This is a genomic window from Streptomyces lincolnensis, from assembly GCF_021173675.1.
Taxonomy (GTDB): domain Bacteria; phylum Actinomycetota; class Actinomycetes; order Streptomycetales; family Streptomycetaceae; genus Streptomyces; species Streptomyces lincolnensis_B.
Map to the genome: position 1 here is coordinate 400,205 of NZ_JAIHON010000009.1, position 57,671 is coordinate 457,875.

53 protein-coding genes (2 of these 53 running past the window's edge) are annotated in these 57,671 nt (G+C 70.7%); 44 read left to right on the forward strand and 9 right to left on the reverse strand.

The genetic code is table 11. The features are described 5' to 3' along the window. The 11 genes from pdxS to relA all read left to right on the forward strand — a co-directional run. On the forward strand, positions 1-703 hold the 3' portion of the coding sequence (gene pdxS, locus K4B79_RS28280) for a pyridoxal 5'-phosphate synthase lyase subunit PdxS (RefSeq protein ID WP_306502736.1). Its footprint begins 209 nt before the window's first position; 703 of the gene's 912 nt are visible here — the last part of the coding sequence; its start codon lies beyond the left edge, outside the window; it ends in the stop codon at positions 701-703. Next, positions 703-1,320, forward strand: a complete 618-nt coding sequence (gene pdxT, locus K4B79_RS28285) for a pyridoxal 5'-phosphate synthase glutaminase subunit PdxT (protein ID WP_232029751.1) — start codon at positions 703-705, stop codon at positions 1,318-1,320. Before pdxS ends, pdxT begins: the two co-directional genes overlap by 1 nt. A gap of 48 nt (positions 1,321-1,368) precedes the next feature. Further along, positions 1,369-2,121, forward strand: coding sequence for a YebC/PmpR family DNA-binding transcriptional regulator (locus K4B79_RS28290; protein ID WP_232029752.1), 753 nt, complete (start codon positions 1,369-1,371; stop codon positions 2,119-2,121). Between the two features lie 130 nt (positions 2,122-2,251). After that, positions 2,252-2,782, forward strand: a complete 531-nt coding sequence (gene ruvC, locus K4B79_RS28295; protein WP_232029753.1) for a crossover junction endodeoxyribonuclease RuvC — start codon at positions 2,252-2,254, stop codon at positions 2,780-2,782. After that, entirely contained in the window at positions 2,779-3,381 is a 603-nt protein-coding gene (gene ruvA / locus K4B79_RS28300; RefSeq protein ID WP_232029754.1) for a Holliday junction branch migration protein RuvA, read from the forward strand. Before ruvC ends, ruvA begins: the two co-directional genes overlap by 4 nt. Positions 3,382-3,406: 25 nt before the next feature. Further along, positions 3,407-4,501, forward strand: coding sequence for a Holliday junction branch migration DNA helicase RuvB (ruvB, locus tag K4B79_RS28305; protein ID WP_232029755.1), 1,095 nt, complete (start codon positions 3,407-3,409; stop codon positions 4,499-4,501). A 175-nt stretch (positions 4,502-4,676) separates the two neighbouring features. Beyond that, a complete protein-coding gene (gene yajC, locus K4B79_RS28310) occupies positions 4,677-5,210 on the forward strand; it encodes a preprotein translocase subunit YajC (RefSeq protein WP_232029756.1) in 534 nt (177 codons plus the stop codon). Positions 5,211-5,343: 133 nt separating this feature from the next. Then, positions 5,344-7,110 (forward strand): protein translocase subunit SecD, encoded by a 1,767-nt coding sequence (gene secD / locus K4B79_RS28315; protein ID WP_232029757.1) that lies wholly within the window; start codon positions 5,344-5,346, stop codon positions 7,108-7,110. A 1-nt stretch (position 7,111) separates the two neighbouring features. After that, positions 7,112-8,233 (forward strand): protein translocase subunit SecF, encoded by a 1,122-nt coding sequence (secF, locus tag K4B79_RS28320; RefSeq protein WP_232029758.1) that lies wholly within the window; start codon positions 7,112-7,114, stop codon positions 8,231-8,233. After that, complete coding sequence (locus K4B79_RS28325; protein WP_232029759.1) at positions 8,230-8,778, forward strand: adenine phosphoribosyltransferase; 549 nt, start codon at positions 8,230-8,232, stop codon at positions 8,776-8,778. The genes secF and K4B79_RS28325 overlap by 4 nt, the downstream gene beginning before the upstream one ends. 205 nt (positions 8,779-8,983) lie before the next feature. Next, complete coding sequence (relA, locus tag K4B79_RS28330) at positions 8,984-11,524, forward strand: GTP pyrophosphokinase (protein ID WP_232029760.1); 2,541 nt, start codon at positions 8,984-8,986, stop codon at positions 11,522-11,524. Between the two features lie 78 nt (positions 11,525-11,602). Here the strand turns inward: relA and K4B79_RS28335 are convergent, their stop codons facing one another. Beyond that, the gene (locus tag K4B79_RS28335) at positions 11,603-12,832 is read right to left on the reverse strand and encodes a DUF349 domain-containing protein (RefSeq protein ID WP_232029761.1); all 1,230 of its coding nucleotides are present in this window, start codon (positions 12,830-12,832) and stop codon (positions 11,603-11,605) included. A 135-nt stretch (positions 12,833-12,967) separates the two neighbouring features. Continuing rightward, positions 12,968-13,792, reverse strand: coding sequence for a peptidylprolyl isomerase (locus K4B79_RS28340; RefSeq protein ID WP_232029762.1), 825 nt, complete (start codon positions 13,790-13,792; stop codon positions 12,968-12,970). A gap of 179 nt (positions 13,793-13,971) precedes the next feature. Between K4B79_RS28340 and K4B79_RS28345 the strand changes: the two genes are divergently transcribed. Continuing rightward, a complete protein-coding gene (locus K4B79_RS28345; RefSeq protein ID WP_232029763.1) occupies positions 13,972-14,679 on the forward strand; it encodes an MBL fold metallo-hydrolase in 708 nt (235 codons plus the stop codon). 12 nt (positions 14,680-14,691) lie between these two features. Continuing rightward, positions 14,692-15,954 carry a histidine--tRNA ligase gene (gene hisS, locus K4B79_RS28350; RefSeq protein ID WP_232029764.1) on the forward strand — a complete coding sequence of 421 codons (1,263 nt, stop codon included), beginning with the start codon at positions 14,692-14,694 and terminating at the stop codon, positions 15,952-15,954. Positions 15,955-16,140: 186 nt separating this feature from the next. Here the strand turns inward: hisS and K4B79_RS28355 are convergent, their stop codons facing one another. Genes K4B79_RS28355 through K4B79_RS28370 form a run of 4 tightly spaced genes read right to left on the reverse strand, consistent with a single transcriptional unit; the run spans position 16,141 to position 19,671 of the window. Then, the gene (locus tag K4B79_RS28355; protein WP_232029765.1) at positions 16,141-16,767 is read right to left on the reverse strand and encodes a response regulator; all 627 of its coding nucleotides are present in this window, start codon (positions 16,765-16,767) and stop codon (positions 16,141-16,143) included. Then, positions 16,764-18,005, reverse strand: a complete 1,242-nt coding sequence (locus tag K4B79_RS28360) for a sensor histidine kinase (RefSeq protein WP_232029766.1) — start codon at positions 18,003-18,005, stop codon at positions 16,764-16,766. The genes K4B79_RS28355 and K4B79_RS28360 overlap by 4 nt, the downstream gene beginning before the upstream one ends. Then, complete coding sequence (locus K4B79_RS28365; protein WP_232029767.1) at positions 17,963-18,808, reverse strand: ABC transporter permease; 846 nt, start codon at positions 18,806-18,808, stop codon at positions 17,963-17,965. Before K4B79_RS28365 ends, K4B79_RS28360 begins: the two co-directional genes overlap by 43 nt. Then, positions 18,805-19,671, reverse strand: coding sequence for an ABC transporter ATP-binding protein (locus tag K4B79_RS28370; RefSeq protein ID WP_232029768.1), 867 nt, complete (start codon positions 19,669-19,671; stop codon positions 18,805-18,807). The genes K4B79_RS28365 and K4B79_RS28370 overlap by 4 nt, the downstream gene beginning before the upstream one ends. 145 nt (positions 19,672-19,816) lie before the next feature. Here K4B79_RS28370 and K4B79_RS28375 point away from each other — a divergent pair, with 145 nt between their 5' ends. From K4B79_RS28375 to rpsD, 3 genes are all read left to right on the forward strand, one after another. Then, positions 19,817-20,479 (forward strand): vitamin K epoxide reductase family protein, encoded by a 663-nt coding sequence (locus K4B79_RS28375; protein WP_232029769.1) that lies wholly within the window; start codon positions 19,817-19,819, stop codon positions 20,477-20,479. A 44-nt stretch (positions 20,480-20,523) separates the two neighbouring features. Beyond that, entirely contained in the window at positions 20,524-21,879 is a 1,356-nt protein-coding gene (locus tag K4B79_RS28380) for a replication-associated recombination protein A (RefSeq protein ID WP_232029770.1), read from the forward strand. Positions 21,880-22,173: 294 nt separating this feature from the next. Then, positions 22,174-22,788 carry a 30S ribosomal protein S4 gene (gene rpsD / locus K4B79_RS28385; protein WP_095754424.1) on the forward strand — a complete coding sequence of 205 codons (615 nt, stop codon included), beginning with the start codon at positions 22,174-22,176 and terminating at the stop codon, positions 22,786-22,788. 33 nt (positions 22,789-22,821) lie between these two features. On the opposite strand, the gene K4B79_RS28390 is transcribed toward rpsD, so the two are convergent. Beyond that, a complete protein-coding gene (locus tag K4B79_RS28390; RefSeq protein WP_232029771.1) occupies positions 22,822-24,999 on the reverse strand; it encodes an ATP-binding protein in 2,178 nt (725 codons plus the stop codon). Between the two features lie 164 nt (positions 25,000-25,163). Between K4B79_RS28390 and K4B79_RS28395 the strand changes: the two genes are divergently transcribed. From K4B79_RS28395 to nusB, 13 genes are all read left to right on the forward strand, one after another. Further along, positions 25,164-25,613, forward strand: a complete 450-nt coding sequence (locus K4B79_RS28395; RefSeq protein WP_232029772.1) for a DUF948 domain-containing protein — start codon at positions 25,164-25,166, stop codon at positions 25,611-25,613. 9 nt (positions 25,614-25,622) lie between these two features. Next, positions 25,623-25,973: a hypothetical protein gene (locus K4B79_RS28400; RefSeq protein WP_232029773.1), complete on the forward strand. Its 351-nt coding sequence runs from the start codon at positions 25,623-25,625 to the stop codon at positions 25,971-25,973. Next, on the forward strand, positions 25,973-28,645 hold the full coding sequence (alaS, locus tag K4B79_RS28405) for an alanine--tRNA ligase (RefSeq protein WP_232029774.1): 2,673 nt from the start codon (positions 25,973-25,975) through the stop codon (positions 28,643-28,645). The genes K4B79_RS28400 and alaS overlap by 1 nt, the downstream gene beginning before the upstream one ends. Continuing rightward, positions 28,645-29,109: a Holliday junction resolvase RuvX gene (ruvX, locus tag K4B79_RS28410; protein ID WP_232029775.1), complete on the forward strand. Its 465-nt coding sequence runs from the start codon at positions 28,645-28,647 to the stop codon at positions 29,107-29,109. Before alaS ends, ruvX begins: the two co-directional genes overlap by 1 nt. A 124-nt stretch (positions 29,110-29,233) precedes the next feature. Further along, complete coding sequence (gene mltG, locus K4B79_RS28415) at positions 29,234-31,012, forward strand: endolytic transglycosylase MltG (protein ID WP_232029776.1); 1,779 nt, start codon at positions 29,234-29,236, stop codon at positions 31,010-31,012. Between the two features lie 15 nt (positions 31,013-31,027). Then, a complete protein-coding gene (locus K4B79_RS28420) occupies positions 31,028-31,864 on the forward strand; it encodes a shikimate dehydrogenase (RefSeq protein WP_232029777.1) in 837 nt (278 codons plus the stop codon). 176 nt (positions 31,865-32,040) lie between these two features. Next, positions 32,041-33,225: a chorismate synthase gene (gene aroC, locus K4B79_RS28425; RefSeq protein WP_232029778.1), complete on the forward strand. Its 1,185-nt coding sequence runs from the start codon at positions 32,041-32,043 to the stop codon at positions 33,223-33,225. Further along, positions 33,222-33,740: a shikimate kinase gene (locus tag K4B79_RS28430; protein WP_232029779.1), complete on the forward strand. Its 519-nt coding sequence runs from the start codon at positions 33,222-33,224 to the stop codon at positions 33,738-33,740. Before aroC ends, K4B79_RS28430 begins: the two co-directional genes overlap by 4 nt. Beyond that, entirely contained in the window at positions 33,737-34,828 is a 1,092-nt protein-coding gene (aroB, locus tag K4B79_RS28435) for a 3-dehydroquinate synthase (protein WP_232029780.1), read from the forward strand. Before K4B79_RS28430 ends, aroB begins: the two co-directional genes overlap by 4 nt. 164 nt (positions 34,829-34,992) lie before the next feature. Further along, positions 34,993-35,859: a Pro-rich N-terminal domain-containing protein gene (locus K4B79_RS28440; protein ID WP_232029781.1), complete on the forward strand. Its 867-nt coding sequence runs from the start codon at positions 34,993-34,995 to the stop codon at positions 35,857-35,859. A 94-nt stretch (positions 35,860-35,953) separates the two neighbouring features. Next, on the forward strand, positions 35,954-37,060 hold the full coding sequence (locus K4B79_RS28445; protein WP_232029782.1) for an aminopeptidase P family protein: 1,107 nt from the start codon (positions 35,954-35,956) through the stop codon (positions 37,058-37,060). 52 nt (positions 37,061-37,112) lie between these two features. Then, positions 37,113-37,679, forward strand: coding sequence for an elongation factor P (efp, locus tag K4B79_RS28450; RefSeq protein ID WP_232029783.1), 567 nt, complete (start codon positions 37,113-37,115; stop codon positions 37,677-37,679). A 2-nt stretch (positions 37,680-37,681) separates the two neighbouring features. After that, a complete protein-coding gene (gene nusB / locus K4B79_RS28455; RefSeq protein ID WP_232029784.1) occupies positions 37,682-38,110 on the forward strand; it encodes a transcription antitermination factor NusB in 429 nt (142 codons plus the stop codon). A gap of 226 nt (positions 38,111-38,336) precedes the next feature. Here the strand turns inward: nusB and bldD are convergent, their stop codons facing one another. Continuing rightward, a complete protein-coding gene (gene bldD, locus K4B79_RS28460; protein ID WP_030038549.1) occupies positions 38,337-38,840 on the reverse strand; it encodes a transcriptional regulator BldD in 504 nt (167 codons plus the stop codon). A 273-nt stretch (positions 38,841-39,113) separates the two neighbouring features. On the opposite strand from bldD, the gene pyrR reads away from it, so the two are divergent. From pyrR to K4B79_RS28530, 14 genes are all read left to right on the forward strand, one after another. Further along, positions 39,114-39,707: a bifunctional pyr operon transcriptional regulator/uracil phosphoribosyltransferase PyrR gene (pyrR, locus tag K4B79_RS28465; protein WP_232029785.1), complete on the forward strand. Its 594-nt coding sequence runs from the start codon at positions 39,114-39,116 to the stop codon at positions 39,705-39,707. A gap of 85 nt (positions 39,708-39,792) precedes the next feature. Further along, the gene (locus K4B79_RS28470) at positions 39,793-40,770 is read left to right on the forward strand and encodes an aspartate carbamoyltransferase catalytic subunit (RefSeq protein ID WP_232029786.1); all 978 of its coding nucleotides are present in this window, start codon (positions 39,793-39,795) and stop codon (positions 40,768-40,770) included. Between the two features lie 5 nt (positions 40,771-40,775). After that, positions 40,776-42,062 carry a dihydroorotase gene (locus K4B79_RS28475; protein WP_232029787.1) on the forward strand — a complete coding sequence of 429 codons (1,287 nt, stop codon included), beginning with the start codon at positions 40,776-40,778 and terminating at the stop codon, positions 42,060-42,062. After that, a complete protein-coding gene (locus tag K4B79_RS28480) occupies positions 42,059-42,649 on the forward strand; it encodes a PH-like domain-containing protein (RefSeq protein ID WP_232029788.1) in 591 nt (196 codons plus the stop codon). The genes K4B79_RS28475 and K4B79_RS28480 overlap by 4 nt, the downstream gene beginning before the upstream one ends. After that, positions 42,646-43,803 carry a glutamine-hydrolyzing carbamoyl-phosphate synthase small subunit gene (gene carA, locus K4B79_RS28485; protein ID WP_232029789.1) on the forward strand — a complete coding sequence of 386 codons (1,158 nt, stop codon included), beginning with the start codon at positions 42,646-42,648 and terminating at the stop codon, positions 43,801-43,803. Before K4B79_RS28480 ends, carA begins: the two co-directional genes overlap by 4 nt. Next, a complete protein-coding gene (carB, locus tag K4B79_RS28490; protein WP_232029790.1) occupies positions 43,796-47,104 on the forward strand; it encodes a carbamoyl-phosphate synthase large subunit in 3,309 nt (1,102 codons plus the stop codon). The genes carA and carB overlap by 8 nt, the downstream gene beginning before the upstream one ends. A gap of 69 nt (positions 47,105-47,173) precedes the next feature. Beyond that, a complete protein-coding gene (locus K4B79_RS28495) occupies positions 47,174-48,283 on the forward strand; it encodes a quinone-dependent dihydroorotate dehydrogenase (RefSeq protein WP_232029791.1) in 1,110 nt (369 codons plus the stop codon). Continuing rightward, positions 48,280-49,122 (forward strand): orotidine-5'-phosphate decarboxylase, encoded by an 843-nt coding sequence (pyrF, locus tag K4B79_RS28500; RefSeq protein ID WP_232029792.1) that lies wholly within the window; start codon positions 48,280-48,282, stop codon positions 49,120-49,122. Before K4B79_RS28495 ends, pyrF begins: the two co-directional genes overlap by 4 nt. Positions 49,123-49,431: 309 nt before the next feature. Beyond that, entirely contained in the window at positions 49,432-49,755 is a 324-nt protein-coding gene (locus tag K4B79_RS28505) for an integration host factor (protein ID WP_003977346.1), read from the forward strand. Positions 49,756-49,814: 59 nt separating this feature from the next. Continuing rightward, positions 49,815-50,408 carry a guanylate kinase gene (gene gmk, locus K4B79_RS28510; protein WP_232029793.1) on the forward strand — a complete coding sequence of 198 codons (594 nt, stop codon included), beginning with the start codon at positions 49,815-49,817 and terminating at the stop codon, positions 50,406-50,408. An 83-nt stretch (positions 50,409-50,491) separates the two neighbouring features. Further along, entirely contained in the window at positions 50,492-50,764 is a 273-nt protein-coding gene (gene rpoZ / locus K4B79_RS28515) for a DNA-directed RNA polymerase subunit omega (RefSeq protein ID WP_003988945.1), read from the forward strand. 121 nt (positions 50,765-50,885) lie between these two features. Further along, positions 50,886-52,088, forward strand: a complete 1,203-nt coding sequence (coaBC, locus tag K4B79_RS28520) for a bifunctional phosphopantothenoylcysteine decarboxylase/phosphopantothenate--cysteine ligase CoaBC (protein ID WP_232029794.1) — start codon at positions 50,886-50,888, stop codon at positions 52,086-52,088. 240 nt (positions 52,089-52,328) lie between these two features. Beyond that, the gene (gene metK / locus K4B79_RS28525; protein WP_232029795.1) at positions 52,329-53,537 is read left to right on the forward strand and encodes a methionine adenosyltransferase; all 1,209 of its coding nucleotides are present in this window, start codon (positions 52,329-52,331) and stop codon (positions 53,535-53,537) included. Positions 53,538-53,825: 288 nt separating this feature from the next. Continuing rightward, entirely contained in the window at positions 53,826-55,979 is a 2,154-nt protein-coding gene (locus tag K4B79_RS28530) for a primosomal protein N' (RefSeq protein ID WP_232029796.1), read from the forward strand. Between the two features lie 667 nt (positions 55,980-56,646). On the opposite strand, the gene K4B79_RS28535 is transcribed toward K4B79_RS28530, so the two are convergent. Then, positions 56,647-57,189, reverse strand: a complete 543-nt coding sequence (locus tag K4B79_RS28535; protein WP_232029797.1) for a hypothetical protein — start codon at positions 57,187-57,189, stop codon at positions 56,647-56,649. 246 nt (positions 57,190-57,435) lie between these two features. On the opposite strand from K4B79_RS28535, the gene fmt reads away from it, so the two are divergent. Next, positions 57,436-57,671, forward strand: partial view of a methionyl-tRNA formyltransferase gene (fmt, locus tag K4B79_RS28540; RefSeq protein WP_232029798.1) — the 5' portion only. It continues 697 nt past the right edge of the window; the window shows 236 of its 933 coding nt (coding positions 1-236); the start codon lies at positions 57,436-57,438; its stop codon lies off the right edge, out of view.

Genomic DNA, 57,671 nt, shown 5'->3' on the forward strand with positions numbered 1-57,671 from the left:
GTCCGACCCGGACATGATCGAGGGCATCATCGAGGCCGTCTCGATCCCGGTCATGGCCAAGTCCCGCATCGGCCACTTCGTCGAGGCCCAGGTGCTGCAGTCCCTCGGCGTCGACTACATCGACGAGTCCGAGGTGCTCACCCCGGCCGACGAGGTCAACCACTCCGACAAGTGGGCCTTCACGACCCCCTTCGTCTGTGGTGCCACCAACCTGGGCGAGGCCCTGCGCCGCATCGCCGAGGGCGCGGCCATGATCCGCTCCAAGGGCGAGGCCGGCACCGGCAACGTCGTCGAGGCCGTGCGCCACCTGCGCCAGATCAAGAACGAGATCGCCCGCCTGCGCGGCTACGACAACAACGAGCTGTACGCGGCGGCCAAGGACCTGCGCGCCCCCTACGAGCTCGTCAAGGAGGTCGCCGAGCTCGGCAAGCTCCCGGTGGTCCTGTTCTCCGCCGGCGGCGTCGCCACCCCGGCCGACGCCGCCCTGATGCGCCAGCTCGGCGCCGAGGGCGTCTTCGTCGGCTCCGGCATCTTCAAGTCCGGCGACCCGGCCAAGCGCGCCGCCGCCATCGTCAAGGCCACCACCTTCTACGACGACCCCAAGATCATCGCGGACGCCTCCCGCAACCTCGGCGAGGCCATGGTCGGCATCAACTGCGACACCCTCCCCGAGGCCGAGCGCTACGCGAACCGGGGCTGGTGATGACCGCTCCCGTGGCCTCTCCCGTCGTCGGAGTGCTCGCGCTCCAGGGCGACGTGCGGGAGCACCTGATCGCCCTGGCCGCAGCCGACGCCGTGGCCAGGCCGGTGCGGCGCCCGGAGGAACTCGCCGAGGTGGACGCCCTCGTCGTCCCCGGCGGCGAGTCCACCACCATCTCCAAGCTGGCCGTCCTGTTCGGCGTGATGGAGCCCCTCCGCGCGCGCGTGCGCGACGGCATGCCCGTCTACGGCACCTGCGCGGGCCTGATCATGCTCGCCGACAAGATCCTCGACCCGCGCTCGGGCCAGGAGACCATCGGCGGCATCGACATGATCGTGCGCCGCAACGCCTTCGGACGCCAGAACGAGTCCTTCGAGGCGGCGGTCGACGTCAAGGGCGTCGAGGGCGATCCTGTGGAGGGGGTGTTCATCCGCGCCCCCTGGGTCGAGTCCGTCGGTGCCGAGGCCGAGGTGCTCGCCGAGCACGACGGCCACATCGTCGCGGTCCGTCAGGGCAACGCGCTCGCCACGTCGTTCCACCCGGAACTGACCGGCGACCACCGGGTGCACGCGCTCTTTGTCGACATGGTGCGCGCCAACCAGGTGGCCGAGTCCTTGTAGGATCGCTGGCGTTCGTATCTGGATGGGTTACGCGAAGGAGACAGGCAGATGTCCGGCCACTCTAAATGGGCCACGACGAAGCACAAGAAGGCCGTGATCGACGCCAAGCGCGGCAAGCTCTTCGCGAAGCTGATCAAGAACATCGAGGTCGCGGCGCGCATGGGCGGCGTGGACCTCGACGGCAACCCGACGCTGTACGACGCCGTCCAGAAGGCGAAGAAGAGCTCGGTCCCGAACAAGAACATCGACTCCGCGATCAAGCGCGGCGGTGGCCTTGAGGCCGGTGGCGCCGACTACGAGACGATCATGTACGAGGGCTACGGCCCGAACGGCGTCGCGGTCCTCATCGAGTGCCTCACCGACAACCGCAACCGCGCCGCCTCCGACGTCCGCGTCGCCATGACCCGCAACGGCGGCTCCATGGCCGACCCGGGCTCGGTGTCGTACCTCTTCAACCGCAAGGGCGTCGTCATCGTCCCCAAGGGCGAGCTGGCCGAGGACGACGTCCTCGGAGCGGTCCTGGACGCGGGCGCCGAAGAGGTCAACGACCTCGGCGAGTCCTTCGAGATCCTCAGCGAGGCCACCGACCTGGTCGCCGTCCGCACCGCCCTGCAGGACGCCGGGATCGACTACGACTCCGCCGACGCCAACTTCGTCCCGACCATGCAGGTCGAGCTGGACGAGGAGGGCGCCAGGAAGATCTTCAAGCTGATCGACGCGCTCGAGGACAGCGACGACGTCCAGAACGTCTTCGCCAACTTCGATGTCAGCGACGAGGTCATGGAGAAGGTCGACGCCTGAGCCGACGCTCCGGATGCGAACGGGCCGACGGGACACACCCGTCGGCCCGTCGCGTTGACCGGCGTTGTCGGTGGCACCCGATAGCCTGCACAAACAGGCGAGCGAAGAGTAAGAAGAGTAAGGGGGCGGGGTGCGCGTACTGGGGGTGGACCCGGGACTGACGCGGTGCGGTGTCGGTGTGGTCGAGGGCGTCGCGGGGCGGCCGCTCACCATGCTCGGCGTCGGCGTCGTCCGCACGCCCGCGGACGCCGAGTTGGGGCAGCGCCTCGTCGCCGTCGAGCAGGGCATCGAACAGTGGCTGGACGAGCACCGGCCCGAATTCGTCGCCGTGGAGCGGGTGTTCAGCCAGCACAACGTCCGTACGGTGATGGGCACCGCCCAGGCCAGCGCCGTCGCGATGCTCTGCGCCGCCCGCCGCGGCATCCCCGTCGCCCTGCACACCCCCAGCGAGGTCAAGGCCGCCGTCACCGGCAGCGGTCGCGCGGACAAGGCCCAGGTCGGTGCCATGGTCACCCGGCTGCTGCGGCTCGACGCGCCCCCGAAGCCCGCCGACGCGGCCGACGCCCTCGCGCTCGCCATCTGCCACATCTGGCGCGCCCCCGCCCAGAACCGACTCCAGCAGGCCGTCGCCCTGCACGCATCGAAAGGCCGTAGGGCATGATCGCCTTCGTCAGCGGCACCGTCGCCGCACTCGCCCCCGACGCCGCGGTGGTCGAGGTGGGCGGTGTCGGCATGGCCGTCCAGTGCACGCCGAACACGCTCTCCACGCTCCGGCTCGGCCAGCCGGCCAAGCTCGCGACCTCCCTCGTCGTACGCGAGGACTCACTGACCCTGTACGGCTTCGTCGACGACGACGAACGCCAGGTCTTCGAACTGCTCCAGACCGCGAGCGGAGTCGGCCCGCGGCTGGCCCAGGCGATGCTGGCCGTGCACAGCCCGGACGCACTGCGCCGGGCCGTCGCGACCGGTGACGAGAAGGCGCTCATCGCCGTCCCGGGCATCGGCAAGAAGGGCGCCCAGAAGCTGCTCCTCGAACTGAAGGACCGCCTGGGCGAGCCCATCGGCGCCCCCGCGATCGGCGCCCCGATCACCCAGGGCTGGCGCGACCAGCTGCACGCGGCCCTGATCGGTCTGGGGTACGCGACCCGCGAGGCCGACGAGGCCGTGTCCGCCGTGGCGCCGCAGGCCGAGGCCGAGGGCACCCCCCAGGTCGGCCGGCTGCTGAAGGCGGCCCTGCAGACCCTGAACCGCGCCCGCTGACCCATCGGATACCGAGGCACATCACATGAACTGGGACGACACGGCCGACGAGAGTGCCGCCGAGCGGCTCGTCGGCCCCGCCGCGGAGCGGCTGGTGGACTCCGGCGCCGACCGGGAGGACCAGGCCGTCGAGGCCGCCCTGCGGCCCAAGGACCTGCACGAGTTCATCGGGCAGGAGAAGGTCCGCGAACAGCTCGACCTGGTCCTCCGGGCGGCCCGCGCCCGCGGCGCCACCGCCGACCACGTCCTTCTCTCCGGCGCCCCCGGTCTCGGCAAGACCACCCTGTCGATGATCATCGCGGCCGAGATGAACGCCCCGATCCGCATCACCAGCGGCCCCGCGATCCAGCACGCCGGCGACCTGGCCGCGATCCTGTCCTCCCTCCAGGAGGGCGAGGTCCTCTTCCTCGACGAGATCCACCGCATGTCGCGGCCCGCCGAGGAGATGCTGTACATGGCGATGGAGGACTACCGGGTCGACGTCATCGTCGGCAAGGGCCCCGGCGCCACCGCCATCCCCCTGGAGCTGCCGCCCTTCACGCTGGTCGGCGCCACCACCCGCGCGGGCCTGCTGCCGCCCCCGCTGCGTGACCGCTTCGGCTTCACCGCGCACATGGAGTTCTACGAGCCCCCCGAGCTGGAGCGGGTCATCCACCGCTCGGCGAACCTGCTCGACGTCGAGATCGAGGCCGACGGCGCCGCCGAGATCGCCGGCCGCTCCCGCGGCACGCCCCGCATCGCCAACCGCCTGCTGCGCCGGGTGCGCGACTACGCCCAGGTCAAGGCCGACGGCCTGATCACCCGGGACATCGCCGCGGCGGCCCTCGCCGTCTACGAGGTCGACGCCCGTGGCCTCGACCGCCTGGACCGGGGCGTTCTGGAGGCCCTGCTCAAGCTGTTCGGCGGCGGCCCGGTCGGCCTGTCCACGCTCGCGGTCGCGGTGGGGGAGGAGCGGGAGACCGTGGAGGAGGTCGCCGAACCGTTCCTTGTCCGTGAGGGCCTGCTCGCCCGCACCCCGCGCGGCCGGGTCGCCACGCCCGCGGCATGGGCGCATCTCGGCCTCACCCCGCCCCGGTCGGCGTCCACAGGAAACGGACAACAGGACCTGTTCGGGACGTGACGACGCGGTGACGGCGCGCGCATTGGCCCGAGCAGGAACCCCGGTGGGATGCTGAGCGTTGTTCCATGCGCGCGGACTCGCTTAGACTCCGCCGATGCCGCCTTTGTCGGCGGCGTACATACCCCCAACCATCAGGCCGCTCACCATCGCGGTCGCGTGAAGGAAGTACCGACCCGTGAGTCTCGTGACCCTCCTCCCGTTCATCGTGCTCATCGGGGCCATGTTCCTGATGACCCGCTCCGCCAAGAAGAAGCAGCAGGCAGCGGCGCAGATGCGGAACGATATGCAGCCCGGCAGTGGCATCCGCACCATCGGGGGCATGTACGCGACGGTGAAGGAGGTCAACGAGGACACGGTCCTCGTCGACGCCGCTCCGGGCGTCGACCTCCTCTTCGCGAAGAACGCCATCGGGGCCGTCCTCTCCGACGACGAGTACAACCGCATCGTCCACGGCATCGAGCACGACCTGAAGTCCGACTCCGACGTCGTCCCCGACGACGCCTCCTCCCTCACCGAGACCGACGAGACCGAGGCCGCCGACGCGGACTCCGACTCCGACTCCGACGACAAGTCCGTCGACCTCGGCAAGAAGGACACGGTCGAGGAGACCACCGACGCCGAGCCCACCGAGGCCGCCGCCGCGAAGACGGACGACGTGAAGACGGACGAGGAGCCGAAGAAGACCGGCGGCGACTCCGAGGCCAAGTAGTCGCACGCCGGGGGCGCGCGAACCGCCGCAGCGCGCCCCGGGACGTGTGCAGCTCGCACGGGATCCCGACACATTGTCATGGCCGCCCGCCCGCCGATCCGGCGCGAGGCGGCCCGAGAGGGAGTACAAGAAGGTGGCAGCACCTAAGAGGGGCCGGAACGCGAGCGCCCAGAGCAAGCCAGGGCGCTCGCTGGCCCTCATCCTGATCGCCATGGTGGCGCTGACCGGAGGGATGTTCCTGTCCGGGCACACCACCCCGCGGCTCGGCATCGACCTCGCCGGCGGTACCAGCATCACGCTGCGGGCCGAGACGGAGCCGGGCCAGGAGTCCGCGATCAACAAGACCAACATGGACACCGCGGTCGAGATCATGAACCGCCGTGTCAATGGTCTTGGTGTCTCGGAGGCCGAGGTTCAGACCCAGGGCGACGCGAACATCATCGTCAACATCCCCAAGGGCACGAACTCCAAGGAGGCCCAGGACCAGGTAGGCACCACCGCCAAGCTCTACTTCCGCCCGGTCCTCACCACCGAGCTCTCCGGCCCCGCGTCGGCCAGCCCGTCGCCGAGCGCCTCCAGCAGCGCGAGCGACAAGGCGACCGACGGCTCCAAGGAGGAGGCGACCTCGTCGGGATCCCCCTCCGCCACGCCGTCGCCGACCTCCAGCACCCAGGGCCGCGCGGTCACCGACGCCCTGAAGGCCGACGCCACGCCGTCCACGAGCCCCTCGGGCTCCACGAGCCCCTCCGCCTCCCCGTCCGCGAGCGGCGGCGCCGACGACGCGACCAGCAAGCTCCAGGCCGAGTACGCCGCTCTGGACTGCACCAAGCCGACGGTCCGCGCCGAGGCCGGCAAGGGCGCCAAGCCCACCGACCCGACGGTGGCCTGCGGCAACTCGAGCGGCCAGTGGCAGAAGTACATCCTCGGCCCGGCCGCGGTCGACGGCACCGACGTCGACAAGGCGCAGGCCGTCTTCCAGACGACGACCGCCGCCGGCTGGACCGTCACCATGGACTTCACGGGCAAGGGCACCAAGAAGTTCGCCGACATCACCGGCCGGCTCGCCCAGAACCAGCCCCCGCAGAACCAGTTCGCGATCGTGCTCGACGGCGAGGTCGTCTCCGACCCGCGCGTCAGCCAGGCGCTGACCACCGGCAACGCGGAGATCTCCGGCAGCTTCACCCAGGAGGAGGCCCAGGGCCTCGCCAACATGCTGTCGTACGGCGCCCTGCCGCTGTCCTTCAAGGAGGACAGCGTCACCACGGTGACGGCCGCGCTCGGTGGCGAGCAGCTGCACGCCGGTCTGATCGCCGGCGCCATCGGTCTCGCCCTGGTCGTCCTCTACCTGCTGGTGTACTACCGCGGCCTGTCGTTCATCGCGGTCGCCTCGCTGCTGGTCTCCGCCGCGCTCACCTACGTGATCATGTCGCTGCTCGGCCCGGCCATCGGCTTCGCGCTCAACCTGCCGGCCGTCTGCGGTGCCATCGTCGCGATCGGCATCACGGCGGACTCGTTCATCGTCTACTTCGAACGGGTCCGTGACGAGATCCGCGAGGGCCGCACCCTGCGCCCCGCCGTCGAGCGGGCCTGGCCGCGCGCCCGGCGCACCATCCTGGTCTCCGACTTCGTGTCGTTCCTCGCCGCGGCGGTGCTGTTCATCGTCACCGTCGGCAAGGTCCAGGGCTTCGCGTTCACGCTCGGTCTGACCACCCTGCTCGACGTCGTCGTGGTGTTCCTCTTCACCAAGCCGCTGCTGACGCTCATGGCACGCCGTAAGTTCTTCGCGAGCGGCCACAAGTGGTCCGGCCTCGACCCCAAGGCCCTGGGCGCCAAGCCTCCGCTGCGCCGCACGCGCCGCACCGCTCCCACCGCCGGCCCCGTCGACCCGAAGGAGGCGTGAGATGTCGAAACTCGGCAACCTCGGCGCCCGACTGCATCGTGGCGAGATCGGCTACGACTTCGTCAAGAACCGCAAGATCTGGTACGGCATCTCGATCCTGATCACCATCACGGCCATCGTCGGCCTGGCGGTGCGCGGCCTGAACATGGGCATCGACTTCCAGGGCGGTGCGGTCTTCACCACCCCGAAGAACACCTCCGTCTCGGTCTCCCAGGCCGAGGAGTACGCGACGGAGGCATCCGGCCACGAAGCGATCGTGCAGAAGCTCGGCAACGGCAGCCTGCGCATCCAGATCGCCGGCATCGACACCGACAAGTCCAACCAGATCAAGGAAGAGCTGGCCAAGGACCTCAAGGTCGACGCCGAGCAGATCAACGCCGACCTGATCGGCCCCAGTTGGGGTGACCAGATCGCCAACAAGGCCTGGCAGGGCCTCGGGATCTTCCTGGTCCTCGTCGTGATCTATCTGGCGATCGCCTTCGAATGGCGCATGGCGGTCGCCGCGTTCGTCGCGCTGATCCACGACATCACCATCACCGTCGGCATCTACGCCCTCGTCGGCTTCGAGGTCACACCCGGCACGGTGATCGGTCTGCTGACCATCCTCGGTTACTCGCTCTACGACACGGTCGTCGTCTTCGACAGCCTCAAGGAACAGACCAAGGACATCACCAAGCAGACCCGCTGGACCTACAGCGACGTCGCCAACCGCTCGATCAACAGCACGCTGGTCCGTTCCATCAACACCACCGTGGTGGCGCTGCTGCCGGTGGCGGGCCTGCTGTTCATCGGTGGCGGTGTCCTCGGGGCCGGCATGCTGAACGACATCTCGCTGTCGCTGTTCGTCGGTCTCGCCGCCGGTGCGTACTCCTCGATCTTCATCGCCACGCCGCTCGTCGCCGACCTCAAGGAGATCGAGCCGCAGATGAAGGCGCTGAAGAAGCGCGTCCTCGCCAAGCGTGCCCAGGCGGCCACCGCGGGTGTGTCCCCGGACGCCCAGGTCACCGACGAGGAGCCGGTGGACGAGCCCGAGGACGACGAGGCCCACGCGGTCGTCGGTCCGCGCAGCCAGCCCGCGTCCCGCAACCGGGGTCGCGGCCGTCCGTCGGGGAAGCGCCGATGACCGAGCTCGCGGAGATCACGCCGCTGCTGCTCAGCCGGATCCGTGACGTGGCCGACTACCCGGAGCCGGGCGTGATGTTCAAGGACATCACCCCGCTCCTGGCGGACCCGGCGGCGTTCACCGCGCTCACCGACGCCCTCGCCCGGATCGCCACGGAGACCGGCGCCACGAAGATCGTCGGCCTGGAGGCCCGCGGCTTCATCCTCGGCGCCCCGGTCGCGGTCCGCGCGGGCCTGGGCTTCATCCCCGTGCGCAAGGCGGGCAAGCTCCCCGGAGCGACCCTCAGCCAGGCCTACGACCTGGAGTACGGCTCGGCCGAGATCGAGGTGCACGCCGAGGACCTCGCGGCCGGTGACCGGGTCCTGGTCGTGGACGACGTCCTGGCCACCGGTGGCACCGCCGAGGCGTCGATCCAGCTCATCCGCCGGGCGGGCGCCGAGGTCGCGGGCCTGGCCGTCCTGATGGAGCTGGGCTTCCTGGGCGGTCGCGCCCGCCTGGAACCGGCGCTGTCCGGAGCTCCGCTGGAGTCGCTGCTCAAGGTCTGAGACCGGCGGAGCCACCCGGGGGACACCCCGGCGACACCCGCAGAACACCGCGAGGGCGGGCCCGGAGGAATCCGGTGCCCGCCCCTCGTGTTTCACGAGTAGACGGCCCTCACATCGGCCTGAAGGCGATCCTGGGGCGCAGGATCGCTACCATGGGGTCTCCGGAGCCTGACCGGGGGACCCGGATCGCGCACGAGGAGTCCTCTTGCCAGACGAGGCCCAGCCCCTTACCGCCGCCAAGCCCGAGTCCGCCTCGGCCCCCGCGGCGAAGCCCGCGCCGAACGCGTCGCAGGCGAAGAACGACACCCGCGGGCCGGTCCAGCACGCCCAGGCCGCGCCCGTCGACAAGCCCGCCGAGCCGCCGCGCCCCAAGCCGGTCACGCCCGAGCGCCCCGTGAACACCTCCACGGTCCGTGCCCCCGCCGGCCAGCCCGCCCGTTCCGGCTCCTCCAACCGCGTCCGCGCCCGTCTCGCCCGCCTCGGCGTCCAGCGCTCCAACCCCTACAACCCGGTTCTGGAGCCGCTGCTGCGGATAGTGCGCAGCAACGACCCGAAGATCGAGACCGCGACGCTCCGCAAGATCGAGACGGCCTACCAGGTCGCCGAACGCTGGCACCGCGGCCAGAAGCGCAAGAGCGGCGACCCGTACATCACGCACCCGCTCGCGGTGACCACCATCCTCGCCGAGCTCGGCATGGACCCGGCCACCCTCATGGCCGGTCTGCTGCACGACACCGTCGAGGACACCGAGTACGGCCTGGACCAGCTGCGCCGCGACTTCGGTGACTCGGTCGCCCTCCTCGTCGACGGCGTCACCAAGCTGGACAAGGTCAAGTTCGGCGAGGCCGCACAGGCCGAGACCGTGCGCAAGATGGTCGTGGCGATGGCGAAGGACCCGCGGGTCCTGGTCATCAAGCTCGCCGACCGGCTGCACAACATGCGCACCATGCGCTACCTCAAGCGGGAGAAGCAGGAGAAGAAGGCGCGCGAGACCCTGGAGATCTACGCGCCGCTCGCCCACCGCCTGGGCATGAACACCATCAAGTGGGAGCTGGAGGACCTCGCCTTCGCGATCCTCTACCCCAAGATGTACGACGAGATCGTCCGGCTGGTGGCCGAGCGGGCACCGAAGCGTGACGAGTACCTGGCCATAGTGACCGACGAGGTCCAGGCCGACCTGCGCGCCGCCCGTATCAAGGCCACCGTCACCGGCCGCCCGAAGCACTACTACAGCGTCTACCAGAAGATGATCGTCCGCGGCCGGGACTTCGCGGAGATCTACGACCTGGTGGGCATCCGCGTCCTGGTGGACACCGTCCGCGACTGCTACGCGGCGCTGGGCACCGTCCACGCCCGCTGGAACCCGGTTCCGGGGCGGTTCAAGGACTACATCGCGATGCCCAAGTTCAACATGTACCAGTCACTGCACACGACGGTCATCGGACCCAACGGCAAGCCGGTCGAACTCCAGATCCGCACCTTCGACATGCACCGCCGCGCCGAGTACGGCATCGCCGCGCACTGGAAGTACAAGCAGGAGGCCGTCGCCGGCGCCTCCAAGGTCCGCAACGACGCGCCCAAGTCGACCGGCAAGGGCAAGGACGACCACCTCAACGACATGGCGTGGCTGCGCCAGCTCCTCGACTGGCAGAAGGAGACCGAGGACCCGGGCGAGTTCCTGGAGTCCCTGCGCTTCGACCTGTCCCGCAACGAGGTCTTCGTCTTCACCCCCAAGGGCGACGTCATAGCGCTGCCGGCCGGTGCCACTCCCGTGGACTTCGCCTACGCCGTGCACACGGAGGTCGGCCACCGGACCATAGGCGCCCGGGTCAACGGCAGGCTCGTCCCCCTCGAATCCACGCTGGACAACGGCGACCTGGTCGAGGTCTTCACCTCCAAGGCGGCCGGCGCGGGCCCCTCCCGCGACTGGCTCGGCTTCGTGAAGTCGCCGCGTGCCCGCAACAAGATCCGCGCCTGGTTCTCCAAGGAGCGGCGCGACGAGGCGATCGAGCAGGGCAAGGACGCCATCGCACGGGCGATGCGCAAACAGAACCTGCCGATCCAGCGCATCCTCACCGGCGACTCGCTGGTCACGCTCGCGCACGAGATGCGCTACCCGGACATCTCCTCGCTCTACGCGGCGATCGGCGAGGGCCATGTGGCCGCGCAGAACGTCGTGCAGAAGCTGGTGCAGGCCCTCGGCGGCGAGGAGGCCGCCACCGAGGAGATGGACGAGTCGGTCCCCTCCACGCGCGGCCGCGGCCGCAAGCGGCGCAGCAGCAACGACCCGGGTGTCGTGGTCAAGGGCGTCGACGACGTGTGGGTCAAGCTCGCCCGCTGCTGCACGCCCGTGCCCGGTGATCCGATCATGGGCTTCGTCACCCGCGGCAGTGGAGTATCGGTTCACCGCAACGACTGCGTGAACGTGGACTCCCTGTCCCGTGAGCCCGAGCGCATCCTGGAAGTCGAGTGGGCGCCCACCCAGTCCTCGGTCTTCCTGGTCGCCATCCAGGTCGAGGCCCTGGACCGCTCCCGGCTCCTGTCGGACGTCACCCGCGTCCTGTCCGACCAGCACGTCAACATCCTCTCCGCGGCCGTCCAGACCTCCCGCGACCGCGTCGCCACCTCCCGCTTCACCTTCGAGATGGGCGACCCGAAGCACCTCGGGCACGTCCTGAAGGCGGTCCGGGGCGTCGAGGGCGTGTACGACGTGTACCGCGTGACGTCGGCGCGCAGCCGGTCGTAGCGGACATCGCGCAGCCGTCGTAGCGGACATACCGAAGGGCCCCGCACCCGAGGGTGCGGGGCCCTTCGCCGTACGGTCTCAGCCGCCGAACTCCTGGAGGCCCTTCAGGGCCTGGTCCAGAAGCGCCTGGCGGCCCTCCAGCTCACGCTCGAGCTTGTCGGCCCTGGCGTTGTTGCCCTGGGCGCGGGCCTGCTCGATCTGGCCCTTGAGCTTGTCGACGGCGGCCTGGAGCTGGCCGGTCAGACCCTCGGCACGCGCGCGTGCCTCCGGGTTGGTCCGGCGCCACTCGGTCTCCTCGGCCTCCTGGATGGCCCGCTCCACGGCGTGCATCCGGCCCTCGACCTTCGGGCGGGCGTCGCGCGGGACGTGGCCGATGGCCTCCCAGCGCTCGTTGATCGAGCGGAACGCGGCCCGCGTGCCCTTCAGGTCGCCGATCGGCAGGAGCTTCTCGGCCTCCTCGGCCAGCTCCTCCTTCAGCTTGAGGTTCTCCGTCTGCTCGGCGTCCCGCTCGGCGAAGACCGAGCTGCGGGCGGCGAAGAACACGTCCTGGGCACCGCGGAAGCGGTTCCACAGGTCGTCCTCGTGCTCGCGCTGGGCACGCCCCGCGGCCTTCCACTCCGCCATCAGCTCGCGGTAGCGCGCGGCCGTCGGGCCCCAGTCCGTCGACCCCGACAGCGCCTCGGCCTCGCCGACCAGGCGCTCCTTGGTGCGGCGGGCCTCCTCGCGCTGCGCGTCCAGCTGCGCGAAGTGCGCCTTGCGGCGCTTGGAGAACGCCGAGCGGGCGTGCGAGAAGCGGTGCCACAGCTCGTCGTCGGACTTGCGGTCCAGGCGGGGCAGGCCCTTCCAGGTGTCCACCAGGGCACGCAGCCGCTCACCCGCCGCCCGCCACTGGTCGGACTGGGCGAGCTCCTCCGCCTCGGTGACCAGGGCCTCCTTGGCGTGCCGGGCCTCGTCGGACTGCTTGGCGCGCTGCTGCTTGCGCTCCTCGCGGCGCTTCTCGACGGTCTCCACGAGCTTGTCCAGCCGGACCTTGAGCGCGTCCAGGTCACCGACCGCGTGGTGGGCGTCGACCTGCTCCCGGATGTGGTCGATCGCGACCTGTGCGTCCTTCGCCGACAGGTCGGTGGTCTTCACTCGCTTCTCGAGGAGGCCGATCTCGACAACCAGGCCCTCGTACTTGCGCTCGAAATAGGCCAGCGCCTCTTCGGGAGAGCCCGCCTGCCAGGAACCGACGACCTGCTCGCCGTCGGCCGTACGCACGTACACGGTCCCCGTCTCGTCGACGCGGCCCCACGGGTCGCTGCTCACAGCGCCTCCTCCACATGATGCCTGCGAGGGGCCTCAGCACCCCCGGGCATCGTCCACAGTTTCGTCACGGCCAACATAGGCGACCGGCGGGCGGCCTGTCCGCATCCCGCGCGACCGAAATTTCGCAGCTGGCGGTCAGGATTTGGTGACAGTTGCCTTGTTGATGACAACGGTCGCGTTGGGTGCCGTGTTGCCCGTCGTGGGGTCCGCGGCCTGCGCTCCGGCGGCGGCGATCTTCTTCAGGACCTTCATGCCGGATTCGGACACGGTGCCGAACGGTGTGTAGCTGGGCGGCAGCTGACTGTCCTGGTAGACGAGGAAGAACTGACTGCCGCCGGAGTTCGGCTGGCCGGTGTTCGCCATCGCCACGGTGCCCGCCGGATAGATGTTGCTCTTGAGGCTTTTGTCCTTCAGATTCTCGTCCGGGATCGTGTAGCCCGGACCGCCGCTGCCACTGCCCGTCGGGTCGCCGCACTGGAGGACGTAGATGCCCTCGGTGGTGAGCCGGTGGCACTTGGTGTGGTCGAAGTAGCCCTTGCCCGCGAGGAAGTCGAACGAGTTCACCGTGCGCGGCGCCGCCGACGTCTTCAGCGCGATGTCTATGTCGCCGCAGGTCGTCGCCAGCTCCATCGTGTACGTCGCCGACTTGTCGATGGTCAGCGGCGGCTCCTTCTTCCAGGTCGCCGTCTTGGCCTTGCCCGCCGCCGGCTTCTCGCACGGGTCCGGCGCCTTGCTGGGCTCCGCGCTCGGCGTCGATTCGGAGCTCGCGTTGGTCTTGTCGTCGTCCTTCAGCACACCGCTCGTGTACAGGGCGAGACTGCCGACCAGGACCACGCCGAGTACCGACGCGATCACCGAGTTGCGCATGCGGGCCTTGCGCCGCGCGGCTGTGCGCCGCTGCTGTTGCCGCAAGAACTTCTCCCGGGCGAGCTGACGCTTCCGCTGTTCCTGGGTGACCACCGGATTCTCTCCTCGTGCGTCTCGTACGTCGACTGGGACGCGTGCGTCTTGTGAGCCGACCGCCTGCGTGTGCCCCGTACCGTATATGGGTTCGCTGAGGAATCGGCAGCGCCGGTAGGCTCTGACCACAGGCTTAGCCGCCCCGAAGCCCGCCCGTATCGACACAACGAGGGACGATCGTGCTCATTGCCGGGTTCCCCGCCGGAGCCTGGGGGACGAACTGTTATCTCGTCGCCCCCGCTGCCGGTGCGGAGTGCGTGATCATCGACCCCGGCCACCAGGCCGCCGAGGGAGTCGCGGAGACGCTGAAGAAGCATCGGCTCAAGCCCGTCGCCGTCGTCCTCACGCACGGCCACCTCGACCACGTGGCCTCGGTCGTCCCGGTGTGCGGCGCGCACGACGTGCCGGCCTGGATCCACCCCGAGGACCGCTACATGATGAGCGACCCGGAGAAGGCGCTGGGCCGCTCCATCGGGATGCCGCTGATGGGCGAGCTGACCGTGGGGGAGCCGGACGACGTCCGTGAACTGGCCGACGGCTCGAAGCTGGAGCTCGCGGGTCTGGAGCTGACCGTCGCGCACGCGCCGGGCCATACCAAGGGGTCGGTGACCTTCGGCCTGCCCGAGGCGGCGGACATCCCGCCGGTCTTCTTCTCGGGCGACCTGCTCTTCGCCGGCTCCATCGGACGCACCGACCTGCCCGGCGGTGACATGGCCGAGATGCTCGACTCGCTGGCCCGCGTGTGCCTGCCGCTCGACGACTCGACCGTGGTGCTGTCCGGCCACGGCCCCCAGACGACCATCGGCCAGGAGCGCGCCACCAACCCGTATCTGCGGCAGGTGGCCGCCGGCCAGGGAGCCTCCGAGGCTCCCCGACGAGGAATGTGACGAGAGACTTCCGTGAGCACCTTTCAGGCCCCCAAGGGCACGTACGACCTGATCCCCCCGGACAGCGCCACCTACCTGGCCGTCCGTGAGGCGATCGCCGCGCCCCTGCGCAACTCCGGCTACGGCTACGTCGAGACGCCCGGCTTCGAGAACGTCGAACTGTTCGCGCGCGGTGTCGGTGAGTCCACCGACATCGTGACCAAGGAGATGTACGCCTTCGAGACCAAGGGCGGCGACAAGCTGGCTTTGCGCCCCGAGGGCACGGCCTCCGTGCTGCGCGCCGCCCTGGAGGCCAACCTGCACAAGACGGGCAACCTCCCGGTCAAGCTCTGGTACTCCGGCTCGTACTACCGCTACGAGCGCCCCCAGAAGGGCCGCTACCGGCACTTCTCCCAGGTCGGCGCCGAGGCCATCGGTGCGGAGGACCCGGCGCTGGACGCCGAGCTGATCATCCTGGCCGACCAGGCGTACCGCTCGCTGGGCCTGCGGAACTTCCGCATCCTGCTCAACAGCCTCGGCGACAAGGAGTGCCGTCCGGTGTACCGGGCCGCGCTGCAGGACTTCCTGCGCGGCCTGGACCTCGACGAGGACACCCTGCGCCGGGCGGAGATCAACCCGCTGCGGGTCCTGGACGACAAGCGCGAGTCGGTCCAGAAGCAGCTCGGAGACGCCCCGCTGCTGCGGGACTACCTCTGCGACGCCTGCAAGGCGTACCACGAAGAGGTCCGCGAGCTGATCACGGCCGCGGGCGTCGTCTTCGAGGACGACCCGAAGCTGGTCCGCGGCCTGGACTACTACACCCGCACCACCTTCGAGTTCGTCCACGACGGTCTGGGCTCCCAGTCCGCGGTGGGCGGCGGCGGCCGCTACGACGGCCTCTCCGAGATGATCGGCGGCCCCGCGCTGCCGTCGGTGGGCTGGGCGCTCGGCGTCGACCGCACGGTCCTCGCCCTGGAGGCGGAGGGCGTCGAGCTCGAACTCCCCGCCGCCACCAGCGTGTTCGCGGTACCGCTGGGCGAGGAGGCCCGCCGGATCCTGTTCACCAAGGTCACCGAGCTGCGCAAGGTGGGCATCGCCGCCGACTTCTCCTACGGCGGCAAGGGCCTCAAGGGCGCCATGAAGAACGCCAACCGCAGCGGGGCCCGCTACACCATCGTCGCCGGCGAGCGCGACCTCGCCGAGGGCGTCGTCCAGCTCAAGGACATGGAGTCCGGCGAGCAGACGGCGGTCGGGATCAACGAGATCGTGGCGGAGCTGGAAGCACGGCTCGGCTAGGGCTTTCCTCGCCCCCGGACCCCCGCTGAAATCAGCCCCTCCGGCGTTTGAGGAGCGGGGTCTGGGGCGGAGCCCCAGAAGGATGGGACGGGTAGGGGCGACGGGGGCGAGATTCTCAGTCCAGCAACCCGTACCGCATCGCGCCCGTCACCTCGGCCGTCCGGTCGTCGACCCCGGGGGGCCGGGCTATGGGTCGAGCAGTCCGTGGCGCATGGCCTTGGTCACGGCGGCCGTTCGGTCGTCGACGTCGAGTTTCCCGAAGACGCGCAGCAAGTGGGTCTTGACCGTCGACTCCCCGATGAACAGCCGCCTGCCGATCTCCGCGTTCGTGCAGCCCTCGGCGACCAGCCTGAGGACCGCCGTCTCGCGTGAGGACAGGTGGGGGCGCTCCGGCTTGGTCCGCAGCTGGTCGACAAGCCGTGCGGCGACCGACGGGGCGAGCACCGTCTCGCCGCGCGCCGCCCGCCGTACCGCCTCCGCGAGTTGACCCCGGGGCAGGTCCTTGAGGAGATAGCCCGCGGCTCCCGCCTCCACGGCCCGCAGGATGTCCCGGTCCGTCTCGTAGGTCGTCAGGACGACGACCCGGCAGGGCAGACCTGCCCCCGACATCCGCACGATGGAGTCGACGCCCCCGCCGCCCGGCATCCGCAGGTCCATCAGCACGATGTCGGGCCGCAGCTCGGCCGCCAGGGCCTCCGCCTGGGGCCCGCTGGAGGCGTCGGCGACCACCTCCAGATCCGGCTCGGCGCTCAGCATCGCCCTGAGGCCCTCCCGTACGACGGGATGGTCGTCGGCCAGGATGATCCGGATCACGTTGAGCAGCTCCTCACAGGGGGGACGGGCAGCCGGACGGTCACGGTCGTCCCGTCGCCCGGCGCACTCAGGATCCGTGCCGTGCCGCCCACCTCGGTGGCCCGGGCGCGCAACCCCGCCAGACCGTAGCCGCCGCGCACGGCCGCCGGATCGAAACCGCACCCGGTGTCCCGTACGCACACGGTGAGCGCCTCGTCGGCGTAGGTCAGCGCGATCCCCACGGACGCCGAACTCCCGGCGTGCCTGCGGGCGTTGGCCAGCGCCTCCTGGCAGGCGCGCAGCGCCACCACCTCGGGCCCCGCGGGCAGCGGACGCACCGGACCGGACACTTCCAGGGCCGCCTCGTGGCGCGCGGCCAGCCGGCGCAGGGCGTCCGGGAGCGAGGCACCGTCCAGGTCGGCCGGTGCACCCCCGGCGACCAGGGCACGCGCCTCGGCCAGGTTCTGCCGGGCGGTATCGTCCATCAACGCCAGATGACGGCGGGCCTGCGGGAGGTCGTGGTCGAGTTCCGCCTCGACGGCCTGGATCAGCATCAGCAGGCTGGTGAAGCCCTGCGCGAGGGTGTCGTGGATCTCCCGGGCCATCCGTTCCCGCTCGGTCAGGGCCCCGTGCGCCGCCGAGAGGCGGGAGATCTCGTGGCGGCTGGAGTCCAGCTCCGCGATCAGCGCGGCCCGGTCCTGGCTCTGCTCGATGATCCGGATGACCCAGCTGCCGACGGCGATCGAGAAGACGAGGGAGACCACGGCGAACAGCGCGTTGGCGAAGACGTCCTCGTCGCTCGGCCGCCAGAGCAGGACCCAGCCCACCACCGGCACGATGTTGATCACGGCCACCACGACCAGCGCGCGCCGCATCCGCAGGGTCATGAAGCACTGGGGGACCAGCGCGAAGGTCATCAGCCGGGTCTCGCCCACCAGGATCGCCGACGGCAGGAACAGCGCCATGGCCGCCCCGAGATAGCCGAGGGCCTGCCGCTCCTCGGGCGGATCACCCCGGAGGATGGGCCGCCCCACCCACACGAACAGGGGGACGAGCGCGACGAGGAGTCCCGCCGCGACGACGCGGACCGACCGCCCCGGCCGGTCCGCGCCGAGCACGGTCACCAGGGTGGCCAGCCAGATGAGCGCGAAGTACGCGTCCCAGATCCGGAACGACCGGTCCCAGGTGTACGCGCCGACGGCCCCGTCCGGGTCCGTCACCCGTCGCGCCGGTTCTTCCACCGGAAGGTCAGCAGGCACAGCAGCAATCCTCCGACGCACCACGCCGCCAGCACCAGAGCGACCCGCCCGAACTCCCAGCCTCCGGCCTGCTCCAGGACCTGGGCCGACTCCGGCAGGAACACCCCGCGCAACCCCTGGCACATCCACTTCAGCGGGAACAGGGCCCCGATGTTCAGCATCCAGTCCGGGATGGTGTCGATCGCGATGTACACGCCGGAGATGAACTGCAGGACCAGGAAGGGCAGCACGACCACGGAACTCGCGCTCTTGCTCGTCTTCGGCAGCGAGCTGATCGCGATGCCCAGCAGCGCGCACGCCGTCAGGCCCAGCACGAAGATCCAGGCGAAGTCGAACCAGCGGGCCGCGTCCGAGGGCAGCTCCACGTCGTACAACGTCGTGCCGACGGCCAGCAGGATCACCGTCTCCAGCAGACCCGTGACGAGAACCAGCCAGATCTTGCCGAGGAAGTACGCCGCCGGCGGCATCGGCGTGCCGCGCAGCCGGCGCAGCACCTTCTCGTCCCGTTCGATCGCGATCGAGATGCCGAGCGACTGGAAGCTGGTCGACATGATGCCGGCGGCCATCATCGCCGGGACGTACAGCTGCGAGGCGGTGATGCCGGCGCCCTCCACGTCGTCGCTGAAGATCGAGGCGAACAGGAACAGGAACACCACCGGGAAGGCGAAGGTGAACACCACCTGGTCGCGCTGCCGGAAGAACTGCTTGAGCTCCAGGGCGCCCTGGCGCAGCCCCAGCCCCCACGCCCCGGGCAGCCGCGCGGCGGGCGCCTCGGTGCGGGACCGTACGGCGGTCGTGGTCATCGCGCGTCCTCCTGTCCGGTGAGCCGGAGGTAGACGTCCTCCAGCGTGGGGCGGCCGACCCGGAGCCCCGGGATCTCGCCGTCGAAGCGGCGCATCAGCTCGGCGACCGTCCGGGTGGGGGTGTCCGTGTGCTCGGTGCGCGGGACGCCGTCCGGCTCGATCCACTCGACGGTCGCCCCGGTGCCGTGGCGCTGCCGCAGGGCGGTGGGCTCGCCCTCGGCGACCACCTGCCCCCGGCTGATGATCGCGAGGCGGTGGGCGAGGGCCTCCGCCTCCTCCAGATAGTGCGTGGTGAGCAGGATGGTCGTGCCCTCGTCGGCCAGTTTGCGGATCAGGTCCCAGAACTGGCGCCGGGCCGCGGGGTCGAAACCGGTGGTCGGCTCGTCCAGGAGCAGCAGCTCGGGATCGCCGATCACCCCGAGGGCCACGTCGAGGCGGCGGCGCTGCCCGCCCGAGAGCGCCTTGATCCGGCTGTTCTCCTTGGCCTCGAGACCGACCAGCCCGATGACCTCCCCGGGGTCCCGCGGCCTCGGGTAGTAGCGGGCGAAGTGCCGCACGGTCTCGCCGACCGTCAACTCGGCGGGCGCGGATTCGTCCTGCCAGACGATTCCGACACGTGAGCGCCACGCGCGCGTGCCGTGCGCCGGGTCCGAACCGAGGACGGACACCTCGCCCGCGTCCCGGTCGCGGTTGCCCTGGAGGATCTCCACCGTCGTGCTCTTGCCCGCCCCGTTGGGCCCCAGCAGGCCGAAGACCTCCCCTTTGCGGATGCCGAGATCGATACCGTCGACCGCGGTCACGTCGCCGTACTGCTTGCGCAGCCCCCGTACGTCCACCGCGAGTTCTTTCGCGTGTGCTGTCATGTGTTCGAGCCTCGGCCGGAACCGAACGCTCAGGGACGACCGGGTGTCCCTCCTTATGTCCACCGAACGGTGGACAGACGCCTGTGTGCGGCACAATGGCCGATGCCCGAAGAAGGTCAACTCTCCAGCAGACGGAATCGGCGTGATGAGTAGGACCACAGTGAAAGACGTCTCCACCGAGCCCGAGCCGTCGTCGGCGGGCGCCGGCTCCGCGCCGCGCACGGTGGGCGGCAGCAAGGCCTTCGCCCTGCTGCTGGTGATCACCGGTGCGGCGGGTCTGCTCGCCGCGTGGGTCATCACGATCGACAAGTTCAAGCTCCTCGAGGCCAAGGTCGCGGGCACGACCTTCGTCCCCGGCTGCAGCCTGAACCCGGTCGTCTCCTGCGGCAGCGTCATGGAGAGCAAGCAGGCCGAGGCCTTCGGCTTCCCCAACCCGATGCTCGGCCTCGTCTGCTACGGCATCGTCATCGGCGTCGGCATGAGCCTGCTGGCCCGGGCCCGCTTCCCGCGCTGGTACTGGCTCACCTTCAACTTCGGCACGCTCTTCGGTGTCGGCTTCTGCACTTGGCTCCAGTACCAGTCGCTGTACCGCATCGGCGCCCTGTGCCTGTGGTGCTCCCTGGCCTGGGTCGCCACGATCTTCATGTTCTGGTACGTCACGTCGTTCAACGTGCGCAACGACTTCCTGCCCGCGCCCCGCTGGCTCAAGGGCTTCTTCAGCGAGTTCACCTGGGTGCTCCCGGTGCTGCACATCGGCGTCATCGGCATCCTGATCATGACCCGCTGGTGGGACTTCTGGACCAGCTGACCGTCCGGAACGGATTGTCAGTACCGTGAATTAGGGTTTCGGATGTGGAGCCCGACCTGTTCACCGCCGCCGCGGAAGACCGCCAGGAGAAGGACCCGACCGCCAGCCCCCTGGCGGTCCGGATGCGTCCGCGCACCCTCGACGAGGTGGTCGGCCAGCAGCACCTGCTCAAGCCGGGCTCACCCCTGCGCCGCCTGGTCGGCGAGAGCGCGGGCGGCCCGGCCGGACCCTCCTCGGTGATCCTCTGGGGCCCGCCCGGCACCGGGAAGACCACCCTGGCGTACGTCGTCTCCAAGGCCACCAACAAGCGGTTCGTGGAGCTGTCGGCGATCACCGCCGGCGTCAAGGAGGTCCGCGCCGTCATCGACGGGGCCCGCCGCGCCACCGGCGGCTTCGGCAAGGAGACCGTCCTCTTCCTCGACGAGATCCACCGCTTCAGCAAGGCCCAGCAGGACTCCCTGCTCCCGGCCGTCGAGAACCGCTGGGTCACCCTGATCGCGGCGACCACCGAGAACCCGTACTTCTCGGTGATCTCGCCCCTGCTCTCCCGCTCGCTGCTGCTGACCCTCGAACCCCTCACGGACGACGACCTCAGAGGGCTCCTGAGGCGGGCCCTGAGCGATGAGCGGGGCCTGAAGGAAGCCGTCGCCCTCCCCGAGGACACCGAGGACCACCTGCTGCGGATCGCCGGCGGCGACGCCCGCCGCGCCCTGACCGCCCTGGAAGCGGCCGCCGGGGCCGCGCTCGACAAGGGCGAGGCGGAGATCTCCCTCACCACGCTGGAGGAGACCGTCGACCGCGCGGCCGTGAAGTACGACCGCGACGGCGACCAGCACTACGACGTCGCCAGCGCCCTCATCAAGTCCATCCGGGGTTCGGACGTCGACGCGGCCCTGCACTACCTGGCCCGCATGATCGAGGCCGGCGAGGACCCCCGCTTCATCGCCCGCCGCCTGATGATCTCCGCGAGCGAGGACATCGGCCTGGCCGACCCCAACGCGCTGTCCATAGCGGTCGCCGCCGCCCAGGCCGTCGCCATGATCGGCTTCCCCGAGGCCGCGCTGACGCTGAGCCACGCCACCATCGCCCTCGCGCTGGCCCCCAAGTCCAACGCCGCGACCATGGCGATCGGCGCCGCCATGGAGGACGTACGCAAGGGACACGCGGGACCCGTGCCGACGCACCTGAGGGACGGGCACTACAAGGGCGCGGCCAAGCTCGGGCACGCCCAGGGGTACGTCTACCCGCACGACCTGCCCGAAGGCATCGCCGCCCAGCAGTACGCCCCGGAGGAGCTGAAGGACCGGGAGTACTACACACCCACCCGGCACGGCGCCGAGGCCCGGTACGCCGACGCGGTGGAGTGGACCCGCAAGCACCTCGGTCGTAGGCGGTCCTGAGCACCCTGTAGAATCCCTCGAAGCGCTGTGTCCCGTGCAGTCAGAACGGGACGGTCAGCCGGAACCCCTTGTGGGTTCCAGGAGCGTCGCGCACCGTTCGAATGGTGTCGCGGGCAGCCCACCACCCCTCACCACACGGTGAGACCGGTCGGTGGGCCACTCGCGTGCTGCACGTATGTGCCCAGACCAGGGGAGCGGCTACTCGCCCCGTCCGCGAGGACGGGGAGGGTTTCCCCGGCTGCGGATGCGACCTCCCATAACTCTGACAAGCCGAACACCGAGAAATGAGAGATCGTGGCGAACCAGTCCCGCCCCAAGGTCAAGAAGTCGCGTGCCCTCGGCATCGCGCTGACCCCGAAGGCCGTCAAGTACTTCGAGGCCCGTCCCTACCCGCCGGGTGAGCACGGCCGTGGCCGCAAGCAGAACTCGGACTACAAGGTCCGTCTGCTCGAGAAGCAGCGTCTGCGCGCGCAGTACGACGTGTCCGAGCGCCAGCTCGTCCGCGCCTACGAGCGTGCCTCCAAGGTCCAGGGCAAGACCGGTGAGGCCCTGATCATCGAGCTCGAGCGCCGTCTCGACGCGCTGGTCCTGCGTTCGGGCATCGCCCGCACGATCTACCAGGCCCGCCAGATGGTCGTCCACGGCCACATCGAGGTCAACGGCCAGAAGGTCGACAAGCCGTCCTTCCGCGTCAAGCCCGACGACGTCGTGATGGTCCGCGAGCGCAGCCGTGAGAAGACCCTCTTCTCCATCGCCCGTGAGGGCGGCTTCGCCCCCGACGGCGAGACCCCGCGCTACCTCCAGGTGAACCTCCGTGCCCTGGCCTTCCGCCTGGACCGCGAGCCGAACCGCAAGGAGATCCCGGTGATCTGCGACGAGCAGCTCGTCGTCGAGTACTACGCCCGCTGATCATCCGGCAGCGGACGTAGCACCACCTGCGCGTCAGCCCGTCGTCTCCCCACCGTTCCGGGTGGGCGAGGCGGCGGGCTCGCGCATGTCCGGGGGCAGCGGCACCGTCGTGTGCCGCACCGGCCCGCGCGGTGCCGGCAGCGCGTCCGCCGTCCCCGCACTCGGCGCCGACCAGCCCAGCGCCCGGGACACCGCGGCCTCCCGGCCCAGCCGCGTCCCCTGCCGTACGCACTCCTCGTACCGCTCGTCCCCCAGCTGCTCGCGGGCTCTCGCCTCGCACAGCTCGTGCGGGGCGTTGAAGTACGCCGAGCCGAACAGCGGCAGGCCCACCGACGGCCACAGCGCGGCCGCCGCGCCCTGCAGCACCGCGGCCTCCGCCGGGTCGCCCTCGGTGGCCGTGACCAGGGCCAGCAGCTCGATCGACAGCACCGAGCCGAGCAGGTCGCGGAAGGAGTGGGCACTGCTCAGGCAGTCCGTCAGCAGCTCCCGCGCCCGGGCGGACTCGCCCCCGCTCCAGGCGGCGTACGCCAGGACGAACAGCGCGTAGGCGCGCGCCCAGCGCTCGCCGTGGTCGTCGCACACCACCCGGACGTCCTCGCACAGCCGCACCGCGTCCGGCAGATCGCCCAGGAACGCCCGCGCCATCGCCAGCTCCACCTGGCCCATCAGCACATTGCTGTTGAGCTCGCCGATCTCGCGGTAGCGCTCCAGCGCCGAGCGCAGCAGCCTCTCCGCGCGCGCCATGTCGTCGGTCACCAGGGCCAGACAGCCGGTGCGGTGCTCCGCGTAGGCCACCCCCGTCGCGCTCGCGGCCCGCTCCGCCTCCTCTCGGCACTCCTGGAGCGCCGCCAGCGCGGGCACCCTGTCGCCCTGGAGGACCGCCACATAGCCGAGCACCCACAAAGCCTTGAGCCGCGGCCGCGTGTGGTCCGACTCCAGCCGGACGGCCTGCTCCAGCCAGTGCCGGCCCTCCGCCAGCCGGCCGCAGCCGACCCAGCAGAACCACAGCGCGCCCGCGAGGAACTGGCCCAGATGGGCCTCCTCCGGGTCCGCCAGGCTGTACTCCAGGGCGCAGCGCAGGTTCGGCAGATCGGCGTCGACACGCGCGGCCACCTCCCGCTGACGCGGGGAGAACCAGTCCAGCTCGCACCACGTCGCCAGCCCCACGTACCAGTCGCGGTGCCGGCGGCGCAGCCGGTCCGCGTCGCCCGTCGCCTCCAGCCAGTCGGCGCCGTAGGCCCGGACCGTGTCCAGCATCCGGTAACGCACGCCCGCCGGGGTCTCCTCGCGGGTGATCACGGACTGGGCGAGCAGCTCGGTCAGGACGTCGAGGACGTCGTCGGAGGGCAGGCCGTCGCCGCAGCACACGTACTCGGCGGCCTCCAGGTCGAACCGCCCGGCGAACACCGACAGCCGCGACCACAGCAACCGCTCCTCGGGGCTGCACAGTTCGTGGCTCCTGCCGATCGCCGTACGCAGGGTGCGGTGCCGGGGGAGCGCGTCCCGTGAGCCGCCGGTCAGCAGCTGGAAGCGGTCGTCGAGGCGTTCCAGCAGCTGCCCGGGGGACAGCGCCCGCAGCCGGCCCGCGGCCAGCTCGATCGCCAGCGGGATGCCGTCCAGCCGCCGGCACAGTCGCCGTACCTCCGGATCGTCCCGCAGCGCGATCCCGTGCAGTGCCGCACGGTCCACGAGCAGCTCGACCGCCTCGTCCTCGGCCAGCGGCTCCAGCGGGAACACGCGCTCACCCGCCACGCCCAGCGGCCGGCGCCCCACCGCGAGCACCCGCAGTCCGGGAGCGCGGCCCAGCAGCTCGCCCACCAGGTCGGCACACGCGGCCGTCAGGTGCTCGAACCCGTCGAGGACCAGCAGGAGCCGGCACCCGGCCAGATGCGCGAGCAGCGTCTCGCGCGGCGCACGCGTGGTGTGGTCCGTCAGGCCCAGGGCGTCCACCACCGCGTGGTCCACGAACTCCGGGTCGCGCACCGGCGCCAGCTCCACCCGCGCGATCCCGTCCGGGGGAGCGGATCGAGCCGCCGCCCGCGCCGCGAGCCGGGACTTGCCGACCCCGCCGGGCCCGGTCACAGTCACCAGCCGGCCCGCGTCGAGCGTCCGCGCCAGCCCCGCGAGTTCGGCCGAGCGGCCCACGAACGCGGTGAGTTCCAAGGGGAGATCGCCGTTCAGAGGCGTACCGCCGGACTGATCTTCGCACATGGAACACGGAGCGTACTGAGACGTGTTCGGTCCGTACAGTCGGTGCGCGCGACTCGGGCGGCCACGGGCGGCAATCCGGTGCGGAGCGCCGTCGCGGGCGCGATAGGCTCGGCGTACGACTTTTCGTTACGCATTTTCGTTACGCAGCACGTTTCAGGGAGCGGGTGCACACAGTGTCCGGTGGAGAGGTTGCCGGGATCCTGGTGGCCGTCTTCTGGGCGATCCTGGTGTCCTTCCTCGCCGTCGCGCTGGCGAGGCTGGCCCAGACGCTCAGGGCGACCACCAAGCTGGTCGCGGACGTGACGGATCAGGCCGTCCCGCTGCTGGCCGACGCCTCCGCGGCGGTGCGCTCCGCGCAGACCCAGATCGACCGGGTGGACGCCATCGCCTCGGACGTCCAGGAGGTCACGTCGAACGCGTCGGCGCTGTCCACCACCGTGGCCTCCACCTTCGGCGGCCCCCTGGTCAAGGTCGCGGCCTTCGGCTACGGCGTGCGCCGGGCGATCACCGGCCGCAAGGACGACGTGCCCGCCAAGGAGCCCCGGCGTACCGTGATCGTGGGCCGCACGGTCTCCCGACGGGACAAGCGGAACACCCGAGGGAAGAGGGACTGAGAGCCAGCGATGTTCCGCCGTACCTTCTGGTTCACCACGGGCGTCGCCGCCGGTGTGTGGGCCACCACCAAGGTCAACCGCAAGCTGAAGCAGCTGACGCCGGAGAGCCTCGCCAAGACCGCGGGGAACAAGGCGATCGAGGCAGGCCACCGCATCAAGGACCGTGCCGTCGGCTTCGCGCTCGACGTGCGGGACAACATGGCCGTGCGGGAGGCCGAGCTGGGCGACGCCCTCGGGATCAACGAGAATCCCGAACTCCCCGCCCCCCGGCGTCACGCCATCGAGAACCGCAACAACCCGAAGTACGTCGAGGGCTCGACGTACCCGACGTACTCGTACAACCGGAATGAGGACCACTGATGGAGTCGGCTGAAATCCGCCGCCGCTGGTTGAGCTTCTTCGAGGAGCGCGGTCACACCGTCGTCCCTTCGGCGTCGCTCATCGCGGACGACCCGACTCTGCTGCTCGTCCCCGCCGGCATGGTGCCCTTCAAGCCCTACTTCCTGGGTGAGGTCAAGCCGCCCTTCGCGCGCGCCACCAGCGTGCAGAAGTGCGTGCGCACGCCCGACATCGAAGAGGTCGGCAAGACCACCCGCCACGGCACCTTCTTCCAGATGTGCGGCAACTTCTCCTTCGGCGACTACTTCAAGGAAGGCGCCATCCAGTACGCCTGGGAGCTGCTCACCAGCCCCCAGGACAAGGGTGGTTACGGCCTGGAGCCGGAGAAGCTCTGGATCACCGTCTACAAGGACGACGACGAGGCCGAGCGCATCTGGCACGAGGTCGTCGGTGTGCCGAAGGAGCGCATCCAGCGCCTGGGCATGAAGGACAACTACTGGTCCATGGGCGTCCCCGGACCCTGTGGCCCCTGTTCCGAGATCAACTACGACCGCGGCCCCGAGTTCGGCGTCGAGGGTGGCCCCGCCGTCAACGACGAGCGGTACGTGGAGATCTGGAACCTCGTCTTCATGCAGTACGAGCGCGGCGAGGGCATCGGCAAGGACAACTTCGAGATCCTCGGCGAGCTGCCGAGCAAGAACATCGACACGGGCCTCGGCCTGGAGCGCCTCGCCATGATTCTGCAGGGCGTGCAGAACATGTACGAGATCGACACCTCCATGGCCGTCATCAAGAAGGCCACCGAACTGACGGGTGTGGCCTACGGCGACGCCCACGCCTCGGACGTCTCCCTGCGCGTGGTCACCGACCACATGCGCACCTCGGTGATGCTCATCGGCGACGGCGTGACCCCCGGCAACGAGGGCCGGGGCTACGTGCTGCGCCGCATCATGCGCCGCGCCATCCGCAACATGCGCCTGCTGGGCGCCACCGGACCCGTCGTGCTCGATCTGATCGACACCGTCATCCGGATGATGGGCCAGCAGTACCCGGAGCTGGTCACCGACCGCGAGCGCATCGAGAAGGTCGCCGTCGCCGAGGAGAACGCCTTCCTCAAGGCCCTCAAGGGCGGCACGAACATCCTCGACACCGCCGTCACCGAGACCAAGCAGGCCGGCGGCACGGTCCTCTCCGGCGACAAGGCGTTCCTGCTCCACGACACCTGGGGCTTCCCGATCGACCTCACCCTGGAGATGGCCGCCGAGCAGGGCCTCTCCGTGGACGAGGACGGCTTCCGCCGCCTGATGAAGGAGCAGCGGGAGCGCGCCAAGGCCGACGCCCAGGCGAAGAAGACCGGTCACGCCGGCGCCGGTGCCTACCGTGAGATCGCCGACCAGGCGGGTGCCACCGACTTCGTCGGTTACACGGACACCGAGAGTGAGTCCACGATCGTCGGCATCCTCGTCGACGGCGCCTCCTCGCCGGCCGCCACCGAGGGCGACGAGGTCGAGATCGTCCTCGACCGCACCCCCTTCTACGCCGAGGGCGGCGGCCAGATCGGCGACACCGGGAAGATCAAGGTCGACTCCGGTGCCGTCATCGAGATCCGCGACTGCCAGAAGCCGGTCCCGGGCGTCTACGTCCACAAGGGCGTCGTGCAGTTCGGCGAGGTCACCGTCGGTGCCAAGGCCCACGCCTCGATCGACGCCCGCCGTCGCACGGCCATCGCCCGCGCCCACTCGGCCACCCACCTCACCCACCAGGCCCTGCGTGACGCGCTCGGCCCGACGGCCGCCCAGGCCGGTTCCGAGAACCAGCCCGGCCGCTTCCGCTTCGACTTCGGCTCCCCGTCCGCCGTTCCCACGACGGTGATGACCGACGTCGAGCAGCGGATCAACGAGGTGCTCGCCCGCGACCTCGACGTCCGCGCCGACGTCATGGGCATCGACGAGGCCAAGAAGCAGGGCGCCATCGCCGAGTTCGGCGAGAAGTACGGCGACCGCGTGCGCGTGGTCACCATCGGCGACTTCTCCAAGGAGCTGTGCGGCGGCACCCATGTGCACAACACCTCGCAGCTCGGCCTGGTCAAGCTGCTCGGCGAGTCGTCCATCGGTTCCGGGGTCCGCCGTATCGAGGCGCTCGTCGGTGTCGACGCCTACAACTTCCTCGCCCGGGAGCACACGGTCGTCGCCCAGCTCCAGGAGCTGATCAAGGGCCGTCCGGAGGAGCTTCCGGAGAAGGTCTCCGCCATGCTCGGCAAGCTCAAGGACGCCGAGAAGGAGATCGAGAAGTTCCGCGCGGAGAAGGTCCTCCAGGCCGCGGCCGGTCTCGCCGAGTCCGCCAAGGACGTCCGCGGCGTCGCCGTGGTGACCGGTCAGGTCCCCGACGGCACGAGCGCCGACGACCTGCGCAAGCTGGTCCTCGACGTGCGGGGCCGCATCCAGGGCGGACGGGCCGCGGTCGTGGCCCTGTTCGCGGTCAGCAACGGCAAGCCGCTGACGGTCATCGCCACCAATGAGGCCGCCCGCGAGCGCGGTCTGAAGGCCGGTGACCTGGTGCGTACGGCCGCCAAGACCCTCGGTGGCGGCGGTGGCGGCAAGCCGGACGTCGCCCAGGGCGGCGGCCAGAACCCGGCCGCGGTCGGCGAGGCCGTCGAAGCGGTGGAGCGTCTGGTCGGGGAGACGGCCAAGTAATGCGCAGAGGCCGGCGTCTGGCGATCGACGTCGGGGACGCCCGGATCGGGGTCGCTTCGTGCGACCCCGACGGGATCCTCGCCACCCCGGTGGAAACCGTCCCGGGCCGGGACCTCCCGGCAGCTCACCGCCGACTGAAGCAGCTGGTCGAGGAGTACGAGCCGATCGAGGTCGTCGTCGGGCTCCCGCGCTCCCTCAAGGGGGGCGAGGGCCCGGCCGCGGTCAAGGTCCGCGGCTTCGCCCAGGAGCTCGCTCGCATGATCGCGCCGGTTCCGGTGAGACTCGTGGACGAGCGCATGACCACGGTGACGGCCAGTCAGGGACTGCGCGCCTCGGGTGTGAAGTCCAAAAAGGGCAGAGCGGTCATCGACCAGGCAGCCGCCGTGATCATCCTGCAACAGGCGCTGGAATCCGAACGGGTGTCAGGTAAAGCACTCGGCGAACGCGTCGAAGTGGTCATCTGATCGCGATACGGTAACGTTCCGCGCGCGATGTGGCGGCATTCGAACAGCTGCTGCACAAAGAGAGGCGGGACGGTGGCCAAGCCGTGAAACGGGCAACCGCCCCCCTCGCGGCTCTAGGGGTTTGATGACTGAGTATGGCCGGGGCCAGGGCTCCGAACCGTGGCATCCGGAGGACCCGTTGTACGGGGACGGCGGATGGGGCGGACAGCAGGCCCAGGAGGGTCGGCAGTCCCCCTACGGCGGCCAGCCGCAGCACTATCCGGAGCAGCCGCAGCAGCCGCAGTACGACAACGGTGGCTGGGGCGACGGCCAGCAGGCCGCATACGGTCAGGCGCAGCAGCACGACCCGCACCAGCAGTACCAGCAGCAGTACGGCGAGCAGCAGTACGACCAGCAGTACAACGGTCAGCAGTACAACGGCCCGCAGCACAACGGTCAGCAGTACGACGGCTCGCAGCACAATGGTCAGCAGTACGAGCAGCAGCAGTACGCCGCCCAGACCCAGCAGCAGTACGACAACGGCAGCTGGGGCACGGGCACGCACACGCATGTCCAGTACACCGACCCCTCGGACCCGTACGGCCAGCAGAACGCGTCCTACGGCGGCGACCAGCGGGACTACTACGGCACCCCCGACGCGTATCCGCCCCCGGAGCCGCCCAGCCGTCGCCAGGCCGAGCCGGAACCACCGCGGACCGACTGGGATCCCGGCCCCGACCAGGGCGAACACGCCTTCTTCTCGGGCGCCGACGACGATGACGACTCCGACGACCCGCGGGACGACCGCGACGAGCGCCGGGGCCGCGGCGGCAAGAAACCCAAGAAGCGGCGCAGCGGCTGTGCCTGTCTGGTGCTGACGTTGATCTTCGTCGGAGGTGTCGGCGGGGTCGGCTACTTCGGCTACCAGTTCTACCAGGATCGTTTCGGCTCGGCGCCGGACTTCGCGGGCGACGGGACCGGCGAGACGGTGCCCGTCTCGGTGCCGACGGGCGCGGGCGGCGCCGAGATCGGGCGGCTGCTCAAGGCGGCGGGGGTCGTCAAGAGCGTCGACGCCTTCGTGTCGGCGTTCGCGCAGAACAAGGACTCGGCCAAGATCCAGGCCGGCTCGTATCTGCTGAACAAGGAGATGTCCGCCGAGAGCGCCGTGGCGCTGATGCTCGACCCGAAGAGCCAGAACAACCTGCTCATCCCCGAGGGCACGCGCAACGCGAAGGTCTATGAGCTGATCGACACACGCCTCGGTGTTTCCAAGGGCACGACGGCGAAGGTCGCGAAAGAGGACTACAAGAAGCTCGGCCTTCCCGACTGGGCCCTGGACCAGCCCAACCTCAAGGACCCGCTGGAAGGGTTCCTCTACCCCTCCGCCTACGCGGCCAGCAAGGGGGAGAAGCCGGAAAGCGTCCTGAAGGACATGGTCGCCCGGGCCACCGAGAAGTACGAGGAACTCGGCCTGGAGAAGAAGGCCGAGAGCCTGGGCCTCGACGGGCCTTGGCAACTGCTCACCGTCGCGAGTCTGGTGCAGGCCGAAGGCACGAGCCACGACGACTTCCGCAAGATGGCCGAGGTCGTCTACAACCGGCTCAAGCCCGGAAACCCGCAGACCAACGGCATGCTGGAGTTCGACTCCACGTACAACTACGTGAAGAACCAGAGCAAGATCGACCTGACCATCGCCGAGCTGCGCCAGTACGACAACCGCTACAACACGTACTTCTACAAGGGCCTGCCGCCCGGCCCGATCGACAACCCCGGCGAGGACGCGCTCAAGGGCGCGCTCAACCCGACGAGTGAGGGCTGGTACTACTTCATCTCCCTGGACGGCAAGACCAGCAAGTTCACCAAGACCCTCGCGGAGCACGACAAGCTCGTCCAGGAGTTCAACGCGTCGAGGAACAACGGCTGAGTGAATGGTGTGATGATGTCCGAGAATGTCCGTAGAACTCGGGCAGCGGTGCTGGGCAAGCCCATTTCCCACTCCCTCTCGCCGGTGCTGCACTGTGCCGCCTACGAGGAACTGCGCCTCACGGACTGGTCGTACGAACGCTTCGAACTCGACGAGGCGGCCCTGCCGGGATTCTTCGCGGACCTCGGACCTGAGTGGGCCGGGCTGTCGGTCACCATGCCGCTGAAACGTGCCGTCATCCCGCTGCTCGACGAGATCACCGAGACGGCGGCCTCGGTCGAGGCGGTCAACACCGTGGTGTTCACGGAGGACGGCCGCCGGGTCGGCGACAACACCGACATCCCCGGCATGGTCGCCGCCCTGCGCGAGCACGGCATCGAGCAGGTCGACTCCGCGGCGATCCTCGGCGCCGGCGCCACCGCCTCCTCCGCCCTGGCCGCGCTGGCCCGGATCTGCACCGGCGAGGTCGTCGTGTACGTCCGCAGCGAGGCCCGTGCCGCCGAGATGCGGCAGTGGGGCGAGCGGCTCGACGTCGAGGTGCGCACCGCCGACTGGGCCGGCGCCGCCGAGGCCCTGCGTGCCCCGCTCGTCATCGCCACCACCCCGGCCGGCGCCACCGACGAGCTGTCGGCGCTGCTCCCGGAACGGCCCGCCACCCTGTTCGACGTGCTCTACGACCCGTGGCCGACCGCGCTGGCGGCCCGCTGGTCGGCGTACGGCGGTGCCGTGGTCAGCGGCCTCGACCTGCTCGTCCACCAGGCGGTGCTCCAGGTCGAGCAGATGACCGGGCGGACCCCGGCGCCCCTCGGCGCCATGCGGAAGGCCGGAGAGCACGCGCTCGCCGCACGCTGAGTTCCCCTGCGGCCCGGCCCCCGCGTCCGTCTGATGGACCGGCGGCCTGCCCCGCCCGCCGGACGTGGGAGGATCGGAGGTGGCGGGCCGGGGCCGCGCACCTGGTCGCGCCGTTGCCGTACACGAGGACGCGCGTACGCAGGGCAGTACCAGGGCGCGAGCATGGAGGAGCACCGTTGAGCAGGTTGCGCTGGCTGACCGCGGGGGAGTCCCACGGTCCCGCACTCGTGGCGACGCTGGAGGGACTTCCCGCCGGCGTGCCGATCACCACGGAGATGGTGGCGGACCACCTGGCCCGGCGCCGGCTCGGCTATGGACGCGGTGCGCGCATGAAGTTCGAGCGCGACGAGGTCACCTTCATCGGCGGCGTACGGCACGGCCTGACCATGGGCTCGCCGGTCGCGATCATGGTGGGCAACACCGAGTGGCCCAAGTGGGAGCAGGTGATGGCGGCCGACCCGGTCGACCCCGAGATCCTCGCGGGCCTGGCCCGCAACGCCCCGCTGACCCGCCCCCGTCCCGGCCACGCCGACCTCGCCGGTATGCAGAAGTACGGCTTCGACGAGGCCCGGCCGATCCTGGAGCGGGCCTCCGCGCGGGAGACGGCGGCCCGGGTGGCGCTGGGCGCGGTGGCCCGGTCGTACCTGAAGGAGACGGCCGGCGTCGAGATCGTCAGCCATGTCGTGGAGCTGGCCTCGGTGAAGGCGCCGCAGGGCGTGTACCCTACCCCGGCCGACGTGGAGAAGCTGGACGCCGACCCGGTGCGCTGCCTGGACGCCGACGCCTCGAAGGCGATGGTCGCGGAGATCGACCAGGCCCACAAGGACGGCGACACCCTCGGTGGCGTGGTCGAGATCCTGGCCTACGGCGTCCCCGTGGGCCTGGGCTCGCACGTGCACTGGGACCGCAAGCTGGACGCCCGGCTCGCCGGTGCCCTGATGGGCATCCAGGCGATCAAGGGTGTGGAGATCGGCGACGGCTTCGAGCTGGCACGGGTGCCGGGCTCCAAGGCGCACGACGAGATCGTGAAGACGGACGAGGGCATCCGCCGCGTGTCGGGCCGTTCCGGCGGCACCGAGGGCGGGCTCACCACCGGTGAGCTGCTGCGGGTCCGCGCGGCGATGAAGCCGATCGCGACCGTGCCGCGCGCGTTGCAGACGGTGGACGTCACCACCGGCGAGGCCACCCGGGCCCACCACCAGCGCTCCGACGTGTCGGCGGTACCGGCGGCCGGGATCGTCGCCGAGGCGATGGTCGCCCTGGTCCTCGCGGACGCGGTGGCGGAGAAGTTCGGCGGCGACTCGGTGCCCGAGACCCGCCGCAACGTGCGCTCCTACCTCGACAACCTGGCCATCCGATGAGCGCAGCACCTCTGGTCGTGCTGGTCGGCCCGATGGGCGTGGGCAAGTCCACCGTCGGGCAACTGCTCGCCGAGCGGCTCGGGGTCTCCTACCGCGACACCGACGACGACATCGTGGCCGAGCAGGGCCGGTCGATCGCGGAGATCTTCGTCGAGGAGGGCGAGTCGGCCTTCCGGGCGATCGAGAAGCAGGCGGTGCACCGGGCGCTGGCCGAGCACACCGGGATCCTGGCCCTGGGCGGCGGCGCGATCCTGGACGCGGACACCCGCGCGGCACTGGCCGGCCTGCGGGTGGTCTACCTCTCGATGGACGTCGAGGAGGCGGTCAAGCGCACCGGACTGAACGCGGCCCGCCCGCTGCTCGCGGTCAACCCGCGCAAGCAGTGGCGCGAGCTGATGGAAGCCCGTCGGCACCTGTACGAGGAGATCGCCACGGCGGTCGTGGCCACGGACGGCCGCACGCCCGAAGAGGTCACCCAAGTGGCCTTGGACGCACTGGAGTTGAAGGAAGCATGAGCGAGGCAGTCACCCGGATCCAGGTCGGCGGCAGCGCGGGCAGCGACCCCTACGAGGTCCTGGTGGGCCGTCAGCTCCTGGGCGAACTCGGCGCTCTGATCGGCGAGAAGGCGCAGCGGGTCGCGGTCGTCCACCCGGAGGCGCTGGCCGACACCGGCGAGGCGCTCCGCGCCGACCTGGCCGATCAGGGCTACGAGGCCGTCGCCATCCAGGTGCCCAACGCCGAGGAGGCCAAGACCGCCGAGGTCGCCGCCTACTGCTGGAAGGCGCTCGGCCAGTCCGGCTTCACCCGCACCGACGTCATCGTCGGCGTCGGCGGCGGCTCCACCACCGACCTGGCCGGGTTCGTGGCCGCGACCTGGCTGCGCGGGGTGCGCTGGATCGCGGTGCCGACCACGGTGCTGGCCATGGTGGACGCGGCGGTCGGCGGCAAGACCGGCATCAACACCGCCGAGGGCAAGAACCTGGTGGGGGCCTTCCACCCGCCGGCCGGCGTGCTCTGCGACCTCGCCGCGCTGGACTCCCTGCCGGTCCACGACTACGTCTCCGGCCTGGCCGAGATCATCAAGGCCGGCTTCATCGCCGACCCGCAGATCCTCCAGCTCATCGAGGCCGACCCGCATGCCGCCCGCACCCCGGCCGGTCCGCACACCGCCGAGCTGATCGAGCGGTCCATCCGGGTCAAGGCCGAGGTGGTCTCCTCCGACCTGAAGGAAGCGGGCCTCAGGGAGATTCTCAACTACGGCCACACGCTCGGCCACGCCATCGAGAAGAACGAGCGCTACCAGTGGCGCCACGGCGCCGCCGTCGCCGTGGGCATGCACTTCGCCGCCGAACTCGGCCGTCTGGCCGGGCGGTTGGACGACGCCACCGCCGACCGGCACCGCACCGTCCTGGAATCCGTCGGGCTGCCGCTGCACTACCGCTACGACCAGTGGCCCAAGCTGCTGCAGAACATGAAGGTCGACAAGAAGTCCCGCGGCGACCTGCTGCGGTTCATCGTGCTGGACGGGCTGGCCAAGCCGACCGTGCTCGAAGGCCCCGACCCGGCCGTCCTGCTCGCCGCCTACGGCGAGGTCGGCGAGTAGCTCCCGGAGTACGGCTTGCGCCCGATTCGCGGTGCGGGCCGGGCACTTCGGACCGCCCTCGGCCGTTTCACCAAATGACGGCCGGGGGCGGTACCGTTCGGTAACGAGCGGGTACGTTTCCCGTTGTCAGCGCCCATCGCCTGTACGAGACGGAGTGGCACCGGATGCAGCACGCAGTGGGTTCTCCGCTGCCGCCGCCCCATCAGCCGGGGCACGGACCGGCCACCGGCTGGTCGCCGGCCGCACACCACCCGGGACCGCATCACCCGGGCACACATCAGGGGTCGGCCCCCGTGCCCCCGCCGCCTCCCGCCCCGGGCTTCACCGGAGTGCCGCCGGCCCCCATGCCGCCCGCGCCGCCGCCGGCTCCAGCGCCCGCGGCTCCGGACACCACGGGCCACGTCCCGCTGCCGCCCGGCGGTCCGGTCGGTGTGCCCAGCGCACCGCCCGCGACGGCGGCGCCCGATCCGGCCGCCGCCACCCTCGCGGTCCTGCTCATCGGTCCCGCGGGGGCCGGGAAGACCAGCGTCGCCAAGTACTGGGCGGACCACCGCCGGGTGCCCACCGCCCACATCAGCCTCGACGACGTCCGCGAATGGGTCCGCTCCGGCTTCGCCGATCCCCAGTCCGGGTGGAACGACCACTCCGAGGCCCAGTACCGCCTGGCCCGCCGCACCTGCGGCTTCGCCGCGCGCAACTTCCTGGCCAACGGCATCTCCTGCATCCTCGACGACGCCGTCTTCCCCGACCGCCCGGTCGTCGGCCTCGGCGGCTGGAAGCGCCATGTCGGCCCCGGCCTCCTCCCGGTCGTCCTCCTCCCCGGCCTGGAGATCGTCCTGGAACGCAACGCCGAGCGCTCCGGCAACCGCCGCCTCACCGACGAAGAGGTCGCCCGCATCCACGGCCGCATGGCCGGCTGGTACGGCTCCGGGCTCCCCATCATCGACAACTCCCAGATGGACGTCCCCCGGACCGCCCAGGTCCTGGACGACGTACTGGCACGATCGATAGCCAGTCCGCCCAGCTGGTAGCCGAGGCGGGAGGAGCCCGGCTCCCCGACCGGTGACGCCCCCACTCGGCCTCTCCCAACACGCGCCCCACCTGCGGAGCTCCTACGCTCATCTCATGTCAGAGGTGTACGCAGCCCGCCGAACCCGTCTCCGGGAGCGCTGTCACGCGCTCGGCGGCGCGGCAGCGGTCGTGACCCGTCCCGCCAACGTCCGCTACCTCGCGGGCGCGGCCCCGCAGGGCGCGGTACTCCTGCTCGGCCGACGCCAGGACCTGCTGGTCTGCAGCGGCCCCCCGGACGACCGGGCCTCCCCGTGGCGCCCCGACGACGCACTGGCGCTGCACGTCCTGGCCGAGCCCGAGGGCGATCCGGCCGTCGCCGCGGCCGGCCTGGCCGCCGCGCAGGGCATCGACGCGCTGGCCGTCGAGGAACACCACCTCACCGTGACCCGGCACCGCGCGCTCGCCTCCGTCGCTCCCCGGCTGCGTCTCGCGGACCTGGGCGGCGCCGTCGAACAGCTCAGGGTGATCAAGGACGAGGAGGAGATCTCCTGCCTCCGCATCGGCGCCGAGATCGCCGACCAGGCACTGGGCGAGCTGCTCGAATCCATCCTCGTCGGCCGCACGGAACGCCACCTCGCCCTGGAACTGGAACGCCGCCTCGTCGACCACGGCGCCGACGGCCCCGCCTTCGCCACCTCCGTCGCCACCGGCCCGAACTCCGGTAAGCGGGCCCACCGGCCCACCGACCGCAGGGTCGAGGAGGGCGACTTCCTCTCCGTCTGCCTCGGTGCCACCTACCGCGGCTACCGCTGCGAGATCGGCCGCACCTTCGTCATCGGTACGTCCCCGGCGGACTGGCAGATCGAGCTGTACGACCTCGTCTTCGCTGCCCAGCGGGCCGGCCGGGAGGCACTGGCACCCGGCGTCGCCTACCGCGACGTGGACCGCGCGGCACGTCAGGTACTGGACTCCGCGGGGTACGGTGAGAGCCTTTCGGCACTGACGGGGCACGGTGTCGGGCTCGAAAACGACGAGGACCCGCAGTTGGCCCCCGCGGCCATGGGTAAACTGGACGCTTGCGTGCCGGTCACCGTCGAACCGGGGGTCCACCTCCCGGGCCGGGGCGGTGTCCGGATCGATGACACGCTCGTCGTCCGCCCCGAGGCGGACGGCGGACCCGAGCTACTCACCATCACGACCAAGGAGCTGCTCGCCCTTTAGACAGGCGCGTGCCCCCGGGGTCGTCCACGTCAGTCCAGGAGATTCCGCAACCGTGGCTTCCACGAACGACCTCAAGAACGGCATGGTGCTCAAGCTCGATGGCGGCCAGCTGTGGTCCGTCGTCGAGTTCCAGCACGTCAAGCCCGGCAAGGGCCCGGCCTTCGTGCGCACCAAGCTCAAGAACGTGCTCTCCGGCAAGGTGGTCGACAAGACCTTCAACGCCGGCGTCAAGGTCGAAACGGCCACCGTCGACAAGCGCGACATGCAGTTCTCCTACATGGACGGCGAGTACTTCGTCTTCATGGACATGGAGACCTACGACCAGCTCATGGTCGACCGCAAGGCCGTCGGCGACGCCGCCAACTTCCTGATCGAGGGCTTCACCGCCACCGTGGCGCAGCACGAGGGCGAGGTGCTCTTCGTCGAGCTGCCGGCCGCCGTCGAGCTCGTCGTGCAGGAGACCGAGCCGGGCGTCCAGGGCGACCGCTCCACCGGCGGCACCAAGCCCGCCATCCTGGAGACCGGTCACCAGATCCAGGTCCCGCTCTTCATCACCACCGGTGAGAAGATCAAGGTCGACACCCGCACGAGCGACTACCTCGGCCGGGTGAACAGCTAACCGTGGCTGCTCGCAACACGGCCCGCAAGCGTGCCTTCCAGATCCTCTTCGAGGGCGACCAGCGCGACGCCGACGTGCTGACGGTCCTCGCGGACTGGGTCCGGCTCTCCCGGGAGGACACCCGGCAGCCGCCGGTCAGCGAGTACACGATGCAACTGGTCGAGGGCTACGCGGGACACGCGAAGCGCATCGACGAGCTGATCGCGCAGTACTCGGTCGGCTGGACGCTGGACCGGATGCCGGTCGTCGACCGCAACATCCTGCGCCTGGGCGCCTACGAGCTGATCTGGGTGGACGAGACGCCCGACGCCGTCGTGCTGGACGAGATGGTCCAGCTGGCGAAGGAGTTCTCCACCGACGAGTCGCCCTCGTTCGTCAACGGTCTGCTCGGCCGCCTCAAGGACCTCAAGGGCTCGCTGCGTCGCGACTAGCTCTGCCGGGTGCCGCCCGGGGCGCGGCGCCGTGGTGGGTGTCGCAGACGGACGCCAGGGGGCCTTGTGCGGCCGCTGACGCCGCTATGGCGGGGTCGGTCCGGCGACGCCGTCGCACGTCCCTCACGGGGCGATCCGCACGACGTACCAAAAACCGCCGGGGTGGCCGGAACCCAATGGGTTCCGGCCACCCCGGCGGTACGTTTCTGCTGAGGTGGGGAGCGGGTCAGCTCTCCTCGTGGGACGCCACCGCACGGCGGGCGTCCGCGTCCAGCACGCCCCAGCTGATCAGCTGCTCGGTGAGGACCGAGGGCGACTGGTCGTAGATGACGGCGAGTGTGCGCAGGTCGTCCTGGCGGATCGAGAGCACCTTGCCGTTGTAGTCACCGCGCTGCGACTGGATCGTGGCCGCGTACCGCTGGAGCGGGCCCGCCTTCTCGGCCGGCACATGGGCCAGGCGCTCCAGGTCCAGGACCAGCTTCGGCGGCGGCTCGGCGGCGCCGCCCGGCGTGGTGCCCGGCAGCAGCTCCTGCACGGGGACCCCGTAGAAATCCGCCAGCTCGGCAAGGCGCTGCACGGTCACGGCGCGGTCACCGCGCTCGTACGACCCGACCACAACCGCCTTCCAGCGTCCTTGGGACTTCTCCTCGACACCGTGGAGGGAAAGGCCCTGCTGGGTGCGGATGGCCCGGAGCTTGGCCCCGAGCTGTTTGGCGTATTCGCTGGACATATAGCTCCCCGGCACTGTGTCGACGCGGCCGGCTGTGTGCATGCCGCGCGGCTGGTAACTCACTGTGAGGTTACGCAGCGTTACTCTTCCGCGTCAAGCCGAATGGTCCGCACCGGCTCTTCCGTGGTATCGGTGGCGGGTTGGGCCGAAGGGGTGATCGGGGGCCACCGAGGGGGTGATCTGCGGTGTCGTGCGGGCCTGCTACCGTGGATGGCGCAAATCCGACGTCCTTTAAGGTCCGTCCCGTGAGGCGGAGAAGGAGGTCCGTTTCATATGGACACGCAGCAGAACAATCCGCAGGACAACCAGCGGGAAGCGGAACCGTCCGATGCCCGGCCCGTTCTCGAGGGCCCCGACATCGCGCGCGTACTGACCCGTATCGCCCACGAGATCGTCGAACGCGCCAAGGGCGCCGACGACGTCGTGCTCCTCGGCATTCCGACCCGGGGCGTCTTCCTCGCCCAGCGGCTCGCCGCCAAGCTGGAGCAGATCACCGAACGCACGATCCCGGTCGGCTCGCTCGACATCACCATGTACCGCGACGACCTGCGCATGCACCCGCCACGCGCACTGGCCCGTACGGACATCCCCGGTGACGGCATCGACGGCCGCCTGGTCGTCCTCGTCGACGACGTGCTCTTCTCCGGCCGCACGATCCGCGCCGCCCTCGACGCCCTGAACGACATCGGGCGCCCGCGCGCGGTCCAGCTGGCGGTCCTCGTCGACAGAGGCCACCGCGAACTGCCCATCCGCGCCGACTACGTCGGCAAGAACCTCCCCACGTCGTTGCGGGAGACGGTCAAGGTCCAGCTCGCCGAGGAGGACGGTCGCGACACCGTGCTGCTCGGCGCGAAGCGGGACCGGTAGCAGGCAGACGGCGTACGCCGGTCCTCGGCGTGCCCTGGCCTGCCCTGAATCTCTCCCATATGAACTGCCTTACGGAGCCTGAAAGATGCAGCGTCATCTCATCTCGGCCGCCGACCTCACCCGTGACGACGCCGTCCTGATCCTCGACACCGCCGAGGAGATGGCCCGGGTCGCCGACCGGCCGATCAAGAAACTGCCGACCCTGCGCGGCCGTACCGTCGTCAATCTCTTCTTCGAGGACTCCACCCGCACCCGGATCTCCTTCGAGGCCGCCGAGAAGCGGTTGTCGGCGGACGTCATCAACTTCTCCGCCAAGGGCTCCAGCGTCTCCAAGGGCGAGTCCCTGAAGGACACCGCCCAGACTCTGGAGGCGATGGGCGTCGACGCCGTCGTGATCCGGCACGGTGCCTCCGGGGCGCCGTACCGGCTGGCCAACTCCGGCTGGATCGACGCGGCCGTCATCAACGCCGGTGACGGCACCCACCAGCACCCCACCCAGGCCCTGCTGGACGCCTTCACCATGCGCCGCCGGCTCGTCGGGCGCGACGCCGGGATCGGCCAGGACCTGTCCGGGCGGCGCATCACGATCGTCGGCGACATCCTGCACAGCCGGGTCGCCCGTTCCAACGTCGACCTGCTGCACACCCTCGGCGCCCAGGTCACCCTGGTCGCTCCGCCCACCCTGGTCCCGGTCGGCGTCGAGACCTGGCCGTGCGAGGTGTCGTACGACCTGGACAGCACGCTCGCCAAGTCCGACGCGGTGATGATGCTGCGGGTCCAGCGCGAGCGCATGAACGCGGCGTTCTTCCCGACCGAGCGGGAGTACTCGCGGCGCTACGGCCTCGACGGCGACCGCATGGCGCGGATGCCCGAGCACGCCATCGTGATGCACCCCGGTCCGATGGTCCGCGGCATGGAGATCACGGCCGAGGTGGCCGACTCCGAGCGCTGCACCGTCGTCGAGCAGGTCGCAAACGGAGTCTCCATCCGGATGGCGGTCCTGTACCTGCTTCTGGGCGGCAACGAACCCGCCGTCAGCCACACCCGTATCGAGGAGAAGTAAGACACATGAGCAAGATCCTGATCCGTGGTGCGAAGGTCCTCGGCGGCGAGCCGCAGGACGTGCTGATCGACGGTCCGGTCATCGAGGCCGTCGGTAGCGGGCTCCCGGCCGAGGGCGCAGAGGTCGTCGAGGCCGACGGCAAGGTGCTGCTGCCGGGTCTCGTGGACCTGCACACGCATCTGCGCGAGCCCGGCCGCGAGGACTCCGAGACGGTCCTGACCGGTACCCGCGCGGCCGCCTCCGGCGGCTACACCGCCGTGTTCGCCATGGCCAACACCTTCCCGGTGGCCGACACCGCCGGAGTGGTCGAGCAGGTCTGGCGACTGGGCCGGGAGCACGGCTACTGCGACGTGCAGCCCATCGGCGCGGTCACCGTCGGCCTGGAGGGCCGCAAGCTCGCCGAGCTGGGTGCCATGCACGAGTCGGCGGCCGGCGTGACCGTTTTCTCCGACGACGGCAAGTGCGTCGACGACGCCGTGATCATGCGGCGGGCACTGGAGTACGTGAAGGCCTTCGGCGGGGTCGTCGCCCAGCACGCGCAGGAGCCGCGGCTGACCGAGGGCGCCGAGATGAACGAGGGCGTCGTCTCCGCCGAGCTCGGCCTCGGGGGCTGGCCCGCGGTGGCCGAGGAATCGATCATCGCCCGGGACGTCCTGCTCGCCGAGCACGTCGGCTCCCGCGTCCACATCTGCCACCTGTCGACCGCCGGCTCGGTGGAGATCGTGCGCTGGGCGAAGTCCCGCGGCATCGACGTCACCGCCGAGGTCACCCCGCACCACCTCCTGCTCACCGACGAGCTGGTGCGCACCTACAACCCGGTCTACAAGGTCAATCCGCCGCTACGCACCGAGCGCGACGTGCACGCCCTGCGCGAGGCGCTCGCCGACGGCACGATCGACATCGTCGCCACCGACCACGCCCCGCACCCGCACGAGGACAAGGACTGCGAGTGGGCCGCGGCCGCCATGGGCATGGTCGGCCTGGAGACCGCGTTGTCAGTGGTCCAGGAGACGATGGTGGACACCGGGCTGATCGACTGGGCCGGGGTCGCCGACCGCATGTCCTTCAAGCCCGCCGCGATCGGGCAGGCGCAGGGCCACGGCCGCCCCGTCTCGGCAGGTGAGCCCGCCAACCTCACGCTCGTCGACACGGCTTACCGTGGGTCCGTGGACCCCGCGGGCTTCGCCTCGCGCAGCCGCAACACCCCGTACGAGGGGCGTGAGCTGCCGGGCCGTGTCACGCACACGTGGCTCCGGGGCAAGGCCACGCTCGTCGACGGGAAGCTCACGTGACACCTGCAACTCTGCTCGCGACCGGATTCGGCGCCGACCTCGCGGCCGAACAGAAGTCGGCCGAGGTGACCGACTGGGCCGCCCGCGTGGGCTGGCTCGTCGGACTCGCCCTCTTCGTCGCGCTCGTCTACTGGCTGATGCGCGAGGGCTGGAAGTGGCGCGGCACGCTCCAGGGCGACCTGCCCGAGCTGCCCACCGCGCCCGATGACCCCGGCCCGGCGAAACTGAGCATGAGCGGCCGCTACCACGGCTCCACCACCGCCGGACAGTGGCTCGACCGCATCGTGGCGCACGGCCTCGGTACCCGCAGCCGGGTCGAGCTCACCCTGACGGACGCGGGACTGGACGTCGTACGCCCGGGAGCGAGGGACTTCTTCATCCCGGCCGACGCCCTGCGCGAGGCGGTGCTCGGCAAGGGCATCGCCGGCAAGGTCCTGACCGAGGGCGGACTGCTCGTGGTGACCTGGGCGCACGGCGAGCGACTGATCGACTCCGGGTTCCGCTCCGACCACGCGGCCGAGCACAACGAATGGGTCGACGTCATTAACTCCATGATCAACAAGACGGAAACGGAAGGCGCACGATGACGACCTCCACGAAGGGGACCGCCTCGCAGCGGAAAGAGGTGTCTCCCGCGGTACTCGTCCTGGAGGACGGCCGGATCTTCCGCGGCCGTGCCTACGGGGCCGTGGGGGTGACCTTCGGTGAGGCGGTGTTCTCCACCGGCATGACCGGCTACCAGGAGACCCTGACCGACCCGTCGTACCACCGCCAGGTCGTCGTGATGACCGCCCCGCACGTCGGCAACACCGGCGTCAACGACGAGGACCCCGAGTCCCAGCGGATCTGGGTCGCCGGATACGTCGTGCGCGACCCCGCGCGCGTGCCGTCCAACTGGCGTTCCCGCCGCTCCCTGGACGACGAACTGCGCAGCCAGGGCGTCGTCGGCATCTCCGGCATCGACACGCGCGCGCTGACCCGCCACCTGCGCGAGCGCGGCGCCATGCGCGTCGGCATCTTCTCCGGCAACGCGCTGCCCGACGACGGCACCATGCTCACCGAGGTCCGCCAGGCCCCCGAGATGAAGGGCGCCGACCTCTCCGCGGAGGTCGCCACCAAGGAGCCGTACGTCGTCCCGGCGATCGGTGAGAAGAAGTTCACCGTCGCCGCCGTCGACCTCGGCATCAAGGGCATGACCCCGCACCGGATGGCCGAGCGCGGCATCGAGGTGCACGTGCTGCCCGCCACGGCGACCGCCGAGGACGTCTACGCCGTCAACCCGGACGGTGTCTTCTTCTCCAACGGCCCCGGCGACCCGGCCACCGCCGACCACCCGGTCTCCGTCATGCGGGCCGTCCTGGAGCGCGGCACCCCGCTGTTCGGCATCTGCTTCGGCAACCAGATCCTGGGCCGCGCCCTCGGCTTCGGCACCTACAAGCTGAAGTACGGCCACCGCGGCATCAACCAGCCGGTGCAGGACCGTACGACCGGCAAGGTCGAGGTCACCGCGCACAACCACGGCTTCGCCGTCGACGCCCCGCTCGACCAGGTCTCCGAGACCCCGTTCGGCCGCGCCGAGGTGTCCCACGTCTGCCTGAACGACAACGTGGTGGAGGGCCTCCAGCTCCTCGACCGCCCCGCCTTCAGCGTCCAGTACCACCCCGAAGCGGCCGCCGGCCCGCACGACGCCGCCTACCTGTTCGACCGCTTCGTGAAGCTCATGGAGGGCCAGCGTGCCTAAGCGCACCGATATCCAGTCCGTCCTGGTCATCGGCTCCGGCCCGATCGTCATCGGCCAGGCCGCCGAGTTCGACTACTCCGGCACCCAGGCGTGCCGCATCCTGCGCGCCGAGGGCCTGAGGGTCATCCTGGTCAACTCCAACCCGGCGACGATCATGACCGACCCGGAGATCGCCGACGCCACCTACGTCGAGCCGATCACCCCGGAGTTCGTCGAGAAGATCATCGCCAAGGAGCGCCCGGACGCCCTGCTGCCCACCCTGGGTGGCCAGACGGCCCTCAACACCGCGATCTCGCTGCACGAGGCCGGCACGCTCGACAAGTACGGTGTCGAGCTCATCGGCGCCAACGTCGAGGCCATCAACAAGGGCGAGGACCGCGACCTCTTCAAGGACGTCGTCGAGGAGGTCCGCAAGAAGATCGGCCACGGCGAGTCCGCCCGCTCGGTCATCTGCCACTCCATGGACGACGTCCTCGCGGGCGTCGAGACGCTCGGCGGCTACCCCGTCGTCGTCCGCCCCTCCTTCACCATGGGCGGCGCCGGTTCCGGCTTCGCGCACGACGAGGAGGAGCTGCGCCGCATCGCCGGACAGGGCCTCACGCTCTCCCCGACCACCGAGGTGCTCCTGGAGGAGTCCATCCTCGGCTGGAAGGAGTACGAGCTGGAGCTGATGCGAGACAAGAACGACAACGTCGTGGTCGTCTGCTCCATCGAGAACTTCGACCCCATGGGCGTGCACACCGGCGACTCGATCACCGTCGCCCCCGCGATGACGCTGACCGACCGCGAGTACCAGGTGCTGCGCGACGTCGGCATCGCCATCATCCGCGAGGTCGGTGTCGACACCGGCGGCTGCAACATCCAGTTCGCGGTGAATCCCGAGGACGGTCGTGTGATCGTCATCGAGATGAACCCGCGCGTGTCGCGCTCCTCGGCCCTGGCCTCCAAGGCCACCGGCTTCCCGATCGCCAAGATCGCGGCCAAGCTCGCCGTCGGCTACACCCTCGACGAGATCCCGAACGACATCACGCAGGAGACCCCGGCCTCCTTCGAGCCCACGCTCGACTACGTGGTCGTCAAGGCCCCGCGGTTCGCCTTCGAGAAGTTCCCGAGCGCGGACTCCACCCTCACCACCACCATGAAGTCGGTCGGCGAGGCCATGGCCATCGGCCGCAACTTCACCGAGGCCTTCCAGAAGGCGCTGCGCTCGCTGGAGAAGAAGGGCAGCCAGTTCACCTTCGTCGGCGAGCCCGGCGACAAGGAAGCGCTGCTGACGGAGGCCGTCCGTCCCACCGACGGCCGGATCAACACCGTCATGCAGGCCATCCGCGCGGGCGCCACCCAGGAGGAGGTCTTCGCGTACACGAAGATCGACCCCTGGTTCGTCGACCAGCTCTTCCTCATCAAGGAGATCGCCGACGAGCTCGCCGAGGCCCCGGAGCTCACCCCCGAGCTGCTGGCCGAGGCCAAGCGGCACGGCTTCTCCGACCAGCAGATCGGCGAGATCCGCGGGCTGCGCGAGGACGTCGTACGCGAGGTGCGGCACGCGCTGGGCGTGCGGCCGGTCTACAAGACGGTCGACACCTGCGCCGCCGAGTTCGCCGCGAAGACGCCGTACTTCTACTCCTCCTACGACGAGGAGACGGAGGTCGCCGCGCGCGAGAAGCCGGCCGTCATCATCCTGGGCTCCGGTCCCAACCGCATCGGCCAGGGCATCGAGTTCGACTACTCCTGCGTGCACGCCTCCTTCGCGCTGAGCGAGGCCGGGTACGAGACCGTGATGGTCAACTGCAACCCGGAGACCGTCTCCACCGACTACGACACCTCCGACCGGCTGTACTTCGAGCCGCTGACGCTGGAGGACGTGCTGGAGATCGTCCACGCGGAGCAGCAGGCGGGCCCCGTGGCGGGCGTCGTGGTCCAGCTGGGCGGCCAGACCCCGCTGGGCCTGTCGCAGGCGCTGAAGGACAACGGCGTGCCGATCGTGGGCACCCCGCCCGAGGCCATCCACGCCGCCGAGGACCGCGGCGCCTTCGGCCGCGTCCTGGCCGAGGCGGGCCTGCCCGCCCCCAAGCACGGCACCGCCACCACCTTCGCCGAGGCCAAGACCATCGCCGACGAGATCGGCTACCCGGTGCTGGTGCGGCCGTCGTACGTCCTCGGCGGACGCGGCATGGAGATCGTCTACGACGAGACCCGGCTGTCGACCTACATCGCCGAGTCGACCGAGATCAGCCCCTCCCGGCCGGTCCTGGTCGACCGCTTCCTCGACGACGCGATCGAGATCGACGTCGACGCCCTCTACGACGGCACCGAGCTCTACCTCGGCGGCGTCATGGAGCACATCGAGGAGGCCGGCATCCACTCCGGCGACTCCGCCTGCGCGCTGCCCCCGATCACCCTCGGCGGCTTCGACATCAAGCGTCTGCGGGCCTCGACGGAGGCCATCGCCAAGGGCGTCGGCGTACGCGGCCTGATCAACATCCAGTTCGCGATGGCCGGGGACATCCTCTACGTCCTGGAGGCCAACCCGCGCGCGTCCCGCACGGTCCCCTTCACCTCGAAGGCGACCGCGGTGCCGCTGGCGAAGGCCGCCGCCCGGATCTCGCTCGGCGCGACCGTCGCCGAACTCCGCGCGGAGGGTCTGCTCCCGGCGCACGGCGACGGCGGCGAACTCCCGCTCGACGCGCCGATCTCCGTCAAGGAGGCCGTCATGCCCTGGTCGCGCTTCCGCGACGTGCACGGCCGCGGCGTCGACACGGTCCTCGGCCCGGAGATGCGCTCCACCGGCGAGGTCATGGGCATCGACGCCGTCTTCGGCACGGCCTACGCCAAGTCGCAGGCCGGCGCCTACGGTCCGCTGCCCACCAAGGGCCGCGCGTTCATCTCGGTCGCCAACCGCGACAAGCGCTCGATGATTTTCCCGGCCCGCGAACTGGTCGCCCACGGCTTCGAGCTGCTCGCCACCTCCGGTACCGCCGAGGTCCTCAAGCGCAACGGCATCAACGCGACTGTGGTGCGCAAGCAGTCCGAGGGCACCGGCCCGAACGGCGAGAAGACCATCGTCCAGTACATCCACGACGGCGAGGTCGACCTCATCGTCAACACGCCCTACGGCACCGGCGGCCGCCTCGACGGCTACGAGATCCGTACGGCGGCCGTGGCGCGGTCGGTGCCGTGCCTGACGACGGTCCAGGCGCTCGCCGCCGCCGTCCAGGGCATCGACGCGCTCAACCACGGTGACGTGGGCGTCCGCTCGCTCCAGGAACACGCGGAACACCTGACCGCGGCCCGCGACTAGCAGCCCTGAGGGGGACACCGGAAACGGTGTCCCCCTCTTGGTGAGAACACCATTCTTGGTGAGGACCCCATGTACAAGATCTTCTTCAGGCTCGTCTTCCGGCACATGGACCCCGAGCAGGCCCATCACCTGGCCTTCGGCTGGATCCGGCTCGCCGCCCGCGTCCCCGTGCTGCGCACCTTCCTCGCCGCCGTGCTCGCGCCCCGGTACAAGGAACTGCGCACCGAGGCCTTCGGGCTGCGCATGCACGGCCCCTTCGGGCTCGCCGCCGGCTTCGACAAGAACGCCGTCGCCATCGACGGCATGTCGATGCTCGGCTTCGACCACGTCGAGATCGGCACGGTGACGGGGGAGGCCCAGCCGGGCAACCCCAGGAAGCGGCTCTTCCGCCTCGTGAAGGACCGCGCGCTGATCAACCGCATGGGCTTCAACAACGACGGCTCGCTGGCCGTCGCGGCCCGTCTGGCGGCCCGTGAGCCCGTCTTCAGGACGGTCGTCGGGGTGAACATCGGCAAGACCAAGGCCGTCCCCGAGGAGGAGGCCGTCGGCGACTACGTGAAGTCGGCCGAGCGGCTGGCGCCGTACGCCGACTACCTGGTCGTGAACGTGTCGTCGCCCAACACGCCCGGCCTGCGCAACCTCCAGGCCACCGAGGCGCTGCGCCCCCTGCTGGGCGCCGTCCGCGAGGCCGCCGACCGCAGGGTCGCCTCGCGCCGCGTCCCGCTCCTGGTGAAGATCGCGCCCGACCTCGCCGACGAGGACGTGGACGCGGTCGCCGACCTGGCCGTCGAACTCGGCCTGGACGGCATCATCGCCACCAACACCACCATCGCGCGCGAGGGCCTCGGCCTGGCCTCCGCGCCCGACCTGGTGAAGGAGACCGGCGGTCTGTCCGGCGCGCCCCTGAAGGACCGCTCCCTGGAGGTCCTCAGGCGCCTGTACGCGCGCGTGGGCGACCGGATCACCCTGGTGGGCGTCGGGGGCGTGGAGAACGCCGAGGACGCCTGGCAGCGCATCCTGGCGGGCGCCACGCTGGTCCAGGGCTACAGCGCCTTCGTCTACGAGGGCCCCTTCTGGGGCCGCGCCATCCACAAGGGCCTGGTGGCACGCCTGCGCCAGAGCCCGTACGCCACCCTCGCCGACGCGGTCGGCGCCGACGTGAGGAAGAAGACGGCATGACCCTGGAGTCCTTCGGCACACGCCTGCGCCGGGCGATGGACGAGCGCGGCCCGCTCTGCGTGGGCATCGACCCGCACGCGTCCCTGCTGGCCGAGTGGGGCCTGGACGACGACGTGGCGGGCCTGGAGCGCTTCAGCCGTACCGTCGTCGAGGCGATGGCCGACCGGGTTGCCGTCCTGAAGCCGCAGAGCGCCTTCTTCGAGCGCTTCGGATCCCGCGGCGTCGCCGTCCTGGAGAAGTCGGTCGAGGAGGCGCGGGCGGCCGGCGCCCTGGTCGTGATGGACGCCAAGCGCGGCGACATCGGCTCCACCATGGCCGCCTACGCCGAATCCTTCCTCCGCGCGGACGCGCCGCTCTTCTCGGACGCGCTGACCGTCTCCCCGTACCTCGGCTACGGCTCGCTCTCCCCGGCGATCGCCCTGGCGCGCGAGAGCGGCGCGGGACTGTTCGTGCTGGCCCTGACCTCCAACCCGGAGGGCGGCGAGGTCCAGCACGCCGTCCGCGCGGACGGCCGGAGCGTCGGAGCGACGATGCTGGCGCACCTGGCGGCCGAGAACACGGGGGAGGAGCCCCTCGGCTCCTTCGGCGCCGTCGTGGGCGCCACGCTCGGCGACCTGTCGTCCTACGACCTGGACATCAACGGTCCGCTCCTGGCGCCCGGCATCGGCGCCCAGGGGGCCACCCCGGCCGATCTTCCCGCGGTCTTCGGGGCGGCGGTGCGCAACGTCGTCCCGAACGTCAGCCGGGGGGTGCTGCGGCACGGTCCCGACACCGGCGCGCTGCGCGCGGCCGCGGACCGGTTCGCGGAGGAGATCAGGGCCGCGGTGGCCTCCGTATGAGTGTTCCCGGCGCTTCGGTCAAGTCCTCCGATGAGTGCTTCGAGACCGACTTGAGTCTGAATACATTCTCAAATCCGGGGCAGTATGTCTGAAATGTCCGACCTGACAAAGGCTGACCAGGACTTTTCCGCTGTTCTCGCTGACTCTGGCGCCCTTGGCCGCTAGTCTCCGACGGGTGGGGACACCCCCACACCCTTCAGGTAGTGGGGGAGAACGGGCGAGCGTGTTGCTCGTGGCTCCCCAGGTGTGGGGCGACTAGGTTCCTCACCGGTCCGTATCCGACAGTTCGACATCCGAGGTGACGTAGGCGTGGCTCTTCCGCCCCTTACCCCTGAACAGCGCGCAGCCGCGCTCGAAAAGGCCGCCGCGGCTCGCCGGGAGCGGGCCGAGGTCAAGAATCGACTCAAGCACTCCGGCGCCTCCCTGCACGAGGTCATCAAGCAGGGCCAGGAGAACGACGTCATCGGCAAGATGAAGGTCTCCGCGCTGCTTGAGTCCCTGCCGGGCGTGGGCAAGGTCCGCGCCAAGCAGATCATGGAGCGACTCGGCATCTCCGAGAGCCGCCGTGTGCGCGGCCTCGGTTCCAACCAGATCGCCTCCCTGGAGCGTGAGTTCGGCAGCACTGGTTCCTGAACCGGGTCACTCCGGGCAGGGAGTCCCGGGCACTCCGGGATTGCTGGAATAATCGCTGCATGGCTGCAACATTCCGGGGGACGACCCCCGAGCCCCCGGACGTACGTCCGCGGCTGACCGTGCTCTCCGGCCCCTCCGGGGTCGGCAAGAGCACGGTCGTCGCCCATATGCGCAAGGAACACCCCGAGGTCTGGCTCTCGGTGTCGGCGACGACCCGCAAGCCCCGACCTGGTGAGAAGCACGGTGTCCAGTACTTCTTCGTCACCGACGAGGAGATGGACAAGCTGATCGCCAACGGGGAACTGCTGGAGTGGGCCGAGTTCGCCGGCAACCGCTACGGCACGCCGCGTGCGGCCGTGCTGGAGCGGCTGGAGGCGGGCGAGCCCGTCCTCCTGGAGATCGATCTCCAGGGGGCCCGGCAGGTCCGCGAGTCCATGGCGGACTCCCAGTTGGTGTTCCTGGCTCCTCCCTCCTGGGAGGAGCTCGTGCGCAGACTGACCGGACGGGGCACCGAGCCGCCCGAGGTGATCGAGCGCCGCCTGGACGCGGCCAAGATCGAACTGGCGGCCGAACCCGAGTTCGACGTGACCTTGGTCAACACCTCCGTCGAGGACGTGGCTCGCGAGCTGCTAGCCTTGATGGATGTTGTGTGATCACTAGTGCTGTGCCCATGAGTACCCGGGCCGCCGGTGCCGTGATCACGACCGGTCTTTTCCCATCCATCGGAAGGTAGAGCGTGTCCTCTTCCATCTCCGCGCCCGAGGGCATCATCAACCCGCCGATCGACGAGCTCCTCGAGGCCACCGACTCGAAGTACAGCCTCGTGATCTACGCGGCCAAGCGGGCCCGCCAGATCAACGCGTACTACTCGCAGCTCGGCGAGGGCCTCCTCGAGTACGTCGGTCCGCTGGTGGACACCCACGTCCACGAGAAGCCGCTCTCGATCGCCCTCCGCGAGATCAACGCGGGTCTGCTGACGTCCGAGGCCGTAGAGGGCCCGGCGCAGTAAGTAGCATTTTCAGCTTTGAGCTGGCTTTTCCACAGGCCCGGCAGCGCGACTGCCGGGCCTGTGGTGTGTGATGGACGTGATGGACGTGATGGGCCGTACGTTGCCGAACCGGGGAGAAACGGTGGACAAGCCGAAGGTCGTGCTGGGGGTCAGCGGTGGCATCGCCGCCTACAAGGCCTGTGAGCTGCTGCGCAGACTGACCGAGACGGGTCACGACGTGCGCGTCGTCCCCACCGACTCCGCGCTGCATTTCGTCGGCTCCGCCACCTGGTCCGCGCTGTCCGGCAACCCGGTCTCGACCGAGGTGTGGGACGACGTCCACGAGGTCCCGCACGTCCGCATCGGACAACACGCCGACCTGGTGGTCGTCGCCCCGGCGACCGCGGACATGCTCGCCAAGGCGGCCCACGGCCTCGCCGACGACCTGCTCACGAACACCCTCCTCACCGCCCGCTGCCCGGTCGTCTTCGCACCCGCCATGCACACGGAGATGTGGGAGCACCCGGCCACCCAGGAGAACGTGGCCACGCTGCGCCGCCGCGGCGCCGTCGTCATCGAGCCGGCCGTCGGACGCCTCACGGGCGTCGACACCGGCAAGGGCCGGCTGCCCGACCCGACGGAGATCTACGCCGTCTGCCGGCGCGTGCTCGCCCGGGGCGTCACCGAGCCGGACCTCACGGGCCGGCACGTCGTCGTCAGCGCCGGCGGCACCCGCGAGCCCCTCGACCCCGTCCGCTTCCTGGGCAACCGCTCCTCCGGCAAGCAGGGCTACGCCCTCGCCCGCACCGCCGCCGCGCGGGGCGCCCGGGTGACCCTCGTCGCGGCCAACACCGGCCTGCCGGACCCGGCGGGCGTGGACGTCGTCCCGGTCGGCACGGCCGTACAGCTGCGCGAGGCGGTCCTGAAGGCCGCCGCGGACGCCGACGCGGTCGTGATGGCCGCCGCGGTCGCCGACTTCCGCCCGGCGGCGTACGCGGAAGGAAAGATCAAGAAGAAGGACGGCAAGGACCCGGACCCCATCGTGCTGGTACGGAATCCGGACATCCTCGCGGAGATCTCGGCCGACCGCGCCCGCCCCGCCCAGGTCGTCGTCGGCTTCGCCGCCGAGACCGACGACGTGCTGGCCAACGGCCGCGAGAAACTGCGACGCAAGGGCTGTGACCTCCTCGTGGTCAACGAGGTGGGGGAGCGCAGGACTTTCGGTTCCGAGGAGAACGAGGCCGTGGTGCTGGGCGCCGACGGCAGTGAGACGCCGGTCCCGCACGGGCCGAAGGAGGCGTTGGCCGAAATCGTGTGGGATCTGGTGGTGGAGCGGTTGAAGTGAATGTCTTCCGCCCTTCAAGGATCGCTGGGGTCGGGCATATTGAGGCGTGGCGCCCCTGGCCAACCCCGCTCGGGATTGGGCAGAATGCCCGTGCCGCAGGTCACAGCACTCCCGAGTGTCGAGACAGGGAGGCCGATGGCCGAGCGCGACCGATAAACTGTTCTCGGACGGTGCCGGGCGCAGCCCCCGAGCCCGTCCGCCCATGATCAGCCAGCAGCCGCTGCAACCCCAGGGAGCGTTGTGTCCCGTCGCTTGTTCACCTCGGAGTCCGTGACCGAGGGTCACCCCGACAAGATCGCTGACCAGATCAGCGACACCATCCTCGACGCGCTGCTCAAGGAGGACCCGTCGTCCCGGGTCGCCGTCGAGACGCTGATCACCACCGGCCTGGTCCACGTGGCCGGAGAGGTCACCACCAAGACCTACGCGCCCATCGCGCAGCTCGTGCGCGACAAGATCCTGGAGATCGGCTACGACTCCTCCAAGAAGGGCTTCGACGGCGCCTCCTGCGGTGTCTCGGTGTCCATCGGCGCGCAGTCCCCCGACATCGCGCAGGGTGTCGACACGGCCTACGAGTCCCGGGTCGAGGGTGACGAGGACGAGCTCGACAAGCAGGGCGCCGGCGACCAGGGCCTGATGTTCGGCTACGCCTGCGACGAGACGCCCACGCTGATGCCGCTGCCGATCTTCCTGGCGCACCGCCTGTCCAAGCGCCTGTCCGAGGTCCGCAAGAACGGCACCATCCCCTACCTGCGCCCCGACGGCAAGACGCAGGTCACCATCGAGTACGACGGTGACAAGGCGGTCCGCCTGGACACGGTCGTGGTCTCCTCGCAGCACGCGTCGGACATCGACCTGGAGTCGCTGCTCGCCCCCGACATCCGCGAGTTCGTCGTCGAGGCGGAGCTGAAGGCGCTCCTCGACGAGGGCATCAAGCTGGACACCGACGGCTACCGCCTCCTGGTCAACCCGACCGGCCGCTTCGAGATCGGCGGCCCGATGGGCGACGCCGGCCTCACCGGCCGCAAGATCATCATCGACACCTACGGCGGCATGTCCCGCCACGGCGGCGGCGCCTTCTCCGGCAAGGACCCGTCCAAGGTGGACCGCTCGGCGGCGTACGCGATGCGCTGGGTCGCCAAGAACGTCGTCGCCGCGGGCCTCGCCACCCGCTGCGAGGTCCAGGTCGCCTACGCCATCGGCAAGGCCGAGCCGGTCGGCCTCTTCGTCGAGACCTTCGGCACCGCCAAGGTCGACACCGACCGGATCGAGAAGGCGATCGACGAGGTCTTCGACCTCCGCCCGGCCGCCATCATCCGCGACCTCGACCTCCTTCGCCCGATCTACGCCCAGACCGCGGCCTACGGCCACTTCGGCCGCGAGCTTCCGGAGTTCACCTGGGAGAAGACGGACCGCGTGGACGCGCTGCGGAAGGCGGCGGGGCTGTAAGGCCCCACGGTCAGCCACGAGGCCCGGTGTCCCCTTGGGGGCGCCGGGCCTCGGCGTTTCACCGGCGTGCTGGGCATGTTCAGACGCCGCACCGTCGGTACGGGCGGCGCTCGGTCTGCTCAAGGTCGTGGGGCTGGGTGAGGGAGCGGGGGCAACCTGAGGTCGGACCCGGGGGCCCGGCCGAGGTGCGGGGCATGTCGAGAAAGCGATTCCGGCCAAGGGACAAGGGCGGGGGCTTCGGGTGCTCGGGCGGGGGCGTTGTCAGTCGGGTTTGGTAAGAATGCAAAGGTGAGCAGCGAGAATGAGGGTGCGGAGGGCTCGGGGGAGGCCGGGGCGCCGGAGCAGCTTGCCCTTATTCGGGAGAGCGTGCGCAAGGCTCAGGTGCCGCGGGCCAAGCCGCGGACCTGGCGGGGGGCCGCGCTGGCCAAGGAGTTGCCCGTTGCCCGGGTGTTGGTCGACAAGGGGGTGCTGCATCTTGACCGGTACTTCGACTACGCGGTGCCGGAGGAGCTGGATGCGCAGGCGCAGCCCGGGGTGCGGGTCCGGGTGCGGTTCGGGGCCGGGCGGCATCGGGTGCGGGACGGGCGGCGTGAGGGCGGGGGGCTGATCGACGGGTTTCTCGTCGAGCGGCTGGCCGAGTCGGACTACTCCGGACCGTTGGCGGCGCTGGCCCAGGTCGTCTCGCCCGAGCCAGTGCTCGGGGCGGAGCTGTTGGGGCTGGCCCGTGCGGTGGCGGACCGGTACGCGGGGAGTCTGGCCGATGTGTTGCAACTTGCGGTTCCGCCGCGCAGCGCGCGGGCCGAGCAGCGGCCCTCACCCGCCCCGCTGCCCCCTCCCGGGGCGCCGGACGCAGGGTCCTGGGGGCGCTACGAGCGCGGGGACGCGTTCGTCGAGTCCCTGGCCTCGGGGGGTGCGCCGCGAGCCGTGTGGAACGCCCTGCCGGGCCCCGAGTGGAGCGAGGAGCTGGCGCGGGCCGTCGTGGCGACCCTGGCCTCCGGGCGGGGGGCGCTCGTCGTCCTGCCGGACGGGCGGGCGGTCGCGCGGCTCGACGCCGCGCTGACGGCACTGCTGGGGGAGGGGCGTCACGCGGTGCTCACCGCCGACGCCGGACCCGAGAAGCGGTACCGGGAGTGGCTCGCCGTGCGCCGGGGAGCCGTCCGGGCCGTCATCGGGACCCGGGCCGCCATGTTCGCGCCCGTTCAGGACCTCGGGCTGGTCGCGATCTGGGACGACGGCGACGACAGCCACAGCGAGCTGCACGCACCCCAGCCCCATGCCCGCGAAGTGCTCCTGCTGCGGGCCGCGCTGGACAAGTGCGGCTTTCTGCTGGGCAGTTGGAGCTGCACCGTGGAGGCCGCGCAGCTCGTGGAGAGCGGCTGGGCCCGGCCGCTGGTCGCCACCCGGGACCAGGTGCGGTCCGCCGCGCCCCTGGTCAGGACGGTGGGGGACGGGGACCTCGCGCGCGACGAGGCGGCGCGAGCCGCCCGCCTGCCGACGCTTGCCTGGCAGGCCGTCAGGGAGGGGCTGCGGCACGGGCCCGTGCTCGTGCAGGTGCCCCGGCGGGGCTACGTGCCGAGGATGGCGTGCGCCAACTGCCGTGCCCCGGCGCGGTGCCGGCACTGTGCCGGGCCTCTGGAGGGCCAGGATTCCGGGGCCCCGTTGCGGTGCGGGTGGTGCGGACAGGAGGAGAGCGCCTGGCACTGCCCGGAGTGCGGGGGCTTCCGGCTGCGGGCGCAGGTGGTGGGCGCGCGGCGGACCGCCGAGGAGCTGGGAAGGGCGTTCCCGGCGGTCGCGGTGCGGACGTCGGGGCGCGAGCACGTGCTGGACACCGTGCCGTCGGCGCCCGCGCTGGTGGTGAGCACACCGGGGGCCGAACCCGTCGCCGAGGGTGGGTACGCGGCCGCCCTGCTGCTCGACGGCTGGGCCATGCTCGGGCGGCCCGACCTGCGCGCCGGCGAGGACGCGCTGCGGCGGTGGATCGCGGCCGCCTCTCTCGTACGGCCGCAGGGTGCGGGTGGCACGGTCGTGGTCGTCGCCGAGCCCACGCTGCGGCCCGTGCAGGCGCTGGTGCGCTGGGATCCGGTGGGTCACGCCGTACGGGAACTCGCCGAGCGGGGAGAGCTGGGGTTCCCGCCGGTGTCGAGAATGGCCGCCGTGTCGGGGACCTCGGAGGCCGTCGCGGAGTTCCTGGGCGCGGTGGAACTGCCCCCGGACGCCCAGGTGTTGGGGCCGGTGCCCCTGCCCGTCACGGGCGCGGGCCGTCCGAAGCGGGTGGGCGGCCCGCCCCCGGGAGAGCACTGGGAGCGGGCATTGGTCCGGGTACCGCCGGGCAGCGGGGCGGCGCTCGCCTCCGCGCTGAAGGCCGCACAGGCGGCTCGGATGGCGCGCGGGGGTGGCGAGACCGTGGTGCGGGTGCGGATCGATCCGCCCGACATCGGGTGAGCGGGGGGCGGGACGTATCGGCCTCGGGGGAGCGGGGAGGGGGAGCGGGCGTCCGCCCTGGATGGGCGGGGTGCCGTGCCGTGCGTGTTCGGCTTCGGGTCAGCTGGGGTGGCCTGTAGTGGCCGTGGACGCGTGGGGGGGGGCGGTAGGCGTATGCCCGGACGAGCGGGAGAGGGGAGCAGTAGGCGTCCGTCCCGGATGGGTGGGGTGCCGTGTGTGTTCGGCTTCGGGCCAGGTGGGGTGGCCTGTAGCGGTCCCGGACGCGTGGGGGACGGCAGGCGTACGCCCGGACGGGCGGGATGCCGTGCGTGTTCGGCTTCGGGTCAGCTGGGGTGGCCCGTAGTGGCCGAAGACGCGTGGAGGACGGTAGGCGTACGCCCGGACGAGGGAGCAATAGGCGTCCGCCCTGGATGAGCAGGGTGCCGCGCGCTCGCCGCCGGATCCGCTGGGGACGGACGGCACGCGTCGGCCTCGGCCGGCAGGGGGCGACACGGGTCCGTTCCGGGCTAGTACGGGGAGGCAGGGGCCGGTCTTCGTCGGGTGGGGCATCGTCGTGGGGCAGGCCCTCGCGCGCGGCGCTGCCGTGCGTCCAACCGCCGTGGCCGGTGTGTGGCATGCGTCTGCCCTCCCGGGCGTGGCCGGGAGGGCAGGGAAGCAGGGGGGTGGGTCAGCCGTTGCGGGGGGCGGGGAAGGCGGTGGGCCTGGCCTCGTCGCGGAGGGTCGGGCTGCCGGCGGTCGGCTGGGTCGGCATGGAGCGGGCGGCGGGGACCGTCGGCACCGTGGAGATGCCGGTGCCGACGTTGACGGCGCGGGAGCTCGAGCTCTCCGTGGCTCGCTCGGTCTCGGCGGCCGCCTGGGCGGTGGCGCGACGGGCGCCGTAACGGCGGTGCACCGCCTGCTTGGTGACCCCGAGGGCGGAACCCACCGCGTCCCACGAGAAGCCGAGTGAGCGGTCGAAATCCACGGCGGCCGTGACCAGGGTCTCGACACTGTCCCGCAGTTCCTGGGCCAGACGGACCGTCGGGGCGGGGGCGCGTCCGTAGACGACGAAGCCCGTGGAGGGACCGGAGCGGCGCGGGCGGTAGACGTTGCCCAGCTGGGCGGTGAGCGTGCGCAGTGCGTCCACCTGCCGGCGGACCCGCTCGATGTCCCGCACCAGCAAGTGCAGGCTGGCCCGAGCCTGGGCGTCGTGGGTTGCGTGGTCGGCCATGAACAAGCCTCTCGAACCGGCGATGAAAGGGGTCGGGTCGCGCGATGTGCGGCCCGCGTTGGTCAACTCTTTCTTGACCAACGCGTGGGCGCTCCGCTGGTCACGCACCGGGGGCGTAGGGGCATATGCGTGCGCCCCGGGAGGAGGGTGCGCGCCGCGATCACCGCAGGCGGCGCCGCGTCGTACCCGGGCGCCATACACTTGTGCGTTGCCCGCAGTCGCCGCCCGAGAGGCCCGAACCCACCCATGAAGCTGGTCTTCGCCGGTACCCCCGAGGTCGCCGTTCCCGCCCTGGACGCTCTCATCGCCTCCGGGCGGCACGAGGTGGCCGCCGTCGTCACGCGGCCCGACGCGCCGGCCGGGCGCGGGCGCAGGCTGGTCGCGAGCCCCGTCGCCGAGCGGGCCGAGGAGGCCGGGATCGAGGTGCTGAAGCCGGTGAAGCCGCGGGACCCCGAGTTCCTGGAGCGGCTGCGCGCCATCGC

Bases quoted from the DNA above. Each gene is read 5' to 3' on its own strand.
- K4B79_RS28325 (WP_232029759.1), top strand. From the start codon at position 8,230: ATGACCGAGCTCGCGGAGATCACGCCGCTGCTGCTCAGCCGGATCCGT.
- K4B79_RS28400 (WP_232029773.1), top strand. From the start codon at position 25,623: ATGTTCCGCCGTACCTTCTGGTTCACCACGGGCGTCGCCGCCGGTGTG.
- K4B79_RS28495 (WP_232029791.1), top strand. From the start codon at position 47,174: ATGTACAAGATCTTCTTCAGGCTCGTCTTCCGGCACATGGACCCCGAG.
- aroB (WP_232029780.1), top strand. From the start codon at position 33,737: ATGAGCGAGGCAGTCACCCGGATCCAGGTCGGCGGCAGCGCGGGCAGC.
- pdxT (WP_232029751.1), top strand. From the start codon at position 703: ATGACCGCTCCCGTGGCCTCTCCCGTCGTCGGAGTGCTCGCGCTCCAG.
- pyrF (WP_232029792.1), top strand. From the start codon at position 48,280: ATGACCCTGGAGTCCTTCGGCACACGCCTGCGCCGGGCGATGGACGAG.
- gmk (WP_232029793.1), top strand. From the start codon at position 49,815: ATGGCTGCAACATTCCGGGGGACGACCCCCGAGCCCCCGGACGTACGT.
- carA (WP_232029789.1), top strand. From the start codon at position 42,646: ATGACGACCTCCACGAAGGGGACCGCCTCGCAGCGGAAAGAGGTGTCT.
- K4B79_RS28365 (WP_232029767.1), bottom strand. From the start codon at position 18,808: ATGACCACGACCGCCGTACGGTCCCGCACCGAGGCGCCCGCCGCGCGG.
- K4B79_RS28475 (WP_232029787.1), top strand. From the start codon at position 40,776: ATGAGCAAGATCCTGATCCGTGGTGCGAAGGTCCTCGGCGGCGAGCCG.
- pyrR (WP_232029785.1), top strand. From the start codon at position 39,114: ATGGACACGCAGCAGAACAATCCGCAGGACAACCAGCGGGAAGCGGAA.
- alaS (WP_232029774.1), top strand. From the start codon at position 25,973: ATGGAGTCGGCTGAAATCCGCCGCCGCTGGTTGAGCTTCTTCGAGGAG.
- K4B79_RS28390 (WP_232029771.1), bottom strand. From the start codon at position 24,999: ATGTGCGAAGATCAGTCCGGCGGTACGCCTCTGAACGGCGATCTCCCC.
- secF (WP_232029758.1), top strand. From the start codon at position 7,112: ATGTCGAAACTCGGCAACCTCGGCGCCCGACTGCATCGTGGCGAGATC.
- K4B79_RS28430 (WP_232029779.1), top strand. From the start codon at position 33,222: ATGAGCGCAGCACCTCTGGTCGTGCTGGTCGGCCCGATGGGCGTGGGC.
- K4B79_RS28535 (WP_232029797.1), bottom strand. From the start codon at position 57,189: ATGGCCGACCACGCAACCCACGACGCCCAGGCTCGGGCCAGCCTGCAC.
- ruvB (WP_232029755.1), top strand. From the start codon at position 3,407: ATGAACTGGGACGACACGGCCGACGAGAGTGCCGCCGAGCGGCTCGTC.
- ruvA (WP_232029754.1), top strand. From the start codon at position 2,779: ATGATCGCCTTCGTCAGCGGCACCGTCGCCGCACTCGCCCCCGACGCC.
- K4B79_RS28470 (WP_232029786.1), top strand. From the start codon at position 39,793: ATGCAGCGTCATCTCATCTCGGCCGCCGACCTCACCCGTGACGACGCC.
- ruvX (WP_232029775.1), top strand. From the start codon at position 28,645: ATGCGCAGAGGCCGGCGTCTGGCGATCGACGTCGGGGACGCCCGGATC.
- mltG (WP_232029776.1), top strand. From the start codon at position 29,234: ATGACTGAGTATGGCCGGGGCCAGGGCTCCGAACCGTGGCATCCGGAG.
- K4B79_RS28290 (WP_232029752.1), top strand. From the start codon at position 1,369: ATGTCCGGCCACTCTAAATGGGCCACGACGAAGCACAAGAAGGCCGTG.
- K4B79_RS28375 (WP_232029769.1), top strand. From the start codon at position 19,817: ATGAGTAGGACCACAGTGAAAGACGTCTCCACCGAGCCCGAGCCGTCG.
- bldD (WP_030038549.1), bottom strand. From the start codon at position 38,840: ATGTCCAGCGAATACGCCAAACAGCTCGGGGCCAAGCTCCGGGCCATC.
- K4B79_RS28420 (WP_232029777.1), top strand. From the start codon at position 31,028: ATGTCCGAGAATGTCCGTAGAACTCGGGCAGCGGTGCTGGGCAAGCCC.
- K4B79_RS28440 (WP_232029781.1), top strand. From the start codon at position 34,993: ATGCAGCACGCAGTGGGTTCTCCGCTGCCGCCGCCCCATCAGCCGGGG.
- K4B79_RS28370 (WP_232029768.1), bottom strand. From the start codon at position 19,671: ATGACAGCACACGCGAAAGAACTCGCGGTGGACGTACGGGGGCTGCGC.
- K4B79_RS28445 (WP_232029782.1), top strand. From the start codon at position 35,954: ATGTCAGAGGTGTACGCAGCCCGCCGAACCCGTCTCCGGGAGCGCTGT.